Origin of the sequence: Prosthecochloris sp. (assembly GCA_015482705.2) — a bacterium.
In the GTDB taxonomy this organism is placed as follows: domain Bacteria; phylum Bacteroidota; class Chlorobiia; order Chlorobiales; family Chlorobiaceae; genus Prosthecochloris.
The window spans coordinates 1-40,901 of the sequence record JADMLA020000009.1 but is presented as its reverse complement, the minus strand read 5'-3'; the positions used below and the strand labels follow the sequence as shown (position 1 = coordinate 40,901).

Annotated in this window: 28 protein-coding genes, 3 tRNA genes and 1 pseudogene; 12 read left to right on the top strand and 20 right to left on the bottom strand. The window is 47.1% G+C overall.

Going from position 1 to position 40,901, the window contains the following annotated elements; all coding sequences use genetic code 11:
* A pseudogene (locus QZ209_RS02055) lies at positions 1-325 on the top strand (hypothetical protein); the annotation flags it as partial.
* Between the two features lie 147 nt (positions 326-472).
* Here the strand turns inward: QZ209_RS02055 and QZ209_RS02050 are convergent.
* The 13 genes from QZ209_RS02050 to QZ209_RS01990 form a co-directional block, all read right to left on the bottom strand.
* Complete coding sequence (locus QZ209_RS02050) at positions 473-1,672, bottom strand: NADH:flavin oxidoreductase (RefSeq protein WP_294344225.1); 1,200 nt, start codon at positions 1,670-1,672, stop codon at positions 473-475.
* Between the two features lie 15 nt (positions 1,673-1,687).
* Positions 1,688-2,497, bottom strand: coding sequence for a class I SAM-dependent methyltransferase (locus tag QZ209_RS02045; RefSeq protein ID WP_294344223.1), 810 nt, complete (start codon positions 2,495-2,497; stop codon positions 1,688-1,690).
* Between the two features lie 208 nt (positions 2,498-2,705).
* On the bottom strand, positions 2,706-4,109 hold the full coding sequence (locus QZ209_RS02040; protein WP_294344228.1) for a radical SAM protein: 1,404 nt from the start codon (positions 4,107-4,109) through the stop codon (positions 2,706-2,708).
* A 116-nt stretch (positions 4,110-4,225) separates the two neighbouring features.
* Positions 4,226-4,669: a hotdog fold thioesterase gene (locus QZ209_RS02035; protein WP_294344220.1), complete on the bottom strand. Its 444-nt coding sequence runs from the start codon at positions 4,667-4,669 to the stop codon at positions 4,226-4,228.
* A gap of 53 nt (positions 4,670-4,722) precedes the next feature.
* A tRNA-Gly gene (locus QZ209_RS02030) sits at positions 4,723-4,795 on the bottom strand.
* Positions 4,796-4,876: 81 nt separating this feature from the next.
* Positions 4,877-4,953: transfer RNA gene (locus QZ209_RS02025), tRNA-Met, on the bottom strand.
* Between the two features lie 58 nt (positions 4,954-5,011).
* Positions 5,012-5,767, bottom strand: coding sequence for a 2-C-methyl-D-erythritol 4-phosphate cytidylyltransferase (gene ispD / locus QZ209_RS02020; protein ID WP_294344217.1), 756 nt, complete (start codon positions 5,765-5,767; stop codon positions 5,012-5,014).
* Between the two features lie 36 nt (positions 5,768-5,803).
* Positions 5,804-6,844, bottom strand: coding sequence for a tRNA preQ1(34) S-adenosylmethionine ribosyltransferase-isomerase QueA (gene queA / locus QZ209_RS02015; RefSeq protein WP_294344214.1), 1,041 nt, complete (start codon positions 6,842-6,844; stop codon positions 5,804-5,806).
* A 149-nt stretch (positions 6,845-6,993) separates the two neighbouring features.
* Positions 6,994-10,146, bottom strand: coding sequence for a beta-phosphoglucomutase family hydrolase (locus QZ209_RS02010; RefSeq protein ID WP_294344211.1), 3,153 nt, complete (start codon positions 10,144-10,146; stop codon positions 6,994-6,996).
* A 56-nt stretch (positions 10,147-10,202) separates the two neighbouring features.
* On the bottom strand, positions 10,203-11,462 hold the full coding sequence (locus tag QZ209_RS02005) for a trehalose 6-phosphate synthase (protein WP_294344208.1): 1,260 nt from the start codon (positions 11,460-11,462) through the stop codon (positions 10,203-10,205).
* A 147-nt stretch (positions 11,463-11,609) separates the two neighbouring features.
* Complete coding sequence (gene tmk / locus QZ209_RS02000) at positions 11,610-12,287, bottom strand: dTMP kinase (RefSeq protein WP_294344205.1); 678 nt, start codon at positions 12,285-12,287, stop codon at positions 11,610-11,612.
* 9 nt (positions 12,288-12,296) lie between these two features.
* Complete coding sequence (locus QZ209_RS01995) at positions 12,297-13,142, bottom strand: alpha/beta hydrolase (protein WP_294344202.1); 846 nt, start codon at positions 13,140-13,142, stop codon at positions 12,297-12,299.
* 156 nt (positions 13,143-13,298) lie between these two features.
* On the bottom strand, positions 13,299-14,000 hold the full coding sequence (locus QZ209_RS01990) for an SDR family oxidoreductase (protein ID WP_294344200.1): 702 nt from the start codon (positions 13,998-14,000) through the stop codon (positions 13,299-13,301).
* A 255-nt stretch (positions 14,001-14,255) separates the two neighbouring features.
* Between QZ209_RS01990 and QZ209_RS01985 the strand changes: the two genes are divergently transcribed.
* The 4 genes from QZ209_RS01985 to QZ209_RS01970 all read left to right on the top strand — a co-directional run bounded on the left by QZ209_RS01985 (position 14,256) and on the right by QZ209_RS01970 (position 20,064).
* The gene (locus tag QZ209_RS01985; RefSeq protein ID WP_294344198.1) at positions 14,256-15,140 is read left to right on the top strand and encodes an energy transducer TonB; all 885 of its coding nucleotides are present in this window, start codon (positions 14,256-14,258) and stop codon (positions 15,138-15,140) included.
* A complete protein-coding gene (locus tag QZ209_RS01980) occupies positions 15,127-16,824 on the top strand; it encodes a 2-oxoacid:acceptor oxidoreductase subunit alpha (RefSeq protein ID WP_294344194.1) in 1,698 nt (565 codons plus the stop codon). Before QZ209_RS01985 ends, QZ209_RS01980 begins: the two co-directional genes overlap by 14 nt.
* A 1-nt stretch (position 16,825) precedes the next feature.
* Positions 16,826-17,677, top strand: a complete 852-nt coding sequence (locus tag QZ209_RS01975; protein ID WP_294344192.1) for a thiamine pyrophosphate-dependent enzyme — start codon at positions 16,826-16,828, stop codon at positions 17,675-17,677.
* Positions 17,678-18,066: 389 nt separating this feature from the next.
* A complete protein-coding gene (locus tag QZ209_RS01970; RefSeq protein WP_294344188.1) occupies positions 18,067-20,064 on the top strand; it encodes a PAS domain S-box protein in 1,998 nt (665 codons plus the stop codon).
* On the opposite strand, the gene QZ209_RS01965 is transcribed toward QZ209_RS01970, so the two are convergent.
* A complete protein-coding gene (locus tag QZ209_RS01965) occupies positions 20,061-20,552 on the bottom strand; it encodes a thermonuclease family protein (RefSeq protein ID WP_294344184.1) in 492 nt (163 codons plus the stop codon). The two genes, QZ209_RS01970 and QZ209_RS01965, sit on opposite strands and share 4 nt — an antisense overlap.
* A gap of 87 nt (positions 20,553-20,639) precedes the next feature.
* Between QZ209_RS01965 and QZ209_RS01960 the strand changes: the two genes are divergently transcribed.
* Positions 20,640-22,529: an ABC-F family ATP-binding cassette domain-containing protein gene (locus tag QZ209_RS01960; RefSeq protein ID WP_294344182.1), complete on the top strand. Its 1,890-nt coding sequence runs from the start codon at positions 20,640-20,642 to the stop codon at positions 22,527-22,529.
* 107 nt (positions 22,530-22,636) lie between these two features.
* Entirely contained in the window at positions 22,637-22,867 is a 231-nt protein-coding gene (locus QZ209_RS01955) for a Nif11-like leader peptide family RiPP precursor (RefSeq protein WP_294344179.1), read from the top strand.
* A gap of 16 nt (positions 22,868-22,883) precedes the next feature.
* Here QZ209_RS01955 and QZ209_RS01950 read toward each other — a convergent pair whose 3' ends face one another.
* The 5 genes from QZ209_RS01950 to QZ209_RS01930 form a co-directional block, all read right to left on the bottom strand.
* Complete coding sequence (locus tag QZ209_RS01950; RefSeq protein WP_294344176.1) at positions 22,884-24,296, bottom strand: radical SAM protein; 1,413 nt, start codon at positions 24,294-24,296, stop codon at positions 22,884-22,886.
* Positions 24,297-24,332: 36 nt separating this feature from the next.
* On the bottom strand, positions 24,333-26,546 hold the full coding sequence (locus tag QZ209_RS01945) for a prolyl oligopeptidase family serine peptidase (protein WP_294344174.1): 2,214 nt from the start codon (positions 26,544-26,546) through the stop codon (positions 24,333-24,335).
* 314 nt (positions 26,547-26,860) lie between these two features.
* Complete coding sequence (locus tag QZ209_RS01940; RefSeq protein ID WP_294344172.1) at positions 26,861-27,784, bottom strand: hypothetical protein; 924 nt, start codon at positions 27,782-27,784, stop codon at positions 26,861-26,863.
* 124 nt (positions 27,785-27,908) lie between these two features.
* The gene (locus tag QZ209_RS01935) at positions 27,909-28,487 is read right to left on the bottom strand and encodes a flavodoxin family protein (protein ID WP_294344170.1); all 579 of its coding nucleotides are present in this window, start codon (positions 28,485-28,487) and stop codon (positions 27,909-27,911) included.
* Positions 28,488-28,531: 44 nt separating this feature from the next.
* On the bottom strand, positions 28,532-29,572 hold the full coding sequence (locus QZ209_RS01930) for an RluA family pseudouridine synthase (protein WP_294344168.1): 1,041 nt from the start codon (positions 29,570-29,572) through the stop codon (positions 28,532-28,534).
* 61 nt (positions 29,573-29,633) lie between these two features.
* On the opposite strand from QZ209_RS01930, the gene lpdA reads away from it, so the two are divergent.
* From lpdA to bchH, 4 genes are all read left to right on the top strand, one after another.
* Entirely contained in the window at positions 29,634-31,040 is a 1,407-nt protein-coding gene (gene lpdA, locus QZ209_RS01925; protein ID WP_294344165.1) for a dihydrolipoyl dehydrogenase, read from the top strand.
* Positions 31,041-31,251: 211 nt separating this feature from the next.
* The gene (gene bchI / locus QZ209_RS01920) at positions 31,252-32,403 is read left to right on the top strand and encodes a magnesium chelatase ATPase subunit I (RefSeq protein WP_294344160.1); all 1,152 of its coding nucleotides are present in this window, start codon (positions 31,252-31,254) and stop codon (positions 32,401-32,403) included.
* Positions 32,403-34,265 (top strand): magnesium chelatase ATPase subunit D, encoded by a 1,863-nt coding sequence (gene bchD, locus QZ209_RS01915; RefSeq protein WP_294344159.1) that lies wholly within the window; start codon positions 32,403-32,405, stop codon positions 34,263-34,265. The genes bchI and bchD overlap by 1 nt, the downstream gene beginning before the upstream one ends.
* Before the next feature lie 176 nt (positions 34,266-34,441).
* Positions 34,442-38,263, top strand: coding sequence for a magnesium chelatase subunit H (gene bchH / locus QZ209_RS01910; RefSeq protein WP_294344158.1), 3,822 nt, complete (start codon positions 34,442-34,444; stop codon positions 38,261-38,263).
* 227 nt (positions 38,264-38,490) lie between these two features.
* On the opposite strand, the gene guaB is transcribed toward bchH, so the two are convergent.
* Positions 38,491-39,981 (bottom strand): IMP dehydrogenase, encoded by a 1,491-nt coding sequence (guaB, locus tag QZ209_RS01905; RefSeq protein ID WP_294344156.1) that lies wholly within the window; start codon positions 39,979-39,981, stop codon positions 38,491-38,493.
* Positions 39,982-40,148: 167 nt separating this feature from the next.
* Between guaB and QZ209_RS01900 the strand changes: the two genes are divergently transcribed.
* A tRNA-Ser gene (locus tag QZ209_RS01900) sits at positions 40,149-40,234 on the top strand.
* Positions 40,235-40,901: the final 667 nt, after the last annotated feature.

Below are 40,901 nucleotides of genomic sequence, written 5' to 3'. Positions count from 1 at the left end.
TTACTACAGGACGATAACGATCGGCGTTGCTTTGGAAGTCTTCAAAGTGGGTGAGCAGATTGTTTACACGCCGAAACTCAAGCAGTACAGAGTCAATTTTACACGTGAAAATTCAGGGTTCGCTACTCGATGTGCAAGTCATAAAATCGTAGAAATTCATTTCGATTACGAATTTGCAGCGAATGCTTTCGATTACGAGGCTCTCGAGGATCCGGAGATCAGAAAATATCTGGATGATTTCATTCAAGCGCAGCGAAAAGCGCAGATTGACGAAGCGTCAACTTTTTTTGACGATGTTTTCCCTGTCAAGGATCCGGAAGTGTAAGGAATCCGTGTATTGTGTCAGCAGGCATGAATCATCGTGAATTCATGCTGCTGACAACAGTCGAAAAAAGAACGGCTCAGAAAACGAAAATGTCTGTTCAAACAACGGGGAATGTTCAATGAACCTGCAAAAGGCTTGTTTCTGTTATCACGGCAATCTGCCGTAATAACATTTGACAGTATCCACCTCGATCATCAACGCACAATAGTTGCACATAATACAGCGGGAGGCTGTTTGCGCGCCATCCTGAAACTTTCTGACGATATTCGGTTCTATAATGAACGGGCGGGACATGGAGACATAGTCGGTTGAGCCGTTTTCGAGTGCCGCTGAGATATCGGAAAGGTCATGGAGCCCGCCGACAGTGATAACCGGGATCGATACAGCTTTTTTTATCGATTGTGCCGCTTCGAGATTATAACCGTGTAAAGGTTTGGGGGAGCGCATGGCGAAATGAATAAACGGGGAGGCAACGGTTTTCATGAGTGTCGGCATGTTGTTGAACCTGAAGCTGCTTTTGAAGAGCGCCTCCATCGGAGGGTGTGAGCCTCTCATGATGGCGAGTCCATCTTCAACCACTCCGGACGATATTTCTATGGCGTCACAGCCATGGTGCTCAAGCAGACGAGCGATCTCGACAGCTTCTTCGACGCGCATACCGCCTTTTCTGTTATCGAAAGCATTGATTTTTGCCAGAACGGGATAGTTGCCGATTGTTTGCCGAATACGGTTTATTATTTCCGATACGATTCTGAGTTTGTTAACTGTTGATCCTCCCCATTTATCTCTGCGGCGATTGGTGTGATCCGAGAGAAACTGTGATAACAGGTAGCCATGTGCCAAATGAAGCTGAATGCCGTCGAAACCGGCTTTTTTCGCTCGTTCCGCAGCGGATACAAAGCTTTCGATAATGGCTTCGATTCCCCGGTTATCGAGTTCATGCGGCGTTTCTTCATGAAAGATGAAATCGTCGATAGGAGACGGGGCTACAGTAGGATGACCGGTTACCGCTCGTCTTGTCTGTCGCCCGCAGTGGGCGATCTGAAGAATGACAGGTGTTCCATATTCATGAATCCTATCGGTGAGGTTACGGTAAGCGGGTATCAATTCATCAGTATCGATCATCAGCATGCGTAACAAGCTGCTTTTGCCATCCTGCTGCACTCCGGCATATCCTGTGATGATTGCTCCCACACCTCCTTCAGCCAATCGTATATATAGTTTTTCAAGAGCATCTGTCGGTGTACCATGTTCATCAGCCATGCTTTCATGAGTGGCGGATCGGATGAAACGGTTTTTTAGTGTCATTCCTGCAATGGAGGAAGGCTCGAAAATGGAGGGTTTCATCTCATGCCAACTTTGCTATTGTTTGACTGCAAGAATCTGACGGGCATCGTACTGAAAAATCGATTCGGGATCGATGCTGAGTTTTTCGAACTCGTCGGATACTTTTTCAGGGATGTCCTGTTCGATCTTTCCGCGTTCGAGCAGGACAGATGCTCCGCTCAACAGGCATCGTTTCCACATATGAAGAAAATGTTTCCGCTCTCCACTGTCCGTCATTCGTTTGTCCATCATAACCGGTACCGGTCTGAAAGATCTGATGTTCAGACCGGCATCGATGCATGCCGACGCGAGATGGAGTCCGATATCTGGATTTCCTCCGAGTTCGCTTTGTAACCTGTTGAACGCTGCCCAATAATCGTTGATGGAAGGGCTGTGAGGATAAACATAGACGCCTTGATTGACCACTTCGGTGCAATAGAACTTACCACCCGGTTTGAGCACCCGCTTTATTTCCCGGATGACCGGTACGGGATCTGAAAGATGTTCGAAGACAAAGAATATATATGCACCATCAAAGGTATTGTCATTAAAGGGTAAATGGTCTCCAGCAGCGGTAAACAGTTCGACCGTTCCTCTCTGCACTTCGTCCGGCAGGTTTGCGAGTGCCTGCTCCACCTGCGAATATTCTTTGTCGACTCCGGTTATCTTTGCTGACTTGAAGCGTCCGAGCATGCAACGGATTTGCGCGCCGACCCCGCATCCTATCTCGAGGAGAGAGTCACACGGATCGAATGAAATTGTCGGATAGAGATACTTTTCAAGAAAATCTGCCTGTTCGAGTAGCCGCTGCCGTTCGGTATCGTTGTAAGAATGAATGTAGGACATAAAAGATTCATGACAAGAGACAAGAAACGAATAAAGAGAAATTCCGAAAAGCTTCTCAAATAAAAAAATTTACAGGAACCGAAGCTGTATCAGATCGATGATAAAAGAAGGAAAAAAGAGAACAAACACCGGTAAAGAAATGAGGGGAAGCAGAGCAGTTCGAGTCTGAAAATCAACAGTATCAGTGCAAGTATACACTCGGCCTGGTTTATAGGTAAATCTCAGGTTTCAGTTTCTTCGTGAAACGGTGCATCATGTAATTGACGAACCATACCCAGTTGACTGGTTTCCCTTTCATGCGTTTCATGATAGCACGACCCTTGTATACTTCACGTTGAAGTTTTACAAAATTTTCGAGCAGTTTTTCTCCTGACATCTTGGTAGGTTCGAACATATAGTGATATGTGTCATACTTGTCCCAGTCGAAATGCCGTAATCTCGTTTTCATTTCGTCGAAATAAGGTGTTCCGGGAAAAGGAGTTACAAGAGAGAAGACCGGAAACTCGATCTGGTTCTTCATGATGAAGTCATAGGTCATCTGAAAACTTTCGTCGCTTTCATTATCGAAACCGAACATAAAATAACCCTGAATGGCCACTCCGTTTTTATGAAGGTTCCGTACAACAGCTTCGTAGTTGCCGAGTTTATTGGACCCTTTGTGGACGCTTTTGAGAGTTTCGGGATTGAGAGATTCAAAACCGATGCTCATCAAATCGCAGCCCGAGCGCCCTGCAAGCTCAGCCACTTCCGGTTTGTGAAGGAAGTTCATGGAGATATTGGCATTCCACCGTATTTCAAGTTTTTCCATCTCTTCAAGCAGTTCCATAAAATACTTGGGTCTGAAACTGATGTTATCATCCATAAACGAGAAGCTCACTTTTTGCTTGCCGAGACGTTCTTGGTGGTAGCGCATTTCATCGAGCACGAAGTCGATTTCCCTGTATCGGTAGTTTTTACCGTAGATTGTCGGTGTGGTGCAGAAGTTGCAGCCTACAGGGCAGCCTTTTGTTGCCAATATGGGGATCAACGAGCTGTATTTCTTGGCACTTTTCGAGCGGAGTGCATAGCTGAAATCCGGATGACGCATCGATTCCATAGGTTTCAGCGCACAGGCGCGGTAAACCTCTTTCATTTTTCCAAGAATGACATCGGTCGCAAGTTCAGTCCAAACGGATTCTATCTCTCCATAGACGACGCTGGTACAGTGTGACCTTGCTTCGTCATGCAGCATGGTCGGGTGGACACCACCGAGAATGACGATTTTACCCTGTTTCCTCGCTGATTCTCCTATAGCGTATGCTTTTGAAGCATTCAAGGTACGGGATGTGATCGCAACGACATCAAAGCCGGAAAAATCTTCCGGTACTTCTTCACCGAGACGTTCATCGATAAATGCGACATCAAAAAGCTCGCCGACCAGCGTTGCAACCATCAACAGGTTGAGGGGCATGCTGACCGTTCCGGAATCAACCATCATGCTGGTGTTACTTGTTGGCTGGACAAGCAACCACTTTTTTCGGGATTTCTGTTCTGAGACGAGCTGTTTGAGATGCTCTTCCGAGTATATCGTGGAATCGGGTGAAAGGACAGTCTCAGGCTGATCGATCTGCATACCTACTGACATTACTGATGGTGTGAATTACAGCTGATTATGAACTACTAAGGTATGAAAAAAATCAAGAAAAACATGTATCCTAAAATTGGGCAAATGCTCATTTGTCGATATGACTAGATCCTTTTTTTCAGTACTGCTACCGTAAACCTGCTTACACAGACCAGCTTGTTTTCATCGTTGGTGATGCGGATATCCCAGACCTGGGAACGTTTGCCAAGGTGAAGCGGGGTTGCTTTGGCGTGAACATGACCTTCTCTGACAGAGCGTATGTGGTTTGCGTTGATTTCCTGCCCTACAATGAAAAAGTTTTCCCGGTCTATGCAGTACGACGCAGCAATACTGCCGATAGTTTCTGCCAGAGCGAGCGAAGCACCACCGTGCATGATGCCGATACGCTGGATCGTGCGGTGATCGACAGGCATTTTCGCTACCATGTAATCCTGGCCGATTTCTGTCATTTCAATGCCGATATGTTTCGCCATCTGGCCATCGATGATCTGGGTTGTATTGATATCTTCAACGGTTACCGGGACAGTGAAAATCGAAGGCTCGCTCATAGATGAAAAATGGTTTTGCGGAGAAATGTTCTTGTGGACGGCATCTGTGGTTGAGCGGGTGACGAGACTCGAACTCGCGACATTTTGCTTGGGAAGCAAACACTCTACCAACTGAGTTACACCCGCATAAGAAGAAAAGGCAAAAGGCAAAGGTGAAAAAGGTGGGCATGCCTAATGCTCGCCGATGTGATTCCAACAATTCAACAATGGTGGTGAGGGAGGGAGTTGAACCCTCGACCTCAGGGTTATGAATCCTGCGCTCTTACCAACTGAGCTACCTCACCTTCACAGGGCTGCTAATATACGAACAGTTAATCTATAACACAATGTTTTTTTGTCGTTTCAATTATTTTCGGGTGATTGAGTTTTCTGCTGTATCCGTAGCTTCGTGTGGATGGCTTCAGCAAGGTGTACATCTTCCGGAGTGGTGATTTTGATGTTATGATATCCCATTTCATAGATTTTTATATTCTGCTCAGGGAAAAATTTTTCCACCAGGGCGGCATCATCGGTTGCATAACATTGCTCTAATCTGGCGTGTTTATGGGCCTGGATCAGAGTTTTCGAAGCGAATCCTTGCGGTGTCTGTACCTGAAGCAAGCGGCTTCGGTCAAGCGTTTCGCCGAAAAAATCAGGATTGTCGGCAATGTACTTGATTGTATCTTTTGGTTTCGTGGCTGGTACGCAAGCTCCGTATTGTGTTGCGAGAGATACAATATCATCGATTTCCCAGGATTGAATGAACGGTCTTGCTCCGTCATGAACCAGGATGGCTTCAGGTGACTCGCCGGTTGAGGCTATCTGTTTTTCTATAAGGTCGATGCAGTTGAAAATAGAGTCCTGACGTTCTTTGCCGCCGGGTATGATGGACTCTATTTTGGAGAAGCCATACCGTTGTTTCATGCTTTCCAGTATTCCGATACTTTCAGGCTTTGTTGCAATAAAAACAGTATCGATGGAGTCCGCCTGCTCGAATGCGGAGAGTGTATGATAAATGACTGGATATCCTCCGATTTCGAGTAACTGCTTACTTTGACCTTTTTGCAGTTTCATGCGTTTTCCGATGCCGCTCGCTGCAATTATGGCATATGAACTCATGGTGCCTTGGTTTGTTTGAGACGCTTGCTGGATCAATTAATGAATAAACATCGCATCGCCATATGCCAGGAAGCGATAATCGCTTTTCAGGGCTTTTTTATAAGCATCCATCAGCAGTCGGTATTCGGCAAATGCACTGACCATCATGAGCAGCGTTGTTTCAGGCTGTTGAAAATTGGTGACGAGCGCATCGGTGACCTTGAACTGGTAGGGCGGATAGATGAACTTGTCTGTCCAGCCCTGGCCGAACTTGATTTTTCCCTCGACTGTCGCGTTGGCTTCAAGTACCCTGCAGGTTGTTGTTCCTACAGCGATAACCCTTCCGGACTTATTCAGCTTGGTTTCATTGATTTCCATTGCTGTCTGGTAGGGAATGTTGAAGTACTCGGAGTCCATCTTATGCTTGGAGACATCCTCCACCTCGATGGCATTGAACGAACTGAGGCTTGGATGAAGTGTCAACGGGAGTATTTTAACCCCTTTTTTCTTTATTGCTTCAAGCAGCGGCATTGTAAAGTGGAGACCGGCCATCGGAGCAACCACGGCACCTGTTTGAGATGCATAAACCGTTTGATAGTCTTTTCGATCGGAGTCATCCGGTTTTCTTGTGAAATAGGGCGGGAGCGGAACAGTGCCGATTTTTTCTACAAGATCGAAAACATCTATTTCTGGATTGAGAAACCGTATGGTACGGCCTCTTGATGTTGTATTGTCAACGACTTCGGCCACAACATCGTCTTGAAAATATATCTTGTTCCCGACACGTACTTTTCTGGCCGGGTCTACAAGAACATCCCACAAACCGGCCTCCTTGTTCAGCTCGCGTAAGAGAAAGACTTCGATTTTCGCATCGGTTTTTTCTTTCTGGCCGAAAATTTTTGCTGGAAAGACCCTGCTGTTGTTCAGAACGAGGAGATCGCCTTTTTTGAAATAAGAAACGATATCGGAAAAAACTTTATTATCGATTTCTTTTTTTCTACGGTTCAACACCATAAGCTTGCAGGTGTCACGGTCGTCGACCGGACGGTCAGCGATTCGGGTCTTCGGTAAGCTGTATCGAAAATTTGAAAGCCGCATAACGTAAGGGACAATAGGTCAAGAATATGGAAAAATAATGTGTTACTATATACCGTTTCCCGGCAAAAAAACAAACTGTAGAGATCGACAGAAGATTCTCGACTCTGAAAGAGAATCGTCGAGAATCCTTGTTTCTTTACTGGAGGGAGTCAGCAATTGCAGGATGCTTTTTCTCCTTTGGCTATCGTTACCTTATGGCCGGCAATAGTTGCCGAAACACTTTCTTCCTGGCTTTCCATAAGCTGTACGGTAATGGTTTGGGGGGTTATGTCCAAATGATACCAGTTGTTACGGAAACAGATCGTAAAGTCCAGCGATCTCCAATGCTCGGGAAGATTGGGGTGAACATTGAGCATGTCGTTGGTAAAGGAAATACCGGCAAAATAGCGGGTAACCGTGTCAAGGGTGCCTCCCATTACACCACAATGTATCCCTTCCTGGGTTGTTCCTCCTTGTGTATCCTCGATATCGCTTTTCAATGATTCGCTAAACCAGCGCCAGGCTGTTTCGTGCCCGTCATGGAGATAGCTCGAGATGATCGCATGAACTACCTTGCTGAGTGTCGAGCCATGACTGGTACGAGGTTCGTAATAGGTATAGTTGTCTCTTACCATTTTGACGGCATCATTGATACGATGTCCGTTGTTTTCAAGGATGTGCTTGACTTCCAACGGGGAAAGTGTATAGAACGTCATCAGTACGTCGGCTTGTTTTGCGACTTTATAATTGTCCGGTGAGTCACCTTCGGCTTTGAGGATTCTGTCCATACGGTGGATATTGCCGTACTTTTTCCTGTATTGAGCCCAGTCGAGTTCTTTGAGCCCCATATATCCATCGAATTGCTCGAGTATTCCGTCCTTCGTAAGAATGATATGCATGCTACTGCAGATCTTTTTCCACTCCTCGATTTCGTCATACCCGAGATTGATGTTGGTAACGAGCTTGTCCATCACCGACGGGTCGAGTGTTTCGGAAATTTCAACGGCTTTTTCTAGAAGCCAGGCAGTCATAATGTTCGTGTAGGCATTGTCTTTCAGACCTTCCTTATGGCTTTCCGGGAGTTTTTCATGAAACTCATCCGGTCCCATGACACCTTCGATATGATACTGATCGGTATCGGGTAGGTGTCTTGCGATGCCGGCCCAGAATCGGGCGATTTCAAACAGTATTTCAGCACCGTATTCTTCCAGGAAAACGGTGTCTTTTGTTTCATGAACATAGCGCCATGTATTGTAAAACACTGCAATTGAAACGTGTCTCTGGTTTCGGCTCAGGTCCGGGCCCCATGTGCCGCTTTGAGGGTTGTAATGGACAATCTGGGTTTCCTCGCTGCCGTCATCGGCTGTTTGCCAGGGGAACATGGCGCCGTTGAATCCATTTTCTCTCGCATATGCTCTTGCCGCATCGAGCCTGTTGTAACGATACATCAAGAGGGCCTTGGCTATATCAGGGAAATGGTGGATGAAGAACGGAAGGATGTAGATTTCGTCCCAGAAGATGTGGCCTCGATACGCTTCTCCATTCAGGCCTCTTGCCGGCATACCGGCATCGATGGACGGATTGTGCGGTGAAGCGGTTCCCAGAAGATGGTAGGTGTGAAAACGAAGTGCTTTCTGGCTGAAACGGTCGCCATCGATGGAAATGTTGCTTTTATCCCATATTTTTTCCCACGCTGAAGAATGGGCATCGAGCAGTTCGATGAAACTTCGAGCTTCACATATGGTTTTATCACCTGCTGCTTTAGGGTCGTCATGGTCGTTATCGAGGGAGGAATGATAGGTTACGAATTTTTCTATCGTACACTCCTGACCGCTTTCGAGCGGTACTTTGAAAAGTTCTGCGATATATCGAGGAGAAGATTCAATGTTTTTTTCAGCTGTTACCGGTGATCCGGATACCGTTATACGGCTTTTTGCGTGTGTCACTATCTGGTATTGGGAGCTGTTTGTCTGGACATGCAGGAATATTCCGTCGTCCGAAGTTCCGCTGTCGACATGTTCGAGATGATCGGATGCAAGAGCGCTATATCTTGCAACACCCTTGTTTTCGATGGTTCCGTCGATGGCGGCCCTGAATTCAATATCGCCGGTGTAATTGATCGGGAGAAACGAGAATTGCAGGGCACAGAGATGAGGATTAGCCATGCTTGCAAGCCGTCTGCTCGATATTCGGGTTATCCTGCCGAGATTGTCCTGAAAAACAATTTCACGGTTCATGACGGCGTTTTTGATATCGAGGTCCTGCCGGTAACTCAGAATTTTCTGATCGAAAGGATCTATGAAATCACCGCAGCATATTCTGAATTCTATGGGAAGCCAGTTGGGGCAGTTGACGAAATCGTTATTATAAATGGTTTCTCCATGAACTTCAGAAGGTATTTTGTTGAATATGCCCGCAAGATACGTTCCCGGGTAGTGGTGGAGAGATGCTCTGGATCCTTCGTATGCACCTCTTGTTCCAAGATAGCCGTTGCCAATGGCCGTCAGCGTTTCCCGTAACTTTTCCTCTTCAGGTTTGAAAGTGGCGTAACGAAGATTCCATCCGTCTTCGATCAGATCTTTTTCAAACCATTCAAAAACTTTTTCGACACGTATTTCGCCAAGATCTCTGACGACGATATCAGCTCCTTCTTCCTGAAGCTTCATTCCTTCGATTTCACGGGCAATACCGAGTACCAGGCCAAAATTTCCTGCAGACCCAGCCTGAACTCCGGAAATGGCGTCTTCCACGACAACACAGTCGTGGGGATGAAGGCCGAGATTGTCGGCAGCGGTTGTGAAAATATCGGGATTGGGTTTGCCTTTGAGTTTTAGTTCAAGAGAAACTTCACCATCCACTCTGGTTTCAAAAAGGTGTTCGAGTTTTGCAAGTTCGAGAATGAGTTTGCAGTTTCTGCTGGAAGATGCAATTCCGATCCGTACACCTCTCGATTTCAGTTCCTGTATGAAGTCGACGGTACTTTGAAATACCTCAGGGCCTTCTTTGATGAGGATTTCCGTGAAAACCTGGTTTTTTCGATTTCCGAGACCGCAAACCGTGGGCATTTCCGGTACATCGTCGATTTCGCCAAAAGGGAGTTCGATCTCTCGGGATTCAAGGAAACTTCTGACACCTTCCATACGAGGTTTGCCGTCGACATAATTCAAGTAGTCAAGACCGGGGTTGAACGGTACGAAGGGTTCATTGTTCGCTTCTGCGTATTCTTTGAGAAATTCGTTGAACATCGATTCCCAGGCGAGGCTGTGGATTTTTGCGGTTCCTGTCACAACTCCGTCCAGATCGAAAATGACACCTTTAAGCATAGTATAGTATTAGTATGAAGCCAGTTATTGAGATTTTATGAAAATAGAAACAGCTATTACAAGGAAAGCAGCCCCAGAATGGTAAGAAGAATGTCGGGCGATGGTACGATCATGCTCTTGGGGCAGATCTGCTGTACTTCTTTTGCCAGATTTTCGTCCCTGGTGACAAAAATGCTCCATACATCATCGCATAACTCAACGGCTTTTTTCAGCATGGGAATGTCTGAAGCGGTGTCCCCGCAAACGAGGTTCGGGCCGCATTCCGAGTCGATAGCAATTGTATTGCAGATAAACTCCAACCCGTCACCCTTGTCAAAATCTTTGACGGAATTATCCTCTTTCTGATCGATAGTGAGAATTATCTCGATATCGAGACCGGTATCCTCGATCCTGAAATTTCTGCATTCGGGATCGATCTCTTTAACTATGCTTTCGACCTTTTCAAGAAGAGCCGTTGATTCTTCAGGATTGATCGAGCAGGTGATGTCTTGCCGGGCGATAGTTGTTTGTCCGAACTTGAACTGCAGGGCCGAACCGATAAAATTGAATTTTTCCAAACACGGGTCCTCGAGCAACTGACGCATCCTCTCATTGAGCAGGTGTATGAGTTCCTGCTTGTGTTCGTCGATAGGGTAACTATGGAATTCTCCCTCAGGGTCGATGAACTCTCTGCCTTTCGATCCAGCATAGAAAAAAATGTCGCTGGGATTTATCGATACATTGAGGATCCCGAAATCTTTAAGCGGTGCCGAGGTGATGAAGATCGGATAGCGGCAACAATTTTTTGCGAATCTCGACAGGAATACGGAGTTATAAATCGGCTGAACGGATGAGCGGTACCTGCCGCAGTAATTGTTTGTCGTTCCGTCACGATCTGTAATGAATGCATTGAATGATTTGCCTCGAAGCATCCTGATGCCTTCATTCACATATTTTCGAAAATCGGGTATGAATTTCGCTAAATAATTGATGAAGTGATCTTCACCATATTCAAGGTAGTATATGTCTTTTTTCAACTCTCTGATCTCGTAGGTCAGGTCGACCTCGATCTGTTTCCTGCCGTCAAGCCGCAAGACTCTCTGTCCCGTATAGTCGTCTATATGAATCGTTTCGAGTGAGTAAAGGGCATTTTTCAGAGACTCGATACATTGCTGGCCAACGACCCTTTGCTTCATGATGTTACGCACTATGGGCTGGCGAAGATCACGGGTTTCGGATTTGAGCTGGTAAAGTTCTTTAAGCGTTCGGATGTCCTGAAGAGTGATGGGTGACGTACATGTCTCGAGTTTCTTTTCTTTCAGAATCAGTGTTTGCATGAGTTCCGGCTGCCTAAACAATGTTTTTTACAAAAATAAGACTAACAATCTAATAAAAGATCTGTTTAAAGGGTTTAGTTTTTGCGAAAAAGTAACGTTCGGCCGAAAACCCGATTTCTAATCTTATATCCGGCAGTTACAGATTGCTCAACACTTTTCGTGTTTTTCGGACTGTATCGGCTCATTCTGTTCGTTACTGCAAAAGGGAGCCAGCTTCTGAATTATTTTCGAGTGAATTTTCTGAGGCTCGTCACCGGCGTCCAGTAGTATGAAACGTTCATTGGTCTCGACAAGTTTCATGTAGCCTTCCCTTACCCGTTGATAAAAAGCGAGCCCCGAACTTTCCATTCGGTCGAGTTCACTTTCTTCGAAGGCGAGGGGGATCGACTTTTCGGAAAACTTTCTGATGAGGGCGTCTTCAGGAGAAATATCCAGGAAGAACGTAAAGTCGGGTGTTAAGCCGAAAGAAGATATGGCGTTGATCTGATGAAGCGTCTCGAGATCCAAGCCTCGGCCGTAACCTTGATATGCTGTTGTTGAATCGTAGAAACGGTCCAGAATAACAATTCTGTTTTGTCGCAGTTCAGGTACTATGATGTTCTGTACCAGTTCTGCACGGCTTGCGGAAAAGAGCAGGAGTTCGCCGATCGGTGTGATGTCATGTTTGCTTGCAAGCAGAAGGTCCCGGATTTTTTCGGCAACGGCAGTACCGCCAGGTTCCCGCAGGGTAAGCACTTCATGACCCTTTTCCGTTAGGAATTTTTTGAGCTTTTTTACTTGCGTTGACTTTCCAGCGCCATCGATGCCTTCGAAAGTAATGAGCATTGTCGAGGATTATTGTTCGTCGTTGAGAAGAAAGCGGACAACTTTGTTGCTGAATGATTCAGGACATTCAAGCATGGGAGAATGACCGCAGTTTTTGAAAATATACAGTTCCGAACCGGGAATTTCGTTGTGTACTATCCCGGCGACCGATGGTGAAATATACAGATCATGATCCCCCCATAAAATCAGAACCGGGATAGTCAGCTGGTCGAGCTGCTGGCGAAGTCCTGTTCTTGAAAAGTCAAGGTGTTTATAATTTCTGTTCAGAGCCATAATAGTTTCCATTGCATCTTTATCTCTTGAAATAGCGAGGTTTTTTTTGTAGGAAACATTGTTTACCTGTTCCGGGTTGTGAAATGCTGTTTTGAAGGCTTTCGATGAAACCGGTTCACTGGTAAATACCTTTTTCAGAACTTGTTTTATGCCCGGCAGGCTTATGCCTCTGACCCAACGGGGCGGTTCGGTAAAACCGTCGGTATTGCTCAGTACCAGTTTGTCGAAACTGCCAGGATAAAGAAGGGCGGTTGACAGCAAGTATTTACCGCCCATTGAATGGCCGACGGCAAAGATTTTTTCATTCTCGTTGTTACGGGTTTTATCCAGAAACTCTTTGATCAGTGAAGAGTAAAGTTCGAGTGAGTAAGCGATTTTTCTCGGCTTGTCCGATCCGCCGAATCCAAGCAGATCGAGTGCGAGAACTCTGAACGATCGTGAAAACAACGGGATTGTCTCTTCGAAAAAGTTCAAAGAACATGATATACCATGGAGTAAAAGTAATGTTGGTTTGGAACTGCCGGTGTCTATGAAACGATGTTTGTGACCGTCAAGGATGATAGTGCTGCTGTTGAATGGCATAGTGAAAAAGAGTTGTCAAACTGGTTTCAGGAGAAAGGGGTATTCGGCAACCCGAACGCTTTGAAAAACAAACAACAAGGCGGGTGGTGAAAAAGATTCCAGTACGTCAGAGGCTGGTGAATGAGCGACAGTTGCTCAGCCGGGTATTCGACGGTTTTAATGGGGTTGTCCCGTGGGACGTATCAAAACCTGATTCACATCAACATGCGGAGGCTGGCCAATGGCATACATCACCGCGCGAGCGATGTCATCAGGTTCCAGCTCTGGAGTGCCTGGCTTCGGTACGGCTCCCCAGAAAGGAGTATCGACGACTCCGGGCTCCAAAAGGGTCACACGGATACCTGTTCCGACCATTTCATTACGGACGGCTTGTGCAATGGCGCTAACAGCCCACTTGGTGGCAGAGTAAAGGTTGCGTATCGAAGTGATATGGCCGACGACCGAACCGGTAATGAGAAAGTGGCCTTTGGTTTTTACCAGTTCGGGTAAACATAACCGTGCGGTGACGGCAGCACCGAAAACATTGGTGAGCACCATTTCTCTCCACTCTTCGAATTTGTTTTCACCGCCGTAAAATGGTGAGCCTTTCGAAAATCCTGCATTGGCAAACACAGCATCGACCTGTCCATAGTATTCAAGAGTGGTCTCGAGCATATGTTGCTGAGCTTTCCAGTCCGAAACATCGCATGAGACGGCAATTGCATTGTCCGCACCCAGCTCATCACGCAAGGCTTCGAGTTTACCTGTCGATCGGGCGGTGAGTACAACCCGGTAACCTGAAGCTACTGCATGTCTTGCTGCAGCTTCCCCTATTCCGGTGGAAGCTCCCGTAACAAGAAGAACTTTCCGATTCTGCATGGCTCTTTATTTAAGAGATGTTTCGCTGATTATAACAACAGGCTTGATGGTTCGTATGAAGAAGGTAATCAGTTATCGTTGTTTTGCAAAAGGATCTTTCCTGAGGTAGCCGTTGGGGTGTACCATGTTCTGACATAATGGTGCTTTCTGATTTTTTTCGTGAAATGTACTTCTGTATTGAGGTATGTTTCGGTAAAAAACGTAATTTTATTTCCAGAGGCAAACAGCTATGTGACAACCCCAAACGGCACCCCTATGAAACGGTATAGTTATTTGCGGTTAGCACTCGACAAGGTTTTTATCTTCCTGCTGCTCTGTGTTCCGGTTTTATTGTCTGCGCAGCCGGCGATGTGCGAACATTCACCATCGTTACAATCCAAACTGAAATTCATGTATCCTCTTTCGGCCGAAAGAAACGGTATTGAAGGAGTCTTGCTCGGGAGGGTTCTTGTCGCTGAAAACGGTCATCCCGTCAAGGCGGAAATTATCAAGCGCAGTTCACCTGAATGTTGGGTGTTCGACAACGCTGTAATTTCTGCGTTGACGAAAGCGTCTTACAAGGCAGCGACAAAAGATGGTATTCCGGTGAGGCGCTGGCTCGATGTACCGGTTTGGTTTCGTCTGAAAGACAGTTCTTTGCAACCCTGGACGGCTTCAACATCCCCTGATGTTAGAAACGAAAAGCCTTTTGTGAGGATTCCGAAAAAACAGGCTCGTATTTTGCCTCTCGAGGACAGGAAGAGCTATGAAAGGACATATGTCAAGGTGCTGGACCGTGAAAAATTCGGTTTAGTCAAGGAGAAGAGGACTCATGGTCCGGTGCTGAAAATGCTTGAAAAGCCTTATTATCCGAAAGGTGCGAGACTTTCGGGTGCAGAAGGGGTTGTTTTTGTAAAAGTATCGGTCAGCAGAAACGGTACTCCGAAAAAGGCGGTTATAGTAAAGCATGATCCTTTCAATTGCAAGGTGTTTGATAAATCGGCGCACAAGGCGGCTATGGAATCGGAATTTTATCCTGCTCGCAGCAACGGTGTGGCGGTCGATGGGACGGTGACAATCGCAGTGCCGTATTTTTACGTGCAAAAATTTTCCGAACCTGTTTACTGTGAGATAAAAACCCTTGGTAATGCATCACTTTGAAAACGATATTTCCATTGTGTTCGGCGGGGCCGCGGGGCAGGGCGTACAGACAATAGCAGAAGCGCTCGTGAGGGTGCTGAAAAGAAACGGGTATTATGTGTTTGCCTGTACTGAATTCATGTCCCGTATCAGGGGCGGGAGCAATTCCACGGAAGTAAGGGTTACTGCTCGAAAACGCGGAGCGTATGTGAGCAAAATAGATTTTCTGGTTGCACTCAATGCAGATGCAATCGATCATCTTCAAGACCGCATCGGTGAAACGACTCTTGTTTTTGCCGAGAAAAAGCATCTCGAAGGTAAAGATATTAGCGGTTTTATCGATACACCCATTGCTGAATTCGCTGAAAAAGCGGGAAGCAAGATATTTTCGAACACCGTTGCGGTCGGAATTGTACTTGGCCTGCTTGGGATTTCAATCGATGCATTTTCAGTATACCTCTCAGAGCAGTTTGCCACAAAAGGAGAGGATGTTGTCGCAAAAAATATTACGGCAGCGAAACTCGGATACACTTTTGGCAAGGAGACGGCGGCTGAAAAACGGATCGAGGTAACGATCGATCCGGTTGAAGAACAGCCTGGTGAATTACTGATCGATGGAAATACGGCAGTAGGAATCGGAACGGTTGCTGCGGGATGCAGTTTTATTTCTTCCTATCCCATGTCCCCGGGAACCGGCCTTTTGACGTACCTTGCCCATAATGCGGAGGACTTCAATATTGTCGTCGATCAGGCAGAAGATGAAATTGCCGCTATCAATGCTGCGCTTGGGGCATCGTATGCAGGAGCACGATCAATCGTTACCACTTCGGGTGGTGGCTTTGCTCTCATGGAAGAAGGGGTGAGCCTTGCCGGTGTTACCGAAGTACCTGTTGTTGTTCACCTTGGCCAGCGGCCTGGCCCTGCGACAGGACTGCCGACACGCACCGAGCAGGCTGATCTCAATCTGACATTATATGCAGGTCATGGAGAGTTTTCGCGAGTTATCCTCGCTCCCGGCACGTTTGCCCAGGCAATTGAGCTGATGCAGAGGGCTTTTCATCTTGCCGAGAAATACCAGACAGCTGTCTTTGTGCTGACCGATCAATTTTTTCTTGATTCCATTGCCGCAGTGGATGAGTCGGATATTGTCAGGCTGCCGTTAGAACGTTATATCGTCAGAACCGATGAAAAGTACAAAAGATATTCTTTGACGGGAGATGGCCTTTCGCCCAGGGGGGTGCCTGGCTATGGTGACGGCATCGTCAAGGTCGACTCTCATGAACATAATGAAAGTGGTCATCTGACCGAAAACTTTGAGTTACGACGAAAAATGGTGGAAAAAAGGTTGAAGCGTCTCGAGTATCTTGCCGAAGAGGCGTTGATGCCGGAACTGTTCGGGGCTGCGGAAGCGAAAAATGTCGTCGTTGCCTGGGGCTCGAATAGGGGAGTTCTCGAGGAAGTGATCGATAATTTTCAGCGGAAAGATCTTTCCGGTTTACACTTTTCACAACTTTTTCCATTGAACATGGCGGTAAAAAAACAGCTCGAGGGTAAGCATATCATTGTACTTGAAAACAATGCAACAGGTCAGTTTGCAGATTTGCTGATCCGTGAATTCGGTGTGCCTGTTTCAAAGAGGATTCTGAAAGTGACAGGTGAACCGTTCTCGGTTGAAGAGGTTGTCGAGGTACTACAGGAGGTGTGACATGATCGTCAATCCATTCGATATGCAGGTCAAGACTATGGGCTGGTGCCCCGGTTGCGGTAACTATAAGTTGCTCGATGCACTCAAGGAGGCGCTTCATCATCTTGCTCTCGATCGCAGGAATCTCGTAATCGTATCCGGTATCGGACAAGGGGCAAAAACGCCGCAGTACGTCAATGCGCATATGTTCAACGGACTGCACGGCCGTGCATTACCGGTCGCTATGGGTGTGAAGCTTTCAAACAGGAACCTTGTCGTTATTGCTGAATCGGGTGACGGGTGCATGTACGGAGAAGGAGGTAACCATTTTCTGCATGCTATTCGCCGTAACTGCGATATAACGGTTATTGTTCATGACAATATGGTATACGGTCTGACAAAAGGGCAGGCCTCTCCGACATCACGTTTGGGTATGAAGACTTCACTTCAACTCAACGGTGTTCTGCTTGAACCGTTCAATCCTATTGCAGTTGCGATTGCTCTCGATGCGCCGTTTGTTGCACGGGCAAATGTCGGCGACGGCAATCAAACCAGGGAGATTATAAAACAGGCAATCGCATTCAAAGGGTTGTCTGTCGTTGATATTTTCCAACCCTGCGTGATATTCAACAAGGAGAACACCTATCAGTGGTTTAAGGAAAATACCTACTATCTGTCTGACGATTACGATCCGTCTGATCGTCGGCTTGCTTTCGAAAAAGCCATCGAAACGCCCAAATTTCCTTTGGGGATTATCTATCGCCGGGACGGGCGTGAACTATACGAGGATATGCTCGGCATAACCCATACTCCTGCTTATGAGCATACAGTTGCAGACGCAGCGTTTGCAAAGATGCTGAAGGATTATACGTAAACGTACTTTCCTGCGGGCTTTTTCTCTTTCCTGCCTTTTCTTCTTGCTGTCACGACCTCTTTGCCACGGCATATTTCTTCAACCGACAACCTATACGGTTCGACAGAGGTTTCCTGCAAACTTTCTTCTTTGCGTCGTATGCCGGTTTCCTTGAAAAGCAAATTTGCTTTTCAAACGTCATCGAATAAAGGGGAAAAGATGCTTTTTGAGAAAAAAAATAAAAAAGATGTTGATTGTACGTCAAAAAGTACTTTGCTTTGTGAAGTGTTTGGTTAAAATTCGAAATGTTTTCATTAATTTATATGACGAAAAACGTTATGAGAATGTCCCCTTATGCTGTTCAATAGAATTATCTCATGACTTAATGGCAATGATATCAATAACATATCATGAGGGACGAAAAACAAGCTCTTTCCCTGCAGTTTGCTGAACTGGAAGCTCTTCGGTTGAAGGTCGCTCAACTTGAGAGTGTCGGCTCCATTTGTAAAGCGACTACCCAGAAAATCAGGGAGAGTGAAGAGCGGTTCCGGCAACTTTTCGAAAATATTAGCAGCGGTGTCGCTGTTTACGAGGTGCTGGATAACGGTAATGATTTCGTTTTCCGGGATTTCAACAAATCGGCCGAGAAAATCGAAACTATCGCAAGGAAGGATGTTATCGGGAAAAGTGTTCTGCAGCTGTTTCCGGGGGTGAAGGAGTTCGGGCTTTTTGACGTTTTTCAGCGTGTATGGAGAACGGGACAGCCTGAGCATCATCCTGTTTCGATGTATGAGGATGAGAGGGTCGTCGGTTGGAGAGAAAACTACATTTTCAAGTTGCCAGATGGGGATATCGTCGCGGTTTACGATGATGTGACTCGCGAAAAGCAGTTCGAGGAAAAACTGAAGACCATCAACAAGGCTATCGAGCAGAGTCCTGCAGCGGTTGTAATAACCGACCGTGAAGGTAATATCGAATATGTGAATCCGAAGTTTACCGCTTTAACGGGTTACACTCTTGAAGAGGTTTCGGGGAAAAATCCGCGTATCCTGCAGTCGGGTGAAATGCTTCAGGATTTCTATCAGCGTTTGTGGCAAGCCATTCTTTCAGGCAAGGAATGGCGTGGCGAGTTTCTCAATAGAAAGAAAAACGGTGAACTTTACTGGGAAGATGCGAGCATATCACCCGTGATCAATGAGCAGGGACGCATAACCAATTTTGTGGCGGTAAAGGAGGATATTACCGAAAAGAAAAAATTATGGGGTCAACTGATCGATGCGAAAGAGAAAGCCGAGGAGAGCGACCGTCTGAAATCATGTTTTCTTGCGAATATAAGTCATGAAATACGTACCCCGATGAACGGTATCCTTGGTTTTTCCAAGTTGTTGAGAGAACCTCTCTTGTCCGGAAAAGAAAAAGAGCAGTATATAGAGCTCATTCATGAAAGCGGAAAACGTATGCTTTCAATAATCAATAATCTCATCGATATTTCGAGAATCGAAACCGGTGAATTATCGCTCTATCCGGATAAGACCAGCGTCAATAAAATCATTGAAAAAATACATGCTGATTTTTTTGAACAGGCACAGGAGAAAAACCTCACTTTTTCCGCTGAAGCCGGTCTTTCTGCAAAAGAGAGTCTTATCGTGACAGATAAGGTCAGACTCAGCCAGGTATTGTCGCACCTTGTCGGCAACGCCTTGAAGTATACACGTGAAGGGGAGGTGGTTTTCGGTTACAGGAAAGAGGGTGAGATGCTGGAGTTTTATGTCAGGGATACAGGCATTGGTATACCTGATGATCAGCAAGGGAAAATTTTCGAACATTTCAGACAGGTTTCGCTCGATGCAACACGTGAATATGAAGGCGCAGGATTAGGGCTCAGTCTCAGTAAAAAACTTGTAGAAATGCTTGGTGGAACGATACGGGTTGACTCGATTCCCGGAAAGGGAAGCTCGTTTTATTTTACGATTCCCTACGACAGCCATTTGGTTTCGAACCCCCTTTTGAAGCAGGATATGCAAGAAGACGCTAACGGTATGTTTTTTTCAGGGCTTCCTGTTTTGGTTGTCGACGACGATTCTATAAGCCGCTTACTGTTGAAAGGCATATTATCGAATCAAAAGGTGAATGTGATTCTTGCGAAAAACGGCAAGGAAGCTGTTGAAAAGGTTCAGAAAGTACCTGATATCCGTATTGTGCTCATGGATATGAAGATGCCCGTGATGAACGGGTATGAGGCGACAAGCCGAATAAAAGAGATTCGCCCGGAATTACCGGTCATTGCACAGACTGCTTTTGCCGATCCGGAGGAAAAAGCAGCGGCAAAAAAAGCTGGATGCGACGTTGTTCTTGCAAAACCGATCAACTCATCCGAGCTGTTGGCTGAAATACAACGTTACGTCTAATGTTTGCCTTTTCTACGAAACATCCATGGTGGTATGGCATGTGGGTCGGACCATATACCTGCTTTTACCGTTCGGGCACTGTCTTCGAGGCGGGCAAGAGACGTATCGCTTGAATGGTATTTATAATGCCATGCGAGTCCGTGGCGGACAAGTTCTTCGTTCAGGCACACTGAATCAATGTAGACCCAGGCAACCCTTCTGCCGTATCTGTCCTTATCGACTTCAACAAGCCTTATCTCTCCTCTCTGAAGCATTGTGCTGGTAAACCTTTCCGCTTTTCGATACAATGGTTGTTTTTGCTCAGGGCAGTCTATGCCGTAGAGTCTGATTTCAAGTTCTTCATTGTTTCTTGTCAGGGTGAAGCTGTCACCGTCGGCAATGCGTAATACTTTGTAATTTCCGCTATCTCTATCTACTCTCGGTAGAAACGAGATAACAGCGGCAATGAGTAAAAACAACAACGTCAAGAGAGTTTTTTTTTGTTTCATCTTTTGGTGTAAGTATTGCTGGAAAAGGCGAAAATTATTGTTATGGTATATGTTTTCAAGCTAATTGAAATTTTACGAAAGTAGCATATGGTTCTCCTGACAGTAGAGTCGATAAGTAAACAATACGGTTTAAAGAAGCTTTTCGGTGATGTCTCTTTCGGTATAGATGATAAAGACAAGGTTGGTATTATCGGAACAAACGGCAGCGGTAAAAGTACGCTTCTGAAAATACTTGCCGGAAAAGAACTGCCCGATTCAGGTACCATGATGATGGGAAGGCAAAGCCGTATAGCCTGGTTGCCCCAGGATTCTCCCTACAGTCCCGATGATACGGTACTGGAGGCGATATTGAAATCGGATGAAAAGGAGCTGCGGCTGGTTTATGAGTACGAGAAGGTTTGCAAAGCGCTTGAAGAGAGAGGCGGCCAGGGGGAAAAGTTGATTGAAAAGATGACCAATCTCTCGCATCAGCTCGATATTAACAATGCGTGGGATTTGGAAGCACATGTGAAAGGAGTGCTTGGAAAACTTGGCCTGCATGATGTATCGGCAAAAATGGGCACGCTATCGGGCGGACAGCGTAAACGTGTTGCCTTGGCGCATGCGCTTGTCATACCTAGCGACGCCCTTATTCTCGATGAACCTACCAACCATCTCGATGCTGACAGCGTCGAGTGGTTGGAGAACTATCTCAAGAGATACCAAGGTGCATTGGTTCTGGTTACCCATGACCGGTATTTTCTTGATCGGGTGGTCAATCGTATGATCGAGCTGGATGGAATATCGGCAAATGTTTTTACCGGAGGATATGCAAGCTATTTGCAGCAGAAAGCCGAGCAGGAGGAGCAGGTCGCTCGGGCTGATCGAAAACGAAGAGCTCTTGTCAAACAAGAGCTTGCATGGCTTCGAACAGGTTGCAAGGCTCGAACGACGAAGCAGAAAGCACGAATCCAGCGCGCTCAATCACTTGTTACAGAACGGGGCGTTACCGAAAAGGAGACGCTGGATATTGGTTTTGGTTCTGAACGTCTCGGAAATAAAATTATCGAACTCCATGGAGTTTCGAAATCCTGGGACGGCAAGCCGTTGATTTCATCATTTGAGTACCTGTTACAAAAAAGGGATAGAATAGGCATCATCGGACCCAATGGCTCTGGTAAAACAACGCTTCTCGATCTTATTACGGGTAGAGTATCTCCTGAAAAAGGCCGGATCGAAACAGGGCAGACAGTAAAGATAGCGTACTACGATCAAATGAGCAGCGGCCTCGATGATGCCATGCGGGTGATTGACTATATCAAGGAAGAAGCTGAGCACATAACGCTCAGTGATGGAAGCGTACTTTCCGCATCGAAAATGCTGGAGAAATTTCTTTTCGATCCATCTGTTCAGTACAATCTGATCGGGAATCTTTCCGGGGGAGAACGGCGGAGGCTTTATCTGCTCAGAAAGCTCATGATGTCTCCCAATGTGCTGCTGCTCGATGAGCCGACAAATGACCTCGACATTCCGACATTGCAAATACTTGAAGATTTTCTCGATCTTTGGCCGGGTTGCGTCATAACGGTCAGTCATGACCGGTATTTTCTCGACAGGGTGGTCGAGCACATTTTTGCTATTGAGGAAAATGGACGGATTAGAGAGTATCCCGGAAACTACAGCGTTTATCTGGAGATGAAAGCGGTACAGGATGTGGTGAAAGAAGAAACGACAATCGATGTTCCTGGTAGGGTATCGAGAGAAAAAAGCAACGATACCGGTCCTCGAAAGCTCACCTACAAAGAGCGGCGTGAACTTGGTTTACTGGAGAAGAAGATCGCTGAAGCCGAGGAACGTCAGGCCTTGATTTCTCTGCAATTGAATGATGCCGGATCGGATTTCGATCAGGTCAGACAACTGAGCGACGAACTCCAATCCTTACAGAATCAGCTCGAGGAAGATATGGTTCGGTGGGAGGAGCTGGCTGCACGAGAATAAGGGATGTAACAGGCAATGAAATTGTAGAGTTTATGGAAATGACTATATTATAAGAGGATAAGGGACCCTGATTTTTTCCGATCTCGATAGTCAGTCAAGGAGGAGCTATGTCACTCGATCAGGCTAAAGCGGCAATCAACAAAATCAAGACAGACAGTTCATTTCGTGATCAGGTCATGTCCATTGTCGACGTGAGTAAGCGGATTGAGCATTTGAACAAGGCAGGATTTCAGTGTACTCTGGAGGAACTCGATCAACTCATTGCTCTTGATCTGGATGTCGCTGATCTGAAATGTGACAAGGTTGTGACTTCATGGTGTCCAACTGTGAAAAAATAGCTGAACCACAAGGTCGTTATGCTGCCGGATGGGGAGTACTTCCGGTGTTATGTGCAATGACACGGTAACCATTGTTTTCGAGCGGCATGACAGGTTTGTTCAAGAGCATTTTGCTTGTTTCAGAAGTGAGATAGATATCGTAAAATACTTCAAGGCATTGACTGAGGTGATTTTTGTAATGGGTGCAGGATTCTTCGATACTGTGCAGATTGCCATTTCTAGCATCCAACCATGTTTTCGGGCATATCTCCGAACAGACAGGCAAAAGTGAGCAATCACGGCACTCTTCATGGATATAGGGATCTGTCGCTATGGAATACATCGCCTGTATATGGGGATTTTCAACAGTTTTTTTCTGGTTGACGTTGCCGATTGTCATCGCAGGTATTCCTACATCTTCCCAGCATTTATATAACTCTCCGTAAGGTCCGCAGACGTACATATTGTTAAAATGCGCTACGCATAAACCTGTTTCGTTGTTGTGCGGAAAGAATAATGATTTGGTTGTTATATCGTGTTCGAAGTAGAGCTGGGTACAATAGTCGGTCCACTCCGATTGACGTAACCCCCATGGTTCAGGGGTTTTGAGTTTCGATGCGTGAACGCTTATTTTTTTTCCGGAATAGCGTTTGAGAATATCCTTTCTAAAAGGAACGAAGGCGTCCATGTTTGTTTTATCGATATTCACTCGGATATCGCAAGAGCCGGTAAATGATGAGTTCACGAGACGATCGATATTGCTGATGATCTTCTCATAGGTCGGTTTGCCGTTAAGCAGTTTCCTTCTCCTGTCATGCGTTTCCTGTGGTCCATCGAGGGTTATCTGAATGTTGGTGATTTTCAGGTCGTCGAGTGCATCGAGGCGTTTCTCATCGAGTAGAAAACCATTGCTGACGAGTTGTGCATTTTCGAGTTTCACCCCGGATGCGGAGATTTTTCTGGTAATCGTGTCTATGGTATCGAATGCAAGAGTAGGCTCTCCACCATACCAGATAATGCTTGTTTTGCCTGATACCGCTTTTTCCCTGATGAATGCTGTAAGGTTTTCTATAGTTTCATAACTCATAACCGCTTTGTCGAGCTGACTGTGCTCGAAGCAGTAGCTGCAATCGAAATTGCAAGCAAGCGTCGGGCAGATGGTGAGTGAAAGATCTCTCTGCCCATAGCAGTTGCAGTTCTTTTTGTACTGTTTGAGCATCAACAGTTTTTCATTTTCACCTTGTTCAACGAGGATATGTTTTTCCGTTAAGAGAGAGATGAACGGTGTGTCGAAACCGTTACCGGCTGAAGACGGTTCGCTTTCGAGCAGTTGCAGAAAACGGTAATGTGCCTCGTCAACCTGGATCAGGCAGTTAGACATGGCATTGTAGAGAAAGTATCCGAAACGTTCGGAATGGAACAAGGTGTTGTATTTTGACCAGGTCGGCATTGTCGAAAGAGGCTTGGCGTTGAGAGCTACGTTCTGTCACTTTTCCGGAGCAGCATGCCCGGGCTGAAATTCGGAATGGCCGGTTTGCCAAAAGGCAAAACTCAGTACATCAGCAAGTGTTTCGAATTGTTTGGTTTTTGTATTACCGATACCATGTCCCGACTGGAAATCAGTGTAAAACAACACAGGTTTACCTGAAACGCTCGATGCCTGCAGATGGGCGGCGAATTTCGCGGGTTGCCATGCAATCACTCTCGGATCATTGATGCCAGCTGTAACGAGAGCCGCAGGGTATGTAACCCTTTTACGAATACTCAGGTAAGGATCCATTGCTATCAACGCTTTGCACTCGACTGGATCGTTGACGGTGCCGAACTCCGGTGTGTTGACCGGTCCATTGGGTGTTTCTTCTCCTCGAAAAGGATTCATGGCTCCGACCTGAGGAATGACTGCGGCAAAAAGGTCGGGGCGCTCGGTCATGGCCTTGCCGACAAGAATGCCGCCAGCGCTTGCACTGTTGATCGCTATGTGGGAAGGGGCGGTGTATTTTTTGTCGATAACATATTCTGCGCAGCTGATCAGGTCCTGCCACGTGTTGAACTTTGTCGTTTTCATTCCTGCCTTGTGCCAAGCGTCTCCCATTTCTCCTCCTCCACGGACGTGGGCGATAGCGAGGATTCCTCCCTTGTGGGTCCACAGGAGAAACGATGGGTTGAAAAATGGTCGTAACGACTTTCCATAAGCGCCATATCCATAGAAAAGCAGAGGATTTCGGCTGTTTTTATTCAAACCTTTTTTATGAATCAGGGAAAGCGGGACTTTCACACCGTCATGTGACGGTACCATGATTTCCTGGACGACAAGATCATCGTATTCCGGATATTCAGCCGCTGAAGAAAGCGTTTCATAAACAAAGGAATTCGAGTCTTCATCGTAACGGTACCGTTTGTAATCACTACTCCATCCGGAGATGACAATCCATACATCGGGAAACCTGAAGCCTTTGGTGCTCAGATGTATGGTCCCTGCAGGAAACGGCAATGGTAATTTTTTGGCTTTTTTCCCGTCGAACTCTTTATGGAAAAACTCCACTTCGACGCCGTTTTTCGAAAGTGTGTAATATATCCCGTTACTGGTAAGGTTGAACGATGAGAGTACCGCATCGGGATGTTCCGGAATGACCGTTTCTGCTTGGCCGATGTCAGGTTGTAACAGCGAGGTTTTCAGAACTCTGAAGTTCGGGGCTTTTTCCGGAGTGTAGAGGTAAAGATCCTTTTCGGTGACAGCGAAATCGTGGATGTTGTCTTCGGGTTTGAGAAGCGGTTTCCAGGAAATTTTTCCCCTCCCAAGTTCCCATACGGGGGCATAATACACCGTAAGGCGGCGATCGACATTATGAACAAAGGCGTAAAGATGTTTGCTGTCCTTATCGTAATGAACGGAAGGTATATCCTCGGGCTTGATGTTCATTACAGGATTGGTGTCACGGGAAAAAACTTCCCTGTCAAGAGACGGATCGCTGCCGACTTCATGAAGATAGACTTTACTGTTTTTTTGTATATCGCTCTGATGCCTTCCGCTTTTCTGGAGACGATTGTAAAGAAACGCACTTCCGTCAGGCAGCCATGATGGTGATGCAAAGCGGCAGCGGTCGATTTTTTCAGGGTAAAGCCTGCCTGCTTGTACATCCATGATCAGCACGATATCGTCTTCGGAACCATCGGCTGCTACTGAAACAGCCACTTTCGAGCCGTCATCGCTGGGAGAGATGTTGCTGACGACATATTTTTTCTGACTGTTTACCGAAAAACCGGAAGGATCGAAAAGCAGGGATTCATCACCCTGGATACCTTTTCTATAATAAAGTTTTCCAGTTTCGTCCGCGGGTGTTCTTTTCAGATAAAAGTACCAGTCGTTATCCGTTATGACAAGGTTATAGACTTTTGCAGATTTTCGACTGTCGAAATCCTGCATTTTCTCAATGAGTGACGTTCTTCCGGGGATTTTTTCGATAACCGATCTTGCATATTCTGCCTGCGCTGTCAGCCATTGCCGGACAAAAGGATCCTCGAGATTTTCCATATACCGGTAAGGATCGATAACTTTTTGGCCGCAATACGATTCTTCAACTATTTTTTCAGGAGCGTTGATCGGCTTTATTGGAGTCGGTGTATCATCAGCTCTTGTTATTTGCGGGTATGCGATCCAAAAAAAAGAAAGGATAAGGAAGCGAGAGACTGCTTTTTTCATGGTCACGTAATCTCATTCGTATTTGCCTGTTGCCGGATCATGTAGGGTATAATATGCCTAAAGCAGACTGTAATCTCCTAATGAAACCCTGAAATGAGAGAATACCGCGGATCGTTCTTTTTGAAAAGAAAACTCGAAATTATCGATCAGCAGGTACAATGATGCTGTCGCTGTGGTTGAGCGGTAAGTTATCACATTTATTTTCCTTATAAGGGACTGTTTTCACTTCGAGATAAAAAGAAAACGGCCCTGATGCAAAATTGTGCCAGGGCCGTTTATTGCCGATAGGATCTTATTGGATAGGATCTTATTGTTTAATCGTTGGTTCGCCTCCATCGTTTCGTACTGCGTTCCGCTTTTCTTTCGCTGATCTTTCTTTTCAGTTCGTTTTTGAGTCGATTTGTTTTTTTGAACTGGCTTTTTTCCTTGGTGTTATTTCTGTTTTCTGCAAAGCGCTTTTCTTTACGGTCGTTGTTTTGTTTTGTCCAGCGCTTTGTTTTCACTGTTTTTTCTTTGACGACAATCTTTTTATCCGGATTCTTGCGCCATGTTTTTGTTTTTCCGGGTTCTTTGCGGATAAAGCGTTTTTCAGAATCTGTTCTGATTTTGTACGCTTTATTTCTTTCACGTTCGGACCTTATCTTGTAGACAGTTCTCTTTTCATTCTTTGACCTTACCTTATAGATCTTTTTGTTGTTATGGTCCGCGTTTCCGTCAGGTGCTTTTTTCCAGCGGTTGACAGCAGGCCGATCAGAACGGTAGTAAGCGCTGTTTCTGATACTTTTTTTCTTTTCCTTATGGATAAAATGACGATGCTTCAGCCAACGGTGCTTGTTGGACTTGCGGTATTCATGATTGCAGTATTCCCTGATTTTATGCCAACGGTGCTTTCTGATCTTGTACGGCAGTCTGTTGTGTTTGACAACGGTCCATGGTCCGTAGTAATAGTGTGAGTGGTACCAGTGTCCACTGTGGTAGACATAGTAGAAATTGTTGAAAAAGAGCAAGTCGTAGGGTGAACCTACAGAAGCGTAAAAGCCAAGTTGCGGGATGTACAACAGGTTTGGTGCATATGCCGCGTTGTAATAATAATCTCCATAGTATACCGGGTGGTATGCGATAGCACGGGGGCTTCCGAATCCGATGTGTACATTGACGTCAGCCTGGGCAGGCGCGGCTGTCTGGCAACCCATCATTGTTGCAAGAACTGCAACAAGAAACAGCTTTCCATTTTTCATAATTCGATACTCCTCTCATGTATTCATGGGTGGCAAATCTCATAGCGTTGTCGTGTGAAGCAGATTTTTCAAGTGCCTTTTACAATTGGACGATAATCGAAGGAAAACCTTGCAGACCAGGTGATCAGCTTTTGAGCTTCTGAAGGAGGAATGCCATCGACCGGCCCAGATCGAGCATGTTTTCCATCCCCTCCTTGTCATTGGTGACTTCAGCTTCGGTTCTGCCTCCGAAACCAAGGTTCCAGTAGGTTGAACCGACGATAAACATGCCGCAGATCTGGTAGAGGTGATTGATGCTGTCGTAGGCGTGTACACCACCTCCTCGTCGGAGTGAGATGACCGCAGCTCCTGCTTTGTGCCGGAAAAGTTGGCCGTTGACTCTCGAAACGAAACCGGCACGGTCGATGACCGCTTTGAGCTCCGGGGTAATATCGGCGAAATAGGTTGGCGAGGCGAGAATGATGCCGTCTGCTTCGAGCATTTTTTCAAAAAGATCGTTGAAAAGGTCGTTTTTTGTCGCACACTTCTTATCCTTGCGCTCGATACATTTGTAGCATGACAGACAACCCCGGACGATTTTCCCACCGACCTGAACAAGCTCGGTCTCGATACCTTCAGATTCAAGAGTTTCGAAAACTTTCAGGATCATTTTATGCGTGTTGCCTTCCCTGCGCGGGCTTCCGTTGATTGCGAGTACTTTCATAATTGGCGATCGATTAACGGTTAACAGTGATTATTGAATGTGGTTCATAGAGATAAAACAGTTTCGATTTTTTCCAAAGCAGCCTGCATATCGGATGGTAGGGGTGCTCTCAGAGATAATCGTTCATGAGTGGTCGGCTGGAAAAAAGTTAGACTTTCTGCATGCAGCGCTTGACGGGGGATGAGTTCCAGTAAATTTTTCACGAAAAGTTCACTTTTACTGAACGGTAGTTTGAAGATGGCTGTGCCTCCGTAGGTTTCGTCTCCGAGAATGGGTGTACGGATATGCTGCAGATGGACCCGAATCTGATGCGTTCTTCCGGTATGGAGCGTCAGTTCGACAAGAGAGAAGTAATGGAGGTTTTTCTGAACAGCGTATTCCGTGATCGCTGTTTTTCCTTCTTTTCCCTGAAACTCGTAACAGGTCATCACCTTCCTGTCTCGTATCGAGCGCCCGATATTCGTCTTGACGATTCCTTCAGGAGGATTCGGGACACCACGAACTATTGCCTGATATTTTTTTTCTACCTGCCGGTTTGCGAACTGTCTTGCGAGCCTGTTCAGGGCAGTACTGTTTTTCGCGACGATAATCAATCCCGAGGTGTTTTTATCCAGCCGGTGGACAATGCCCGGCCGGAGTTCGGATGCATCGAGCTTTTCGGCGTCGGTACCAAGATGGTAAAGGATTGCGTTTGCAAGTGTTCCTGTCCAGTTGCCGAAAGCGGGGTGAACCACCATGCCGGGAGCCTTGTTGATGACCATCAGATCTTCATCCTCATAGACGATGTCGACCGGAATGTTCTCCGGAGCAAGTTCCGGTGCCGGGGGACGGAGAAAAGTGATCTCTATGCTGTCGAGAGATTTTATTTTGTAATTGGCTTTGACTGTTTTTCCGTTTACCAGCACCCGGTGTTCCGAAATGGCCTCCTGAACCTTGTTGCGTGTGGCATTTTCAACCTGTTGCGCAAGATAGACATCGATACGCATCGGCTTCTGGGTTTGGGCGACCTGCAACGTCATTTTTTTTGGCTCCTGGCGCTCCGTGTCCTGTTCTTCCTGTTCGCTTTTTACCGGTTGATTTTGCATCTTGGGTGAGTACTGTGAAATTCTATATGGCATTATAATAATACATAACAGCGTAATTCTCATGTCAGGTAAAGGAGAAGGTAAGTCTTTTGATTTTGATGTGGTCGTTATCGGGTCAGGACCGGGAGGGTTCGAAGCGGCGATTAAGGCGGCACGTTGTGGTTTGAAGGTATGTGTTGTCGAAAAAGGTGCGATTGGTGGCGTTTGTTTGAACTGGGGGTGTATTCCAACCAAGGCGCTGCTGAGAAGTGCCGAAATTTTCCGTTTGGCCGGTGATGCCGGACCTTTTGGCCTCGAGTGTCATGATTCAACCGTCGATATGGCCCAGGCTGTGAAAAGAAGTCGAAGGGTCGTGCTGACGATGTCCAAGGGCGTTGAATATGCTATGAAGCGGAACGATATCACGGTGAAGCGAGGTGAAGGTTCATTTGCTGATGCTCATACACTTGCAATAACCCGCAACGGTGCGGTTGCCGAAACGGTGACGGCGGAAAACATCATCATTGCTGCCGGTGGTTCTGCAAGAGAGCTTCCGGGATTGGAGTTCGACGGCAAAACCATCGTCTCGAGCCGTGAAGCACTTGCAATGCAGACTGCGCCGGAAAACATGCTTATCGTAGGCGGTGGTGCGATAGGGGTGGAGATGGCATGGTATTTCAGTGCAGCGGGAAGTAAGGTTACGCTGGTGGAGCTTATGCCGGAGATTCTTCCTCTCGAAGATATAGAGGTGGGAGAGGGGCTAAGGCGTTCACTTGCCAAGGCAGGGATCGAAATTATTACTGAAGCTGCCGTGAAAAGAAGTGAAGCGACGGAAGGAGGCGTTCGTGCTGTGGTACGTCTGAGGGACGGCAGTGAACGGGTGGTGGAAGCGGAAAGTATGCTTGTCGCGGTTGGTGTTGTTCCCAACACGCGTGACCTTGCCCTTGAAAAAGTCGGAGTTGCTACAGAAAAGGGTTTTATCGAAACCGATCGGTTCTGTCGTACCAATGTAGGGAACATCTTTGCTATAGGTGATGTCAGAGGAGGGATGCTGCTTGCACACAAGGCTTCGGCTGAAGCCGGAGTTGCAGTGAAGGCTATAACGGGGAAGAGGGGTGAGCCGGTTGACGAGAGCAGAGTGCCCCGTTGTGTCTACGTTGAGCCGTCGGTGGCATGTGTGGGATATACCGAAAAAACGGCCATTGATGCAGGTTTTCGGGTAAAGGTCGGACATGCTTTTTTTGCAGCCTCGGGAAAAGCAAGTGCATACGGAGTGAGGGAGGGTTTTGTGAAACTGGTTTTCAATGCGGACAACGGAGAACTGCTTGGCGGTCATGTGCTGGGCCATGGAGCGGTGGAGCTGATAGGAGAGTTGTCACTTGCCCGAAGCCTGGGTGTGACGGCGGGACAGCTTGCTGATGTGATTCATGCTCATCCGACACTTTCAGAATCTATAAAAGAAGCGGCTGAAAATGCCTTGGAGCAATAAATCCTGAAGCCGGAATCCTGGATTTCGGGAGTCTTTTTTTGTCATTTGACCTTTGCTGTTTGACTTAACATGCGCCTTTTTTTTAAAGCATTTTCTATTCTCTTGTTAAAACCATAAATTCATGGTTTAATTGTAAACGTCTTCAATTAAGTAAGCCTTTTCCCGCAGTGGTAAACGCAAAGGGTTGGGGTGTTTAACCAAATCATCAATTATGACTCAGACTGCTTCAGCTGCAAACAACACAGCAAGTACGAAAGCAAAGGAAGGTTCGGTTGCCAAAAAAGCTTCCGGCCCAAAGAAAGCGAGAACCAAAAAGAAGCAAGGACAGGCTTATCCTTTTACGGCGATCGTCGGTCAGGAAGAAATGAAACTCAGCTTGATTCTGAATATCATCGATCCGAGGATTGGTGGAGTGCTTGTCATGGGCCACAGGGGGACTGGAAAAAGTACGACTGTTCGGGCGCTTGCAGAGGTGTTGCCGATGATTGAACGGGTCAAGGATGATGTTTACAACCGCAATGTTAACGAGTATATCGAAGCTGAAAAGCCTCAGAAAGGAAGAAAAACTCTTGCTCCGGAAGATCTGACTATCGAGGACATCCCGGTTCCGGTCGTCGATCTTCCGCTTGGTGCCACTGAAGACCGTGTTTGTGGTACCATCGATATAGAACAGGCTCTGACCAGCGGTGTAAAAGCTTTCGAGCCAGGCCTGCTTGCCCAGTCCAACCGGGGCTTTCTCTACATTGACGAGGTAAACCTGCTCGATGATCATCTTGTCGATGTTCTGCTTGACGTGGCAGCAAGCGGAAGAAACGTGGTCGAACGTGAAGGTATCAGTATCCGGCACCCTGCACGTTTCGTGCTTGTAGGTTCCGGTAACCCTGAAGAAGGTGAGCTGAGGCCTCAGCTCCTCGATCGCTTCGGTCTCCATGCAAGGATTATCACCATTACCGATGTCGCAAAAAGGGTGGATATTGTCAAAAGGCGTCATGAATATGATGAAGATCCCCAGGCATTCCTGAAAAAATGGACACGTGAGCAGAAAAAACTGCAGAAGAAAATTCTCGGTGCAAAAGATCTGCTGCCTGAAGTCACCATGTCCGACGAGGTGTTGACGGATGTCGCAAAACTGTGTATGCAGCTTGGTATCGACGGCCATCGCGGTGAATTGACTATTACAAGAACCGCTCATGCTTTTGCGGCATTCAGCGGTGACAAAGAGGTGACTATGGACCATGTTCGCGCAATAGCCGGACTTGCGTTGCGTCACCGTCTGCGTAAAGATCCGCTTGAAACGATGGATCCGGGTGAAAAAATCGAACGTGAACTTGCAAAAGTGCTTGGAGAAGTAGAAGAAGTATAATGATAGCTTTTACCGATATTGTAGGTATGGATATGGCCAAACAGGCGCTGATGCTCCTTGCGGTCGATCCATCTCTCGGCGGGGTAGTGGTCCCTGCAGCTGTAGGGTCGGGCAAGTCGACGCTTGCAAGGTCTTTTGCAGATATTCTTCCCGAAGAAACTCCCTTTGTAGAACTTCCTCTTAACGTCACGGAAGATCGTTTGATCGGCGGTGTCGATCTCGAAGCGACACTGGCCCAGGGCGAACGAGTCGTGCAACACGGTGTGTTGTCGAAAGCTCACGGTGGAGTGCTTTATGTCGATTCTCTGAGCCTTCTCGACAGTTCCGCCATATCGCATATCATGGATGCGATGTCAAGAGGCGCAGTGCTTGTCGAGCGAGAAGGGCTCAGTGAGGTACACCCATCGAAATTCATGTTGATCGGCACATACGACCCTTCAGACGGAGAGGTTCGTATGGGTCTGCTCGACCGGATCGGCATGATTGTGCCATTCAATACGCAAAACGATTACAGGGCGCGAAAGCTGATCGTCAAATGTGTTCTCGGGGAAAACGGCAACGAGGATACTGAAGATGAGCTGAAAATGCTCATGGGTCTTATTCAGGCGGCAAAAGAACAGTTACCGCTCGTTTCTATGACACGTGAGCAGATGCAGGGGCTTATTCAGTCGGCAGTTAGCTTGGGAGTCGAAGGTAATCGTGCGGATATTTTTGCTATCAGGGCTGCAAAAGCGAGCGCTGCTCTCGCCCAGCGCACCGACGTTGACGAGGATGACCTGAAACTTGCCTTGAAACTGGTGCTGGTGCCCCGTGCAACGCGTATGCCTGAACCGGAGGAGGAAGTTATGGACGAAATGCCTCCTGATGAAGAGATGCCGCCTGACACACCTGAGTCTGAAGAGCAGGATGCTCCTGAAGACAGTTCCGAGCCTGATTCCAATGAAGAAGAGGAGCAGGAGGAAACTCCAGATATGATCGAAGAGCTCATGATGGAGGCTGTCGAGACCGAGCTTCCAGACAACATCATGAATATTTCCCTCGCTGCGAAAAGGAAGAGCAAGTCCGGCAGCCGCGGTGAAGCGTTGAACAATCGGCGAGGCCGTTTTGTACGTTCTCAGGAAGGTGAAATGCGCAGCGGCAAGGTTGCGATTATACCAACCTTGATTTCTGCTGCACCCTGGCAGGAGAGTCGTAAGCAGGAGCGGAAAAAGAAGTACGGCAAAGTCAATACCGCATTGGTGATCAACAAGGAAGATGTCAGGATAAAAAAGTTTCGTGACAAGTCCGGCACTCTTTATGTTTTCATGGTCGATGCGTCCGGTTCGATGGCATTGAACCGCATGCGGCAGGCAAAAGGCGCGGTATCCCATCTCTTGCAGAATGCCTATGTGCATCGTGACCAGGTTTCATTGATTTCTTTCAGAGGAAAAGAGGCGCAGCTTCTGCTTCCACCGTCACAGAGCGTAGACCGGGCAAAACGTGAGCTCGATGTTCTTCCAACAGGCGGAGGAACGCCATTGGCTTCGGCGCTCTTTCTCGGTTTGGAGACCGCGAAACAGGCTCGCACCAAAGGTGTCTCTCAAATCATGTTTGTATTGATCACGGATGGAAGAGGCAATATCAGTCTTCAGTCTTTGTATGATCAGGATGCTCCCAAAGCAACGAAGGAAGAAGTTGAGAACGAGATCGAAGGTCTTGCAGCGACGGTTTTCGCTGAAGGTATCGCTTCGGTGGTGATCGATACTCAGATGAATTATCTCTCGAGAGGTGAAGCACCAAAACTGGCAGAAAAACTTGGAGGCCGATATTTCTATTTACCGAATGCAAAGGCTGAAGAGATTGCTATGGCAGCACTCAGCTGAACGATGCTCTTGACGGTTTCAGAAGCCTCCTCGCTCGATGTGAGCAGGGGAGGTTTTTTTATTTTCTACCATATTTTTACGTATTATCATATACTTTCTATGATCTGATCGATCCGGGTCGATACAGTGGTTTGAAAGTATCCGTAATATTATTATCCGCTTAAGCAGTTGCAGTTATGGCACAGCTTCGTAAAATCGCCGCTATTGTCGGGCTCGAGCAATACAACACCAACCTCTGGAAAAAAATTATCGGTCTACTCGGTGGTGAAGCCGAGCTTACCCAATGGACCGACGTCGATCTTGAGAAACAGAACCCGGAAGCAGCAAAAGCTATTTCGGAGGCGGACTGTGTTTTCATGAGCATGATCCAGTTCAAGGAACAGGTGGACTGGTTCAAAGAACAGCTCGTCGGGGCTTTGAATCAGGAGAAGACGATCTTTGTCTTTGAATCGATGCCGGAGGCGATGGCTTTGACGAAGGTAGGTAATTACGCTGTGGAGGAAGGTAAGGGAGGGATGCCTGAATCGGTCAAGAAAGTCGCCAAAATGCTCGTGAAAGGACGTGATGAAGATGCCCTTTACGGCTATATGAAGCTGATGAAAATCATGCGTACGATACTGCCTCTCGTACCGAAAAAGGCAAAAGACTTCAAAAACTGGTTACTTGTCTACTCCTATTGGATGCAGCCGACGCCGGAGAACATCGCAAACATGTTTCGGTTGATTCTCAGGGAGTATTGCGGTGAACCTCTCACTGTCGGAGCTATTGTCGACGTTCCGAACATGGGCCTCTACCATCCTGATGCGCCTGCATATTTCAAGGATGTAAAATCTTTCAAAAGCTGGTCTAAAAAACAGGGAAGAAACTTCAACAAAGGCCAGAAGGTCGGTCTTCTTTTTTTCCGCAAACATCTCCTGCAGGAGAAAACCTATATCGACGACACAATCCGCGGTTTTGAAGAAAAGGGGATCAATGCGCTGCCGGCATTTGTCATGGGAGTTGAAGGCCATGTACTCGTCAGGGATTGGTTCGTGAAGGAAAAGATCGATCTTCTGGTGAACATGATGGGGTTCGGTCTTGTAGGAGGACCGGCAGGATCGACGAAACCGGGGATTGCTGCAGAAGCCCGCGACGAGATCATGGGAAAACTCGATACTCCGTATATTGTTTCTCAGCCTTTATTGGTACAGGACTTCGAATCATGGCATGAACTCGGGGTTTCTCCCATGCAGGTTACCTTTACCTACTCCATTCCCGAGATGGACGGAGCGGTTTGCCCTATAGTGCTCGGAGCGTTGAAAGACGGAAAAATAGAGACGGTGCCCGAAAGGATAGACCGCTTGACGGGGCTTTCCAAACAGTGGCTTCGCCTGAGAGAGGCTTCCAACAGAGAAAAGAACGTTGCGTTCGTCGTCTATGATTATCCTCCTGGACTGGGGAAAAAAGCCAGTGCGGCGCTGCTTGACGTTCCGAAATCACTGCTTGCTATTCTGAACCGGCTCAAAAAAGAAGGGTACACAACCGGCGAATTACCAAAAAATCCTGAGGAACTTTTCAAAGCGCTCGACAAGGCGACCGATTATCAGTATCAAAACGGTAAACCAGATGCCTTGAAGATTGATTTGGAGCGGTACCGGGAAATCACTTCTTCCCGGGAGCGTGAGCGAATCGAGGAGCGGTGGCAGAGTTTCCCCGGAGAAATAGTTCCGATCGGAACCGAAGAGGTGTTTGTCGGGGGGATACGGTACGGAAACATTTTTATCGGTGTTCAGCCACGCCTCGGGGTTCAGGGTGACCCGATGAGGTTGCTTTTCGATAAATCCAATACACCGCATCATCAGTATATCTCTTTCTACCGATGGATAAGCCGTGAATTCAACGCCCATGCACTTGTTCATGTCGGCATGCATGGTTCGGTCGAATGGATGCCCGGGCTTCAGACCGGTTTGACAGGCGATTGTTGGCCAGACGCTCTTTTGGGAGAGGTACCCCATTGTTACATCTACCCTATCAACAACCCGAGCGAATCTTCCATTGCGAAGCGGAGAGGTCTGGCTACGATGGTCTCACATGTGGTGCCGCCGCTTTCACGGGCAGGTCTGTACAAGGAGCTGCCAGCGCTCAAGGATATGCTTGCCGATTGCCGGGAAAAGGGACTCGACAGGTTGCATGAGGATGAAGAGCTCGAAGAGGCAGTCATGCAGAAAGCCGAGCTGCTCAATCTGACAGACGATTGCCCACGCAGGGAAGCCGAGACGTTTATAGACTATGTCAGCCGACTCTACGGTTATGTGCTCGAGCTTGAAAACCGTCTGATTACCAACTCTCTCCATGTGTTCGGCGAGTCGAGTCCACTCGACTCACAACTCGTCACAATTGCTGAAACGCTGAAAAACAGGGGGAAAAACGGAAAAAGTTTGCCTGGAATGTTCATGGAGTATTCCGGTACAAACGGTCATTACACAAGCTATGAGGACCTCGCAAAACGTTCGAGAGCCGGAGAAAGTGATGCGATAGCGTTACGTGAAACGGTCGATAATGCATGTAGGGACTTTATACAACAGGTGCTTTTCGACCGTCAGGCTCCGGCGGACGTTTTCAAAGAAATCTGCAGTGGGCGAAATCTTCCTGTGGAGTATATGGAGATGGTTGACGGCCTTACTCGAGAAGGAGCGCAACTCTTGCATGCATTGGGTGACAATCATGGGGAGATGGATGCTCTCGTCAAAGTTCTTGATGGAGGATACATTTCTTCAGGACCGGGAGGCGACCTCGTAAGAGACGGGGTTAATGTTCTTCCTTCGGGGCGGAACATTCATTCGATAGATCCCTGGCGGATTCCTTCCGAATTGGCTTTCAAGCGGGGAACCAGAATCGCCGATATGCTTGTCCAGAAGCATGTCGAGGAGAATAACGGTCAGTACCCTGAAACAATTGCTCAAGTGCTCTGGGGTCTGGATACCATCAAAACAAAAGGAGAAGCGGTTGCGGTTGTCATACGGCTGATGGGAGCTGAACCGGCGTACGATAACTTCGGCAAGATCAGTCACTATCAGCTTGTTTCGCTCGAAAAACTCGGTCGTCCAAGGATCGATGTGCTCATGCAGCTGAGCCCCATTTTCAGAGATGCTTTCGGAAATCTCATGGACCAGCTCGACCGCTTGATACAGGATGCGGCGAAAGCGGACGAACCTCATCACATGAATTATATCAAAAAACATGTCGATGAAGCTCTTGCGGAGGGAGCCGATTTTGAAAGCGCTACCTCGCGTCAGTTCACCCAGGCTCCCGGTTCATACGGTACCTATGTGGACGACATGGTTGAAGATTCCGCATGGGAAAATGACGACGATCTCGATGAGTTGTTCATCCGTCGCAACAGCAGTGCTTACGGCGGCAATAGAAAAGGTGAAAAGCAGACGGAGATCCTGAAAGGACTTTTTAAAACCGTCGATCGTGTCGTCCATCAGGTAGATTCAACCGAGTTCGGCATCTCTGACATCGATCACTATTTTTCATCATCCGGCTCACTACAGCTCGCGGCTCGCAAACGTAACAGCCGTATGAACGATGTGAAGCTGAATTATGTAGAATCCTTTACTTCGGATATCAAGGTAGACGATGCAAGCAAGTCGCTCAGGCTCGAGTACCGTTCGAAGCTGCTCAACCCGAAATGGTTTGAAGGTATGCTCAAGCACGGGCACAGCGGTGCTACGGAAATTAGCAACAGGGTTACTTATATGCTTGGTTGGGATGCTGTAACCAAAAGTGTTGACGACTGGGTGTATAAGAAAACCGCCGAAACCTATGCCCTCGATCCTGAAATGCGGGAACGGCTGGCCAAGGTTAATCCCCAGGCAATCAAGAACATTGTCGGACGAATGCTCGAAGCGCATGGCAGGGGAATGTGGACTGCGGATCAGGAAACCATCGAAGAGCTTCAGGAGATATATGCCGATCTTGAAGACCGTCTCGAAGGAATGCATGAAGAGGAGTAAAGGGAAATGTTGAACTGTTGATGTGTTGAATTGTAGAGGCGGACCTTTGTGTCCGCCTTATTTTATGGCTGGATGGCAAGAGACAGGAATGGAGTAACGCACTTCGTGCACAGAAGTAGGGAAAGAGGGTTGGCAGTCTTCAGTAGGCAGAGATTTATAGGGGCGAAAAATTTTTCGCCCTTACTGAAACAACTCAACGATTCAACACATCAACAAGCGGTCTTGATTTACGATACCGAATAATTCGGGGCTTCCTTGGTGATCATGACATCATGTGGGTGGCTTTCCCTCAGTCCAGCCTGAGTTATACGTATGAAGGTGGTGTTGTGCTTCATTTCATCCGTAGAATTGACACCGCAGTATCCCATAGACGACTTCAATCCTCCGATAAGCTGATAAATAACCTCTTCGAGTGCACCTTTGGCCGGTATTCTGCCTTCGATGCCTTCCGGAACATATTTTTTGCTTTCACTTGAAGCATCCTGGAAATACCGGTCACTACTGCCTTCCGGTTCAGACATCGCTCCGAGGGAGCCCATTCCCCTGTAAGCCTTGAAACGTCTTCCTTCATAGAGAATCGTTTCTCCCGGGCTCTCGTCTGTTCCGGCAAAAATGCTGCCTATCATGACCGAGTCGGCACCTGCTGCAATGGCCTTTGCAATGTCACCGCTATATTTGATACCGCCATCAGCGATGATCGGGGTACCGGTTTTGGAGGCTTCAGCGGTGCAGTTCATGATTGCTGTGAGTTGAGGCATGCCGACACCGGCAACGACTCTGGTCGTGCAGATGCTTCCTGGGCCGATACCTACTTTGACTGCGTCGGCACCTGCCGAAACAAGATCCCGGACTGCTTCGGCAGTTGCAACGTTCCCGGCAACAACCTGAAGATCGGGATAGCTTTTCTTAATGGTTTTTACCATATCGCCAACAGCTTTGCTGTGGCCGTGCGCCGTGTCGACCGCAACGACATCGACGCCGGCCTCGATGAGCGCGGAAACACGATCGATCGTGTTGGAGCGTATACCTACCGCTGCGCCGACACGAAGTCTGCCATGCTTGTCTTTGCTGGCATCCGGGTAGAGTTTTCTTTTTTGAATATCCTTGAATGTTATCAAACCTTTCAGGTTCCCTTTCCGGTCGGTAATCAGGAGTTTTTCAATCTTGTTCGACAACAGTATTTCTTCTGCATCTTCAAGATTTATATCCTCTTCGGCAGTGATGAGGTTTTCGCTGGTCATGATGCTTGAAATCGGCTGCTCCGGTGAAGGCCTGAATCTCAAGTCGCGGTTCGTGATGATTCCCTTGAGTTTCATTGATGCGTCATCCGAGCTGACAGGTTCTTCGATAATCGGAATGCCGGAAATCGAATGCTTTTTCATCAAGTCGAGAGCATCCTGTACAGAGGCGTTTTCATACAGGGTGAACGGATCACGAATAATTCCGCTTTCATAACGCTTTACCCTTGCAACCTCACGTGCTTGCTCCTCGATCGTAAGGTTCTTGTGGATAAAACCTATACCTCCGGACCTGGCGAGAGCGATAGCGAGTTCCGATTCCGTAACGGTATCCATTGCTGCGCTGACCAGGGGAATATTCAGTTGAATCTCTTTCGTAAGAGAAGTTTTTACACTTGTTTCCTTGGGAAGAACTTCCGAATAAGCCGGTACGAGCAAAACATCATCGAACGTGAGCGCTTCGTAGAGTATTTTTGTCATGCAATAAACGGGTTATGTCATTTGGGTTAAAGCAAGTTTTGCCAATTTACGAAAGTGACTGCTCAAAGACAATTGGAAGAAGGCGTCGAGAAGGAAATATTTGCTTTAACGTCTTCTCTTGCTTTTAAAAAAGTAAAATACATTGTACATTACTTGCCCTAAAAATTGGAGAGGTCGCATAGTGGTCTAGTGCGCTCGCCTGGAAAGCGGGTAAGGTTAACAGCCTTCGAGGGTTCGAATCCCTCCCTCTCCGCATAAAATAGAATGACCCGGCTTGACCGGGTCATTCTATTTTACACTGAGGGAGGGATCGAGCCCGATCAGAGGGTTCGACCAGCGGCCCATGCCGCTGGGATTGACCTTTAGGTCAACCCGAAGGGGGAAACGCAAAGCGTTTCATCAATCCCTCCCTCTCCGCTAAGGCAATTAATTTTGCTAAAGCAACGCATTTTTAGAAAGCGCTAGAGTTGGGAATACCTCATGGGAGGGAAGATTAGCCGTTTACGGCTAACCTGAAAGGTGAGAAGCGTAAGCTACGAATCAATCCCTCCCTCTCCGCTAAGGCAATTGATTTTGCTGAAGCAACGTGTTTTTTGAAAGCAACTGATACTGTTTACGTTACGGTTTTTAGAAGGCATTGTGTGGGCTTAGTCAATTGAATGAAAGGTGAGAAGTGAAGCATCGAATCAACCCCGACCGTTGTCGCCGACTTGCTGAAAAATTTAGTGCCGTGAACTGCCGTTTTTTGATTCTTCTACTTTTTTCGATTTCAAACTATTGTTTTTGACTTTTTCCACTCATTGATTATCTTATGTGCCCTGCGGAACAGTTCTTTACATATTATGAGGAGGATTAGCATAATTGGTAATGCAGCAGTCTTGAAAACTGCCGGCTTCACGGCCTTGGGGGTTCGAGTCCCT

What these genes read in the sequence shown, in the direction of transcription:
- QZ209_RS02050 (WP_294344225.1), bottom strand. Translation starts at nt 1,672, where the DNA reads ATGAAACCCTCCATTTTCGAGCCTTCCTCCATTGCAGGAATGACACTA.
- QZ209_RS02045 (WP_294344223.1), bottom strand. Translation starts at nt 2,497, where the DNA reads ATGTCCTACATTCATTCTTACAACGATACCGAACGGCAGCGGCTACTC.
- QZ209_RS02040 (WP_294344228.1), bottom strand. Translation starts at nt 4,109, where the DNA reads ATGCAGATCGATCAGCCTGAGACTGTCCTTTCACCCGATTCCACGATA.
- QZ209_RS02035 (WP_294344220.1), bottom strand. Translation starts at nt 4,669, where the DNA reads ATGAGCGAGCCTTCGATTTTCACTGTCCCGGTAACCGTTGAAGATATC.
- ispD (WP_294344217.1), bottom strand. Translation starts at nt 5,767, where the DNA reads ATGAGTTCATATGCCATAATTGCAGCGAGCGGCATCGGAAAACGCATG.
- queA (WP_294344214.1), bottom strand. Translation starts at nt 6,844, where the DNA reads ATGCGGCTTTCAAATTTTCGATACAGCTTACCGAAGACCCGAATCGCT.
- QZ209_RS02010 (WP_294344211.1), bottom strand. Translation starts at nt 10,146, where the DNA reads ATGCTTAAAGGTGTCATTTTCGATCTGGACGGAGTTGTGACAGGAACC.
- QZ209_RS02005 (WP_294344208.1), bottom strand. Translation starts at nt 11,462, where the DNA reads ATGCAAACACTGATTCTGAAAGAAAAGAAACTCGAGACATGTACGTCA.
- tmk (WP_294344205.1), bottom strand. Translation starts at nt 12,287, where the DNA reads ATGCTCATTACTTTCGAAGGCATCGATGGCGCTGGAAAGTCAACGCAA.
- QZ209_RS01995 (WP_294344202.1), bottom strand. Translation starts at nt 13,142, where the DNA reads ATGCCATTCAACAGCAGCACTATCATCCTTGACGGTCACAAACATCGT.
- QZ209_RS01990 (WP_294344200.1), bottom strand. Translation starts at nt 14,000, where the DNA reads ATGCAGAATCGGAAAGTTCTTCTTGTTACGGGAGCTTCCACCGGAATA.
- QZ209_RS01985 (WP_294344198.1), top strand. Translation starts at nt 14,256, where the DNA reads ATGAAACGGTATAGTTATTTGCGGTTAGCACTCGACAAGGTTTTTATC.
- QZ209_RS01980 (WP_294344194.1), top strand. Translation starts at nt 15,127, where the DNA reads ATGCATCACTTTGAAAACGATATTTCCATTGTGTTCGGCGGGGCCGCG.
- QZ209_RS01975 (WP_294344192.1), top strand. Translation starts at nt 16,826, where the DNA reads ATGATCGTCAATCCATTCGATATGCAGGTCAAGACTATGGGCTGGTGC.
- QZ209_RS01970 (WP_294344188.1), top strand. Translation starts at nt 18,067, where the DNA reads ATGAGGGACGAAAAACAAGCTCTTTCCCTGCAGTTTGCTGAACTGGAA.
- QZ209_RS01965 (WP_294344184.1), bottom strand. Translation starts at nt 20,552, where the DNA reads ATGAAACAAAAAAAAACTCTCTTGACGTTGTTGTTTTTACTCATTGCC.
- QZ209_RS01960 (WP_294344182.1), top strand. Translation starts at nt 20,640, where the DNA reads ATGGTTCTCCTGACAGTAGAGTCGATAAGTAAACAATACGGTTTAAAG.
- QZ209_RS01955 (WP_294344179.1), top strand. Translation starts at nt 22,637, where the DNA reads ATGTCACTCGATCAGGCTAAAGCGGCAATCAACAAAATCAAGACAGAC.
- QZ209_RS01950 (WP_294344176.1), bottom strand. Translation starts at nt 24,296, where the DNA reads ATGCCGACCTGGTCAAAATACAACACCTTGTTCCATTCCGAACGTTTC.
- QZ209_RS01945 (WP_294344174.1), bottom strand. Translation starts at nt 26,546, where the DNA reads ATGAAAAAAGCAGTCTCTCGCTTCCTTATCCTTTCTTTTTTTTGGATC.
- QZ209_RS01940 (WP_294344172.1), bottom strand. Translation starts at nt 27,784, where the DNA reads ATGAAAAATGGAAAGCTGTTTCTTGTTGCAGTTCTTGCAACAATGATG.
- QZ209_RS01935 (WP_294344170.1), bottom strand. Translation starts at nt 28,487, where the DNA reads ATGAAAGTACTCGCAATCAACGGAAGCCCGCGCAGGGAAGGCAACACG.
- QZ209_RS01930 (WP_294344168.1), bottom strand. Translation starts at nt 29,572, where the DNA reads ATGCAAAATCAACCGGTAAAAAGCGAACAGGAAGAACAGGACACGGAG.
- lpdA (WP_294344165.1), top strand. Translation starts at nt 29,634, where the DNA reads ATGTCAGGTAAAGGAGAAGGTAAGTCTTTTGATTTTGATGTGGTCGTT.
- bchI (WP_294344160.1), top strand. Translation starts at nt 31,252, where the DNA reads ATGACTCAGACTGCTTCAGCTGCAAACAACACAGCAAGTACGAAAGCA.
- bchD (WP_294344159.1), top strand. Translation starts at nt 32,403, where the DNA reads ATGATAGCTTTTACCGATATTGTAGGTATGGATATGGCCAAACAGGCG.
- bchH (WP_294344158.1), top strand. Translation starts at nt 34,442, where the DNA reads ATGGCACAGCTTCGTAAAATCGCCGCTATTGTCGGGCTCGAGCAATAC.
- guaB (WP_294344156.1), bottom strand. Translation starts at nt 39,981, where the DNA reads ATGACAAAAATACTCTACGAAGCGCTCACGTTCGATGATGTTTTGCTC.